Origin of the sequence: Algicola sagamiensis DSM 14643, from assembly GCF_000374485.1 — a bacterium.
Taxonomy (GTDB): Bacteria; Pseudomonadota; Gammaproteobacteria; order Enterobacterales; family Alteromonadaceae; genus Algicola; species Algicola sagamiensis.
Genome location: NZ_KB894503.1, coordinates 57,672 through 115,342, shown reverse-complemented (window position 1 = coordinate 115,342; position 57,671 = coordinate 57,672). Strand labels below are relative to the sequence as shown.

Genomic DNA, 57,671 nt, shown 5'->3' with positions numbered 1-57,671 from the left:
TGATCTTGGTTGGTACAGTATTCATATCAATATCAATCGTGGCGCTCGTTTCGTCCTTGATGTTGATCCCCGCACTAAATTTACTTTCCATATTCAACGCCAAACTTGTTGAACTGCTGATATTGGCCCCAATATTGACCGCAGAACTCATGCTGGCACCAATAGAAACTGCACTGGAATTGCTCGCCGATAGCTTGACACTGTCCTCATTCGTGGCGCCAATAAACGTCGATGTTGAATTCTTTGCACCGATATAAGTTTCTGTATTATTCGACACGCCAATCGTGGTCGAGACGTTATTACTCGCGCTGATATTCGTTGTTACAGCGCTGGATGCACCGATATTTGTAGTCACACTGTTTGATGCAGAAATGTTCGTTGCAACTGCATTGCTAGCACTGATATTGGTGCTCACACTGCTTTTGGCACCAATATTCGTTTCAACCGTATCACTGGCGGAAATATTCGTATTCACGCTGCTACTCGCGCCAATATTGGTATTAATGCTACTGCTGAGCGACAATTGGGTGCTCACATTGTTTTTTATCCCCAAAAACGTATCAACTTGATTGGTCATCCCAATGTTTGTCGATAGGCTACTCGTTGCTGCCAGTGTCGTAGAAATATCTGTTTTTGATCCAAGGAATGTATTAATGCTTGAGGTATTTCCAATTTGTGTATTTGTCGCGAGGCTGTTACCAATGTTGACGCTGTTATTTAAACTGTCACCGAGTTGAATCGATGTATTTTGACTGTCCCCAATGTGCTTTGAGTAACTTTCTGCTTTTCCGATATGCGTCGAATTGTTATCCGCGTTGCCTGTATGCTTTGATTTGCTTTCTGTATTTCCTAGTGTTGCACTGTTGGAATACACAGTCGCAGAGGTCCCACCAAAACTCGGTGGTGTTGTGCCACTGCCACTTAAAGATATTGAACGACCTTTCACATGATTTTGATTGTATGTATCTCCTTCATTTAATGCATCGGCAATATCAATGATGTTCTGATCAGGAACTTTCCCATTGATAAAGTTGGGAGATGTAAGGTCTACACTGCCATCGTAGTCGCCGACCACACTCACACTGACGCTTTTTCCAACTTGAGAGTAATTCTGAGATGTGCCCGTATCGCTATAGCCGTAACTGACCTTCGCATGATTCTCATTGAAACTACTGCCAGCAGAGACACCTGCCGAGATCACACCGTCGGCATCTTGATCACTGACAGAAACACTGAACGAACCTCCACGAGAAAAACTTGAATTATCATATTGATTGCCAAGCATATCTGGGTTGTCGTAGGCGCTTTCTACGATCGTCTTCGCTTGGTCAAAATTCACTGGAGAGTGATAACCATAACGGATGCTGATCCCATCCCCATAACTTGTCGAATAACTACTGCCCCAACTTGTATTTGCCGTCCAAGATTCATTTCGGCGATCAGCGGGCATGATCGTCTTAGAACCATGGGAGGCAAGGACATTGATCTCGGGAAGCTCACTGTCATTATTTGCGCGAGAAACAACAACCATTGCGTTGACATCTGGGGCAGTTTGGGTCGTTTGCCCCAAGCGAACCCAGACCATGTCCTGAGGATCATTTGCAGTCGCAAATGTCACCAAACAGCCGACTTCCTGCTCTTGATTTCCCTCAAACTTGGTAAATGATTTTTCATTCTGAAAGTTGGATTTTTCACGATAGCGCCAACCTCTCGGCACAGCAGTTTCACGAACGATTGCAAGGACACTTCCTTGCTGGGTATTCTCCATAGAAAATGGTGTTAAAAATGTGGCTGTCTCACCACCAGAGTCTGGATTAACTTCTGTTGCCTGAACCGTCCCGGTGTAAGGTGCCGTATCGCTCGCTTTATGCTGAATACTGGTGACGACAAACGTTCGGTCACTAAAAGACTGGCGCATCAATCGTTCAACATTCACCGACGACGCTTCTGGTTGCGTGAGTAAAAACGTATACCCAGGGCTAAGAAGTGGTGTCGTCACCGTTCCGCTCAGTGTCCCCTGGTCCGTTGCAATGCCTTGTTTTGCTTTTGTGAGTTGTCCGATCGCTTCATTTTGGCTGGTACCGTATGCATAACGGTGATGAAGAAGATATTCTGGCGACTCTGAATCCATCACGCCATAGCTATCAAAGCCCGCAACAGTATTATCCTCCCACTGTGCTTGCTCCCGAGTGAGGATAGCATCAACCGTACTTTGGACCAGTTTGACTTCATAATTGAGATCTTGGAATAAATCATTCTGCAAAGCACCAGTTTTCGGCTGACTTGTGTAGCTGTATCTTAAGGGTAATGGTGTGACAGATGTATTTGGGATCATGACTTGCGTCATTGTGGTTGTTTGGTTCGAGAAAACCAGTGTCAGTTGCTCTTCTTCATGTATGAAATAAAAATGAATGGCTGCCCGGCCCATGACACGTTGCAAAAAAGCAAAGTCACTTTCGCCCGCTTGCAACCAGTCCTGATATCGCGTCAATGTCGGACTGTCGTCAAATTTTAACGACAGCTTCAGTTTTCCAGATTGAGTTTCTGGTTGAAGCACCTCGCTGATCAGCGTTGGAATAGTACAATTTGCATAAATATGGTAACGATTACGCAGTGTGAGGAAGTGAAGTGGTGATCCAATCGTCATTTGATAAACACCAGGCGCAGCCATGGACATGCTGGTCACCACGCCATGAAAAAAACGTGACGGTGTCGTATTTTCCCAATCCGGTGAATTATCCAATGGTGATTGTGTAAATCGGTCTTCCACCCAAGGCTGACTGATGCGGACACTGGACCATAATCCCATCGCATCAACTGTATCAAAAGCAATAAGCTGCTCAACCTGACTTGCTTCTAAGCTTTCCAAGTCATTCGCACGGAGTTCAAGATGAAACTGATAGGGTTGAGAGATCCCCTCTTGTCCTTGAAAACTGGAAAGACGCAAGAAGTCATCAATCATGGCATTCAGACCAGGTAAGCCATCGACCACCAATGCTAAAGGTCGGGTTTGCCTTCTTTCCTTCGTAATTTGAACATATGTCAGTTCACTGCCATCACCTGCCATGCTCGCTTTCTTTTCCATCACTTGTCGTGGATAAGTGAAAGCTTTCAAGCATTTTCAGTGCCAACGTGTCTTCCTTGAGTATTGGCTGAATTTGAGAAGAACTGGGTCAAAAGTGACCCACAATGAGAGAGTCACAACCCACCCTTAGCCTATGACGGCCGAGGTAATGTCACCTTCACTTTCACACCACACATATCTCCTCGGTTTTCCAGCTGAATTTCCCCACCATGCTGTTGAACAATGTTCTGGCAGAATGACAAACCAATCCCCTGACCATTCGATTTTGTTGTATAAAATGGAACAAATACATCACGAGGGCTGAGCAAGCCATCCCCTTGATCAAGTATGGTCAACTGCTGTTCATTTCCTTTACGTTTGATTTTAATTTCAATCATTTTTCCTTTGGAACCGGCTTCAATCGCATTTTTGAGCAAGTTAATCATGAGTTGTTCCAATAATGACGGATCTCCCCAAATCGACATTCCTTCCTGATAAGACCAAACCAAAGGTTGCTCAGAAAACAAGGTTTCCAAATGTGCTTGCATTTTAGACACATCAAGCCAAATGGGCTGGATCTCAAGTGGTTTCGTCAATTCTACATGCCGATTCACAAATGCCTGCAATGAATGACTGCGATCAATGATCACTTGAAGGGCTTGCCGAGTTCTTTGGTCGTCCGGATCTGCAAACTCAACGAGGGACTGACCCAGTGATTGAATTGGGGTCAAGGAATTTCGGATCTCATGACTGAGCACACGGATCATTTGACGCCATGCATCTTGCTGTGTTTTTTGAATTTCTTTCTCGATATTATTGAGTATCAGTAATTGATAAGTCGCTTCACCATCTTTGAACTGACTGGAGCGTAATTGCCATTTATCCGCAAGCACAGGTTTAAGCAGCTGCCATTGGTGGCGATCATTCAAGCCAAACCCAAGCTGTTTTGCATGCTCATGGCGATGATGCAGCCACGGTTGACCAAGCCACTGGGAAAAAGCAGCATTGGCATGAGAAAGCTGAAGATTGTGATCAAGTACAAACATCGGTGTATCAAGCTGTTCAATCAGCTGATAGATCAAAAAGACGTGTTGATCGTAACGGGCTTTCCTTGATGAAAGCTCTTCGCTCAACAGCTGTAAATGAAGGGCCATCTCTTGAAAAACGCCTTGAGAAAAAGGAGATTTTACCCTGAGTGCATAGTCTTCAACCCGAATCGACTCCAAATGATTCACAACATGCACCAATGGCGATATAAGCCGCTCATACAGCGCATAGTTTCCCCAAGCCGTAACAAATACCAAACAGCTCATCATGGTCACTTGAAGGAGTGGGCTTGCGTCAGTGACAAGTAGCACCCCCCAAACCAAGCCAAAAACAAGGATACTCACCGAAATCAAAAATACTTTGATGAGCCGTTCGATTGAATGAAACATAGTGCTTTGCATGAATGTTTTTTGAGTAAATACGCTTTGAGTTAAAACTCTATGTGTTAAAAGTGTTTACGTGTTAAAAGTGTTTATGCGTTAAAAGTGCTTTGGGTTAATGTCGTGTTTTTCTAATCGACGATACATCGCACTTTTGCTGAGTCCTAGAATTTGCGCAGCTTCCTGTACTTGCCCTTTTGTCACATCCATTGCATGAAGGATCATCTGTTTTTCCGCATCATCTAACGGGATCAGCGGCAAAGTATCGCTTGTTGGTGAAGTAAAATCTTGTGCTGTATTCAGTTGCAGATCTTGCACATCAACATGTTGTGTATCACAAAGCAAAACAGCACGTTCAATCACGTGGCTCAATTCGCGTACATTCCCAGGCCAGGAATAACGCTTGAGTGCTTCCACCGCATTATCCGTTATCTTTAAACCAACGCGACCATAGCGCTGGGCATGTTTTTCAAGGATTTGTTTTGCTAAAATCGGTATATCCGCCAAGCGTTCTCTCAGCGGTGGAACCTGGATTTCAATTGTATTCAAGCGATAAAACAAATCCTGGCGAAATGCTCCAGAAGAAATACAACTGAAAAATTCAGCATTCGATGCACTGATGAGTCGAATATTCGCATGTTGTGTTTTACTCGCCCCTACGGATTCAAACTCACCTGTTTCCAACACTCTTAATAATTTACTCTGTTGTGATAACGGTACAGTTGCGATTTCATCTAAGAAAAGCGTCCCATTTTCAGCCAGCTGGAAGCGCCCCTCTCGTGACTCTTTCGCATCCGTGAATGCCCCTTTGACATGACCAAACATTTCACTTTCAAATAAACTCTCAGGAATGGCCCCCATATTCACGGAAACAAAACGTTGGTCTTTTCGGGCAGAATGCTGGTGAACATATTGTGCGAGCACACTTTTTCCTGTGCCATTCTCTCCAGTAAGTAAAATCGTTGCATCGGTCTTCGCAACACGTTCCAGTTGTGTCAGCACTTTCTTCATCGCTGGTGACTCAGCAACAAACGACACCGTTGATTGACTCATCGATTGGTTATGTTCTGTTGCCCGTTTGAGTTGTGTTTCTAGTGAGCATACACGTAGCTGCTGTTTGATGACCTGAAGCAGTCGTTGGTTATCCCAGGGTTTTTCAACAAAGTCCTTCGCCCCCAATTGCATTGCACGAACAGCCAGATCAACACTCGACCATGCAGTCATCACAACGATTGGAACATGGATCCCAAGCTTTTGAGCTTGCTTTAGAAAATACAGACCTTCTTCACCCGAAGTCGTATCCAGCGTGTAGTTCATATCCAATAACACAAGAGAGATATCCTGTGTCTGTATACATTCAAGCCCTGTGCTTGGTGAGTCAGCCTCTTGGACCTGGAATCCATGATTCGATAGAAAGAAATGCGCACTGAGGCGCACATCAGCTTGATCATCAATGATTAAAATGGTTTGATTTGATTGCGAATCGCTCACACTTCACCCTTCAATACGTCTAATCCAAGATTTGTATCTGTTGTTCTTGCCAGGACCGTGTTTCTGACAGAATAAAACGATCGCCTTGCTTCGCTCCAGAGATAACCTGGATCTGTTGACCGGAATCGGCCCCAAGTTGAACCTTCACTTGAGTTGCCAGATTCGAATCGGCGTCAACACGAAATAATTCACTGGTTGTATGCTCTCTGGCTTGTACTGGTCGTTCAATATAAAGTGTATTTTCAATCTGTCCAGTATAAATTGTTGCATCCACTTTCATTTCTGGACGTGTATATTTTGGCAGTTCAGCCGATAAATGAACCTCCACTTTCACCGAATTATCCTGGATCACTGGATCAAGACGAAAGACCTCACCTTGTATCAAACCTCTGCGTGTGTCAAACTCAACCTTTTGTCCGATTTGCACTCTCTCCGAGCGGATCTGTGGGATATCAATCATCGCGATGAGTGCATGGGTACTGCCGATTTGAGCAAGTTGCTGCCCTGCTTCCACACTTTGGCCTAAGTTGATAGGTAGTTGCTGTAACACACCGGATATACCCGCTTTGACGGTGAGGGCAGTTTGCTTTTCCTTGAGTAAAGATATTTGTGACTCAACCTGAGCAATTTTTTCAGACTGAATATTCTGCTTTTCTTCATGGACAAGCGAAAGTTGTGACAGCTTTTCATGCTCAATGTTGAGCCTTTCGGTCAGTTGTTTGAACTTCAATCGCGTTTCTTGATGATCGATCTCAGACACAATCCCTTTCGATAATAATTGCTTTTCTGCCTCCAACCTCAGCTGCACCGCCTCTTTTTCTGAACATAAAATAGCAAGGTTAGCCTTTTCCGATAGGCTCTCTCGCTTTTGATCAACAATCAGCTGGCGCAGCTCAGCATGACTTTGGGACAACTTGATCTTCAGTTCATTCATTTGAGATTGCAGATCTGGCTGACTCAACCGAGCGATGACACTTTCTGGCCCAACAACAGCCCCTGGTTTGAGTAAGATCTCCTCAACCGTTGCTTTAACTGAAGTGGTCAGCATCCGCTGATATTTTGACTTAAACACACCATGTCCTTCAACGCGCAATGGGAGATCACCTTGCTTCACTTCACCTATCCAGAGCTGCTCCTTCGGCACACGTATAATATTTGCGGGTTGCAACAACACCCTAGTCATCAAGAGTAAAAACCCAATGACAGCAGCGCCAAAATAAATCTTTCGTTTTGATGATTTTATTGTTGTATCTTTTTGAACATCCATCTAATTCACTACTCACCTCAAATGACAATGAAGGTATGCAGAGCAATGAAGATGCCAGAAATTTAATTTATATATTTCAGTAAGATAGGATTTTTCTAAAATGAGGGAAGAATAATGGGTTTCAAATCTGGTAAAAAAATTGTCAAAAGCGAGAAATTCCAAGACACAAAAAACCCCAGCAATCCATACCGGGGTTTTATCTTCGATTATCCTGCATTTTGTCTGGCTGTGCGGTTTACAATGCTTCTTGCAGAATATTACGGCACACAGCTAAGTCGAACTCACCTTTTTCACCAAGCGCTGTCATGCCATGAGACTCTAGCTTTTGCAGCATTGGGTCAATCGCTTGTTCACCCAACCCAACATCAGATAAGCGTACAGGGACACGCATATTTTGGAAAAACAGCTCTGTTTTCTGGATCGCATGGTTTATACGTGTATCTTCATCCCCTTCCTGGATATCCCAGACGCGGGCCGCATATTGCAGTAGCTTTTCACGTTTGGCCTCACGGCAAACCTTCATCACCGCCGGAAGAACGATGGATAAAGTTCTGGCATGATCAATCCCATGAGCAGCGGTCAGTTCATGTCCGATCAAGTGAGTTGTCCAGTCTTGTGGGACACCGACACCAATCAAACCACTGAGAGCTTGGGTTGCGGACCACATGATATTCGAACGTACTACCAAGTCATCTTTTGATACTGGATCGAGAACTTTTGGTCCTTCTTCAATCAATGTCTGCATCAGCCCTTCTGCAAACCTGTCTTGAACCTTCGCGTTAACTGGGTATGTTAAATATTGTTCGATGACATGAATAAACGCATCAACGACGCCATTACTGATTTGTCGCTCAGACAATGACAAAGTCACTTTTGGATCGAGTACGGCAAACTGTGGTCTGACATGAGCACTCGCAAAGGATAATTTGCTTTCTCCACGTGTCACGACAGAGACAACATTAGATTCAGTGCCTGTCGCAGGGAGTGTCAAAACCGCCCCAATCGGCAATGCCGCGTGAACAATTGCATTGTTCTTCACGATATCCCAAGGATCTTCATCCTCATAGCACGCAGCAGCAGCAATAAATTTCGTCCCATCCACAACTGATCCACCCCCAACAGCTAATAAGTAGTCAATCTGGTGATCGCGGATGAGCGATTGTGCTTTCATTAATGTGTCATAGGTTGGGTTTGGCTCAACACCAGAAAATTCATAGACAGTGTGCGTTTTTAGTGCATCTTTGACTTGATCATAAACACCATTGTGATGAATTGACCCACCGCCGTAGATCATGAGTACTTTGGCCGTTTTTGGGATTTCTTTTTCTAGGGCCTGAATTTGTCCTTCACCAAAATGGATGCGCGTTGTATTTTCGTAGGTGAAATTTAGCATGATAAATTCCTTATGCTTCAATGTGTTCTAATAATTTTTTTGCGACAAGTTCAGAGCTTGCTGGATTCTGTCCTGAAATCAATAAACCATCTTGTACTGCAAATGCTTGCCAGTCTGCAACTTTTTGATAGTCTGCACCACGAGCTTTCAGCTCATCCTCTAGCAGAAATGGAACAATATCGACGAGCTGAACCGCCTCTTCTTCCTGATTGCTAAAGCCTGTCACTGTTTTCCCTTTCACAATAGGTTGTCCTAAATCATCCGTCACATGCAACAATGCAGCAGTCGCGTGACAAACCACGCTCACAGGCTTGTTTTGCTTTAAAAACTGCTTTATCAGTTGAATAGAGTCCGTATTGTCAACAAGATCCCAAAGCGGACCATGCCCCCCTGGATAAAAGATTGCATCAAAGTCGTCTGCTTTAACTTCAGAGAGTGGCATCGTATTGGACAGCCTCGCCTGCGCTTCAGTATCTGTGCTCAAGCGGATCGTTGCCTCTGTTTGAAAATCTGCAAGCTCGCTTTTGGGATCTATCGGAGGCTGGCCGCCTTTTGGTGATGCGAGAACAACGGAGATGCCCGCATCACTCAGGGCATAATAAGGTGCTGCAAATTCTTCAACCCAAAAACCGGTTTTCTCCCCCGTATTTCCGAGCTGGGCATGGGATGTCAGTACAAATAAAACGTGCTTCGCTTTCATCTTCTTTCACCTTTTGGAGAACTGCGACACAGTCTAAGCCTCTTCACAATTTCGAACAATGCTGATAAATTCAACCTTATATGTTTAATAATTGATACAATGAATGGATATTTCCTTCGAGCAACTCAAAAGTATGGTGGTTTTCGCCCAGGTTGTTGAGCATGGCAGTTTTTCTGGTGCAGCAAAGCAGATTGGGCTGACACGGGCTGTTGTGAGTTATCACATCAAAAAGCTGGAAGCACAACTGGGTATAAAGTTACTCAACCGCTCCACACGCAGTCTTGCATTAACAGATGCAGGAAAAGACTATTATGAACGCTGCCGTATTATCGCTGAGCAAGCCCAAGCCGCCCAAAATCAAATCGAAAACTATCGTAATGAGCCGATTGGTACACTCAAAATTACATGCCCAGTCAATGTTGGTTTAACGATGGTGGTGCCAGCTCTGAGTGAGTTTCGGCATCGATATCCCAAAATCGAGTTGGATGTTATTCTCACCGATGATGTCGTCAATATTCTTCAAGAAGGCATTGATCTGGCTATTCGAGGCGCACCTTTAGCGGACTCAAATTTACAAGCAACAAAGCTCTGTACACTCAATACATGTTTATGCGGTGCGCCTTCATACTTTCTCAAACATAGCCGACCAACCTCTCCCACTGAGTTGGAGCAACATGATTGGGTGATTTACCAGCTAGCTTCCAATGTGATCGATCTCAAAAAAGGAAATCGAAACTTTAGTATTAAAGTCAAAGGTGCCATTCGGGCCAATAATGCGACAGCAAGAACCGCATTTGTTGAATCCGGACACGGATTAGGTCGTATTCCATATTATGATGCTTGGCCGAAGATCCAGGCAGGCACACTGGAGCAAGTTTTAACGGATTACACATTCAAAGACATCCATGTGTACGGTGTTTTCCCACCTGGCACAGCCAGCTCAAGAAAGCTTCGGTTACTTATCGACTTTTTGAAGGACTATTTTGAAAAGGAATTGAATAAAATCTTTTGATCACGAAAGGCATATCAAAAATATCTTTCTGATAAGTCCCATGATCCAACCTTAGAATAAAGAAACTATGAGCACAGTATATGCACTCATCTTCATGATAAAAATACGTATTTTCTCAGTTCTGCTTTAACGCTTTCACTGGATCATCAGCAAGTACTTTTCGAGTTGGCAGGTAGCAGGCAAGCAGTCCAAAACCAGCCATCGCCAATGTTGCCATCAGGATAGTGACAAGCTCCAGTTCAATCGTGAAGAATTGCAGACTTATTCCATAAATGAATGCACTCAGTCCAAGTCCGATAATGCCTCCAACACACATCGGCTTCAAGCATTCCCTCAGTAACATGCTGATAATCGTTGTTGATTGTGCACCTAAGGAAATTCGAACCCCAAGCTCGTAACGTCGCTGACGTGTGTTGTAGCTGATCAACCCATAGATCCCTATCATCGATAGACCTATCGCAATCACTAATATCGAGAATGTAAATACAGCCTGAACTTTGTCGGCATAAAGTAGCTTGTGTTTATTCTCCAATTGAGGTTTCAATGAAATCAGTCGAAAATTCGGATCGATATTTTGAATTAATTCCCGTAAATGGAATTTTTCCAGAATTTTTCCAGTCTGCAGACGGATCATTAACCTGAATTGACGTCCAGTATAATAGGTATAGATCCGAACTTTTTCCTTGAGAGTTCCATCTTTCGGAATTTGAATATCTTTCACTACGCCAACAATTTTCAGATCGCCGACCCAATTATGAGTATGCTGGCCAAGAACAGACTGGCCCTGTCCAAGTAATAATGCTGCCGACTCATTTACCACTGCGACATGTGCTTTATCTTTTACTTCCTGTCTTGTCATCGAGCGGCCTTTTACAATTGGTAAACCAATCACATCAAAGTAATTCTCCGCCACTCGATTAAATCGAAAACTCCCAGCAAACTTCCCATGGATATCAGAGAAATTTGAGGATGTGCGACCTGTTGTTAGCGGGTCACGATCAGACATGGCCGTCTCTATAATATGAAATTGACCAATCAACTGATCAGCAAACAATTGAAAAGCCAATGACTTTTCTTTTCTCGTTGCATCAGAGCGATCATAGGCAAAGGTTGCGAAATAAAGATCCTTCTCCTGAATACCTGTTTTCCTTTGGATATTATCGAGTGCACTCTTCAATAAAACGCTTGCAATACAGATGATTATGCATGCAAATAATGATTGGCAGATGAGAATAGCTCTCTGAGCACGAGTGTTGCCCTGTTGTGATCCCCCTTTACCACTTACCGTGATCTGTTGAACAATATGTTTACAGTCTAGTTTTCTGAAAATGGTCAAGGTTAATAATATGGAGAGTGAAAACAAAATCATGGTACTAAAAACAATGCTGGATATGTCCAGTTCCAACTCATCAAGCCTGCGCATATTTGTCAGTGGCTTCAAAACTTCCCGCAGCCCCTCAACCAACCCCCCAGGCAGCAAAAATCAAACTTGATCCCGTTGCACACAACATCATAAAAAATACTTCAGAAAAAATCAGCACGAGCAAATGTCGTGTATTCGCCCCAAGCGCATGATGGATCAAAAAAATTCGTTGCTGAGCATAATATTTGGCGACAAACAAACTCATGATATTGAGAGAAGCAATCAAAAACAGAATCAATGCCCCCGCAAATAAAAGTAAGCTGGATTTGGAATGCTCATTGAGAATGATATCTCGAAATGGGAGCACTGTCGCACTGATCGTTGAATGGACATCGTCACCTTTTGTTGCCTCATGATATGGCTCTTGAAGCATATTGGTTAATCCTGACTGACAGGCGAATTTTGACATGCATCTTTCATAATGGAAAGTGAGGCTTCTCGAAACGCCGATACAAAGACCACCAGACACAGGCAGAATTCACACCAAAGGAATATATTGAATAATATCAAGTATTTATGTCGATATTTATTGAAGATCCAGGATCATTATTTTCAGAATCGAAAATATTGATGTTGATCTTGGGAAAGCCTCACCCGATTGGGTGAGGCAGTTGTTGAGGATTATTGTTGGATTTGTGACTGCATCGCAGCGGATTGAGGCAACTTTCGCATTTCTGCCTTCAAACCATATGATTTTCCATTCATATGCACCGTCCAGTTAGATGGCTCAGGCATAGGCAAATAGTAATTCAATGTCACAGAAATACTTTGGCCCACTGGAATGGACTGCCAGTTTGGTAGTTTGAGAGACACACGGTGGAGATTATTTTCCAGGCCACCAATGTTGTTCCCTGCGCTATTCGAACCATTCTTGATCACTTTTAAGGTGAAGCCACTTTGATTGCTGATGTTGTCAGGGATCGCCGTTGGCACATCAAATTGAAATTCTGTACCACCAGGGATCACCATTCCACTATAATTCGTCAGGTGTAACTTCGGGTTAATTGGGTAATTCTGATCACCCAGCTTAAAGCCATCGATGTTGAAACGAATATCCAGGTCTTCATCCGGCATGGGTTGCTCAGCTCTTAAGTGCTGATAAGGCGATGCAGACTTGAAGGCGCTGTAAATTTGATTTGTGAGGGTGTAACCCATAAAGTATTCATTTTGATCAACCCGCCAATCATAATCGCCCGCAAGCTCCCAGAACATGATACCTCCGAGTCCTTGGTCTATAACATACTGGATCTTGGTTTGCATACTTTCCTTATCTTCGATTGAAAGAAAAACGCGTTTGCTTTCGTTCCATAACCAAGGTGCAACCGCAACCTCATCATAAAATCGCGTATATGTACCTGTGATGCGGTCATCTGGATCATTTACCGGATCCAAACCATACCGTTCTACGTAACTTCCCATTTTTCCTGATTTGAGGTTTTGAATATGCCAAAGCGGGTTCGAGCCTGAAGCCATTTCTTGGTTGTTGTCATCAAGGTCGTGCCAAAGGTTATCAATCCCGATAGCACCATGACCACATTTATTGGTATCACTACCACCCGTTCCTGGTAAACACTTGCTTTGATCAGGTAATGCCGCAGTTCCCCACAGGCCATTTTCACCGCCTTGTACATCCCGCCAGCCGCGCGAATAATAAGGAACTCCAATATTAATCCGCCCAGCTTGCACTGCACCTCTGAAATAATGCACTGCCCAATCGGTATTCAAATATCCGATGCGACCATATTGAGATGTGTTGTAGTAGTTCCAGGCAATTAACTCACTATCTTTGCCCGTATCATATAGTGCAGCATTGTGACCTACGAACTGATTCCATGCGCCATGCAGGTCATAGGTCATAATATTGATATAATCGAGGTACTTAATTGCGGAAAAGACTTCCATACCACGTAATAAATACCCCGAAGACGGCGAGGCAATCGTTAATAGATAATGCTTCCCGTCTTCCTGACCAGCCTTATCGAGCGCTTCTCTGAGGGACTTCATCAATACATTGTATGAACGCATCAAACCACCACGGATCGGATTCGCAATATCAAAGTCGTTCGGGTTACCCGCATCCTTCATACTGGTTGGATATTCATAGTCAATATCTACACCATCAAAACCATATTGACGTATAAACGCAACCGAAGATTCAACAAATGTCCGTATCCCCTGCTCGTTCACTGATTTATCTGGGTTTGTCGTCATCGTATAAAAGCCACCAGATTCAGCCCAACCCCCGACAGAGATCAAGGTTTTCACACCTGGGTGCTTTTTCTTAAACTGATTCAAAAGATTAAAATGACCTTTGAATGAATATGTGGGATCCATCGCAGCATCAGGAATATCTGGCCAAGTCATGCCTGTTGCTGGATTATTTGGATCATTCGGATCACCGATCGAGACTTTATTGTTTGCATCAACGTGGGCAAACGCATAATTGATATGCGTCAGGCTATCCCATGGGATCTGGTTCACCAAATAGTGAGGCATGCCATTTTTCCCATGACGCCAGGAAGTAAAGTAGCCAATGACACGACGCGGATGATCAGTGCCCATTTTCTCGCGTCCATTTTCATCATAGACAGTACAATATGGCGACTGTGCATCTTGTGAATAATACAGCCCGTCTGGTCGACAATGCGCATGATCTGTTGGCTTATCTCCAACTGTGAAGGTCACAGAGGGAGACTCTGCTGTTCTTCCTTCTTCATCCTCAACTTCAATGTGCATACGGTGCTGACCTGCTGTCGCATCCCAAGGCCATTCATAAGGTGGCTGGTAAAGAGTGCCAATTTGCGTACCATTCATATAAAAACGAACTTCGGCAATATCTTGGTTCGGGTCTGTAGCATCAGCTGCCAAAATCATGAGTCCAACATCGTATCGAACGCCTTCTTTTGGTGATGTGATCGCAATATGTGGCGGTTGATTACCACCATCAGTCACATGAACGCGCACCGTTTTTGATTTCGCTTCTGTACCTTGATTATCGATTGCTTTTGCTGAGAATTGATAGCCATCCCCAAGCTCTGCCTGCCAACTCATCGCGTAGGGTTCGTCTTTATCGATATGGATTTCCTGGCCATTTAAATAAAAGTGAACCGATTGAACTTGACCATCCGAGTCAGATGCATCAGCCGTGATCATGACCGTTTCACCAACAGAATAGATACTGCCATTTTGGGGGGATGTTAGCTTGATCTGCGGTGGTTGATTTCCAGGTTGCCCAGAACAAGCTCCTAACTTTTTCCAGACTTCCCAAGGACCGGAGTAATCCGCTGGCTTTTGCCCTTGAGTCCACCAACGAGCCTCGTAGGCGATTTCTACACTTTTGACTTGATTCCCTTTCAGGTAAGCCTGCGCAGCTTTCCACTCCGATAAACTGTCGCAATTCGTATCAGCAAAAGTATGGAAAGCACACAGAATTGATAAGGGAGACAATATTAAAAATTTATTCATCAGAAACTCCTTGGGGAAACAGGATGTTGCTCAACAACTTCAACATCAAAGTATTTTTCTACGCAGGATTGATAGTTACCGGGATTGAGGGCAAGAAAAGCGGTTTGATAACCAACGAGCTTACAGGCAAAACTCTTTCCTTCCGGCATATCGGGATAGTAGGACCAATCTTGATCCCAATAGATATTCAAAGCCCCCGCACCAGATGTATCAAAGCGCTTTTGATCGGCACAACCCAGAGACTCTCCTGAGATATCTACACCCAGATTTTTTGCATGGGCTTTGTAATAAGCAATTCGATTTGTTGACTGAGGGCTTTCGCTGCCACTCCCACACTCAATCCCGCCATTAATGATATTGGTTGTTGCACCAAAGCCGGGCAGGATCCCATTAGCTTGATCATGGTCGTTGGGCTGCCAAGTGCCATCAATCACATGCTGCATGCTTGGCTTGGGAGATTGTGGGTAAACAAAAAAGAAAACTGCCGAAGCAAGATTTAGCCATGTATCCGCCACTAATGTTGGCTGCTCTAACAGGACCCGAACATCACCAAACATCGCTTGAGAAAATGGACCATAGTTGTAGTTATAGCTGAGCTGCTTTGCACCACGTCCAAAGTATTGAAGATATCGGCCCTCAGCATTAGTGCCACATGGCCATGTCTTCCCCTGCCAAGTACCCGGGTCACACTCGGCGTTGTAACCACACCCATAGCCCCCCTCTTCACACCCCATTTCTCTGACATGAACCAGCCCTTGACGCCACTCATCAATCTCTGAATTCGGATCATGTCCACCTGTTTCTTGGGTAAAGTGTGCAAACATGGTTGCGAGAGACTGGCGGCAAATCACTTCAGCATTACGCCCATCCTCAAAGGAAGCACAAAATCCTTCAAATTTGGCAACCGCTTGTAAAAAACGTCGGTAGGTATAAGCGGGATGGCGCATAGGGAAAATTTCATTCCAATCCGCTTGGGATAAAATATGTTCCACACGCTTCACATTCTCAGGGTTACTTGATCGATTCGGCATCACTTGCTCAACGACCTGATTTGAGCGTGTTTCAATCGATGCTTTGACCTGTTGAAAAAGCGGAAAACTCGTTTTTTCCTGCTCGGCAAGCATGATTTCATCTCGCAATATCGTGTATCCTCCACCCTCTTTAGGCTGCGGACCTTTTTTGGGTGGTTGAGTATCATCCGACTTGCATCGTGTATCACACGGGTAAAGAAAATCCCACGGCGAGCTTTGCTTTTGTGGTTGTGGTACATCGCCTTGTGTCCACCATTTCGCACGGTAAACATCCTGTTGATAATGAATTTCATCCTGAGCAAGGTAAGTTTTATGGCTGTCCCATTTGAGCAAAGCGCTTGTTTTTGGTAATTCCTCCCTTTCCGGCAAGGCAAAAGCTGTTGCATGAAATAAGAGCCCGATGCCGGAAAGCACCAAACTCCCCCCTGTTGTTCTGGACATGTGATCTCTCCAAAGTACGTTTCGGTTGATGAAAGGATGAGCTGACGAGTCTCTTTTTCACCTATTGATTGTTCTTATATGAATGGTTTATATAAATGAATCACAAAATTTACATTTGATTCACATGAAATAATGATTGATCAATGACAGCGTTGTCAAGAATGAGTTTTACGAAAAAATGACTTGTAAAATGTTGGGTGCACACAATACAATACAAACACTTGTTAGCTTAACCAAACTTTTGTTTATATCGATCACATATGACAGAAAGAGAACGCCAGATCCTGGCATTAATCCAAAAAAACCCACTCATTTCACAGCAAGAGCTTGCGGATATGCTCGGTATTTCTCGCTCTGCTGCGGCTGGACATGTCATGAATTTAACGAATAAAGGACATATTCGAGGCAAAGGTTACATTCTCAATGAAACGCCCTATATCGTTGTGATTGGTGGTGCAAATATTGATATTCAGGGCATTGCTGAATCTTCGTGGTATTCCGGTGATTCCAATCCAGGTGAAATCCGCACATCATTGGGTGGCGTCGGTAGAAACATCGCAGAAAATCTGGCTCGACTCTCCATCGATACCCGGCTCATCAGCGCCGTTGGAAATGATGAGTATGGCAACATGCTGCTCAAAGAAACTCAAGCAACAGGGGTGGATATTAGCGCTTGTCTTGTTTCCCAAAATCATCGCACCTCCACTTACCTGTCAGTCATGAACCAAACGGGTGAGCTGGAATCTGCCATCTCAGATATGCGCGTGTTGAAATCGCTAACCCCTGACCGGGTTTCATCAAACGAAAGCCTGATCAGAAATGCGGCATTACTCATCGTCGATACAAATCTAGAAAGCAACCTTATTGATTATATTTTTAACTACTTTGCTGATCGGCCAATCCTGTTTGATACGGTTTCTGTCGTAAAATCTAGAAAAATAGCAAAGTATCTAGGCAAAATTCATACGTTGAAGCCAAACAGAGCAGAAGCAGAGGCGCTTTCAGGGATCACGATTGATTCTGAAGAGAATGCCATTCTTGCGGCTGAATGGTTTATTGCAAAAGGCGTCAATCAACTCTTCCTCAGCTTAGGTGCTGATGGGTTGCTCTATGCAGATGAACTCAAGCACGGGATTCTTCGTCCACCAAAAACAGATGTCGTCTCTGTGGCAGGTGCCGGCGATGCGCTGATGGCTGGTGTCGCCTATGGCATGATCCAGAATCACCCAGTCGATAAAACGGCAATGTATGCCATGGCAGCTTCGATTGCCACGATCAAACATACCAACACAAACAACCCAAATTTAACCTCGACAACATTAGAAAATTCAATTCAGGAGCTTTTATGCTAGCGCAATATCTTGATATTCACCCAGAAGTTCAACAAGCCCTTCAGTCTGGTCAGGCAGTTGTTGCGTTGGAGTCAACGATTATTTCTCACGGTATGCCCTATCCACAAAATGTCGAAACCGCGAAAAAGGTTGAACAAACGGTTCGTGACAATGGTGCAATCCCTGCAACAATTGCGATGATTCAAGGCCGATTAAAAGTTGGATTAACTGCTGAAGAACTTGAATATTTTGGTAAAACAGGGCAATCGATCACCAAAGTCAGTCGACGAGATATTCCATTTATTGTCGCGAAAAAGGCAGATGGTGCGACAACTGTTGCTTCAACCATGATCATTGCGGCAATGGCAGATATCAAAGTCTTTGCAACAGGAGGGATTGGCGGTGTGCATCGCGGGGCACAGGAAACTTTTGATATTTCTGCTGATTTAGAAGAACTTGCAGCCACCAATGTTGCTGTTGTTTGTGCTGGTGCGAAGTCAATTCTGGATATCGGTTTAACACTTGAATTTCTAGAAACAAATGGTGTGCCAGTCATTGGCTATCAAACAGAGACACTTCCTGCATTCTATACTCGTGAGAGCGATTTTGGTGTGGATTATCGTCTCGATACCCCTGAGGCTATCGCAGAAGCATTGGCCATTAAATGGTCACTTCACTTGAAAGGTGGTGCTGTCATCGCAAACCCTATCCCGTCAGAATACGCGATGGATAAGGCAAGCATTGATAGCGCAATCCAAAATGCGATTTCAGAAATGGACAAAGCCGGCGTGAAAGGCAAAGCATCGACACCATTCCTGCTTGCAAAAGTCGCAGAACTTACGGGTGGAAACAGTTTGGACGCAAATATCCAACTTGTTCTCAATAATGCAAAACTGGCATCACGAATAGCAGTCAGTTTGTCAGCTGACGCTTAGTCAGCCTTCATTCCGAGTTGATTCCAGTGTAATTTCTGGTTTTAACTCGGAAAAATTACGCAAAAATGTAATGTACCTGATATGATCACAGCATATAAATAATTCTTTTGTATGGGAATACATTTATGCGGTGGCATGAACCGGTCGTCAATCTGAGCTTCACAGCATTACTTTTCGCCGGAAGCTCCTCTGTATATGCCTCTCAGTTCGCGCAAGACAATGATGAAATCGAACGGATCCAAGTCACGGGTTCACGAATTTATCAGGAAAGCATAGTTTCTCCTTATCCTTTAACGGTGATGGACGAAGCCATGATCGAACGTTCTGGCGCTGTCAATATCGGTGATTTACTCAATCAGCTCCCTTCTTTTCACGCTGGAACTTCTCAGCAGACAACCACTGAAGAAGTCGGTGCTGTCGGCAGCAATTTTCTTGATTTAAGAGGACTTGATGCAATCAGAACACTTGTACTGGTGAACGGAAAACGACATGTTCCAGGACAAGCAGGCTCCTCGCAAGTCGATATCAATACCATCCCTGTCAGTTGGATCGAACGTGTGGAAGTGATCACAGGTGGAGCCTCCGCTGTATACGGCGCAGATGCTGTCACAGGCGTGGTCAACTTTATTCTTAAGGAACGCATTGAAGGCGTTGAGTTACACGCACAAGGCGGCCGTGCGGATGATAGTAATTTTTCTGAATATCAGTATGGCCTCTCTGTTGGGCATAATTTCGCGGATGATAAAGGAAACCTCGGCTTCTCACTTGAAGTTGCGGGCCAAGACACGTTGCTTTCAAAAGATCGCAGCTTTCCCTCCTATGCAACCATGGATCATCCAGATAATGAACCAGGTATTCGGGATGGGGTCCCAGATAAAGTACATGTCAGAGACGCCGGAAACTACTGGTATCAGCGGAACGGTGCTTTTCAGTCACCCGATGGTACTTGGTATCTTTTTGAACCTAATGGCAATTTTCGAGAAATGAAGCTCGGAAACTTTTTTGATGACTTCCGTTGTGCTGGTGACTGTGATCAGGACCCTTTTTTAGATGAACAGGTCCTACAGCCGGAATATAAGCGCATCACAGCGAATGCAAAGGTTCAATACGAAGTCTCAGAAGATAGGATCATCTATGTTGAGGCGAAACGAAGTAAAGTCACAGGAACAAACACAGGCCCCTATATTTTCACAGACCAAGAAGAGATTAGCCGTGATAACGGATTTATTTCCCCCGAGTTAGGTAAGTTTATGGATGAACTAGAGATGACGACCATTCCTATCACCAAAGTTTTCTCCGATATGGCCAAACGAAGAGAAGAAAATACACGTCAGGTGACTCAAGGTGTTTTAGGATTTGAAGGTTTGCTGATCAGCGAATGGATGCTTGATGTGAGCTTTGTATGGGGACAAATGGACGGTGAAAGCAAGAACTTTAATAACCTTATCTCAGAACGCTGGGCATATGCTTTTGATGCAGTCATTGACCCAATCACGAATCAAGTTGTTTGTCGCGCAACCTTGGAGGCACCACCAGATACGCCTGATGTTGAAGGTTGTATCCCAGTGAGCCTCATCGGTTCGAACACGGTTTCTACAGCAGCAGAGCGTTGGGCGACAACGACAACAAGCACGATTGATAAAGTCTTTCAAAACGTTTTTTCTGCTTCTTTGGCACACCCTGCAATTGCAGAGCTTCCAGCAGGAGACCTTTCAATCTCCTTTGGTATAGAACATCGCCGCGAGAAAAGCGACTCTCGCCCTGATCCATTCATCGTTGAAGGGGTCACTGAATTTTCCGGTGCCCAGCCTGTGCTTGGAAAAGTCAAAGTTTCTGAAGCATATAGTGAGTTATTGATTCCGCTCTTTTCTGGCTACGCCTTTATGGAGCAATTTGATTTCGACATAGCAGGTCGCTGGGCTGATTATTCAACGTCTGGTGATAATTTTACCTGGAAACTCGGCTTAAACTGGGAAATAACATCATCGATTAAAACACGAGCAACAGTTTCCAAAGCAGTGAGAGCGCCCAATATTAATGAGTTATTTCTTCCCCAAAATGGAAATTTCGACGAAGTGTTTGATCCATGCGATATCAAGGCAGTGAGTGATACTGACAATGTGGAACGTCGAAAAGCAAATTGCCAAGCACTTGGGCTTTCTGACGATTTTGAAAGCTCAGTTAATCCATTTATTTTCGGCCTTGATAGTGGAAACCCCAACTTAAAACCTGAAACATCTCATAGTCAAACGGTAGGCGTTGTTTATACCCCAGATTTCTTGCCTGATTTCTCAATGGCAATTGATTATTGGAATATTGAAATAGACGATGTGATCAAACCACTCAGTGGACAGAGTAACGCTATTTTGTGTGTTGATCACCCAACTGGTATTCAAAATGACTTTTGTGCCCAGATCACCCGCGACCCAGACACAGGTGAAATCACCCAGTGGCGTTCCAAATTTCAAAACCTGGCAAAAAGTGAAGCTTCGGGCCTTGATATAGAGTTGAATCACAGCCTTAGTACTGATTACGGCGATTTGAGCACGCAACTCATCGCCACACACTTAATCAAGCAAGAGGGGCTGTCCTTTCAAAATGATCCTACATCAAAAAGTGATGATCGAGAAGAGTTGGGAAACCCAAAATGGCAAGGGCTATTGAACCTAGACTACTTCATCGATAAATTTTCTGTTGCATGGACCACCCGCTACCTGGATCGACAGTTTTTTGATAGCAAAGAAACAATCCAAAAAAACCCAGAAGCCTACCTTCCGAAATACGTCGGCTCAGTCACCTATCATGACGTTCAAATCGGCTATGAATTTCTCCCACAGGTAAAAGCTTATGCAGGCGCACAAAATGCGTTTGATAAGGATATCCCCCTCGGATTTACAGGTGTAGTTGGAGGCACAGCACAATACGATAATGTTGGGCGCTCATTTTATGCAGGGATCCGTTATCAATTCTAAATTGTGGAAAAGCGAAATTGAGATATAAACTCAATAAGATAGAAACAAATTCATCCGAATAAAAAGATAGAATGAAAGAACCCAAGCACTATCTCAAAGAGGAGTTATATCATAAAATTCAATCCGATCCGGCAACTTTTGAATGGCTGGAGCAGGTGTCACTTGATGGGATCTGGTATTGGGATCTGGAAAATCTGGAGCATCAGTGGCTCAGCCCAAGATTGAAAGCAACTTTCGGCTATGAGATTGATGAAATCCCTCATTCACCCACTTGGTTGCAAGAGAATATCTTCCCAGAAGATCTACAAGTTGCGATGGATAATTTTAATGGTCATCAAGCAGACTCCAACCACATTTACGATCAAATTGTCCGATACAAGCACAAAAATGGCTCAACAGTTTGGATCCGTTGCCGCGGCTTAATTATTCGTGATGGATCCGGCAAGCCGACCCGGATGCTCGGTGCACATACAGATGTCACCTCGTTGAAAAAGACTGAGCTTGAACTTGCAAAAAAACAAGAAGAACTGGAGCGCTCAAATCAAGAGCTAGAAGAATTTGCATTTATCGCCTCTCATGACTTAAAAGCCCCTGCAAATGCCATCCGGAAGATTGTAGACTGGCTGGAAGAGGATTGTTACGAAGTCCTTTCTCCAGAATCGAAATCGCATTTTTCACTCCTCAAAAAGAGAAGCGATCGAATGTTGATGCTTCTCGAAGATTTACTCATGTACTCGCGGGTTGGACGTAAACACTATGATATCGAAGCTGTTTCTTTAGCAACAACAGCAAAAGAAATCTTTTATTTATTATCAGACTCGCAAAATTTTACCCTAGAATGCATGGATGCCAACCTTGAGATACAGCGAACTCCATTCGAACTCGTTTTACGAAACCTGATTTCCAACGCCATCAAGCACCACCATCAAGCATCAGGAAAAATTTCCATCACAGTTGAATTACTCGAAGATGCCTATGAGTTTTATATTCAGGACGATGGACCGGGTATTCCCGAGTCACTCCATCACAAAGCAATGGATATTTTCCAGACCTTACAACCAAGAGATAAAGTCGAAGGAAGTGGCATTGGATTAGCATTTGTCAAAAAAACAGTAGAGAATTACGGCGGTCAAGTCCGGATCGATTCCGATAGCCAACACGGGACCTGTATGATCATCACTTGGCCTTATAATTCGGAGAATACCTGAACAAAAGACTCAATTGTATCGAACACTGAATGAATTAAGCTAAACTTGATCGTATCAGACTCGTCCCTATTTTATAGTCATGGATATTTTACTCATAGATGATGATGAAATCGATCGTTTAGAACTGATTCGCGTACTCAAGCGCAGCCCTTTGCAATGCCAAATTACTGAGGCAGAAACAGTTGATGAAGGGCTTGCAATATTAACCAACCAACGGTTTGATCTCATTCTTCTCGACTATATGATGCCCGTTAAAAGGGGCACGGATCTGCTAAACGAAATCAAAAAGGCAAACCCTGATCATCAATATGTCATCATCATGATCAGCAATTGGAGTAATGAAGAGTTATCGATTCAATGTATTAAAGAAGGAGCACATGATTTTATTATTAAATCAGAAGTCAGTGCCCCTCGCCTCTGGCGAACAATTATTCATGCAATGGCCCGCCATGAGATGGGCAAAGAGCTCTATAATGATTATTTGGAATTTAAGACCCTTGCAGAGAAAGATCATCTCACAAAATTAGCCAATCGTTATAAATTCGAAGAAGTCGCCAGTGATTTAATCAAGCAGGCTAGCCGATGTGCTCTCAAGCCCGCTGTACTTCTTTTTGATATTGACCACTTTAAATGGATTAATGATACCTACGGACATGATATTGGTGATGAAGTACTGACTCGGATGACCAACGCTGTTAAACGTATGCTCCGCAAAAATGAGCTCTTTGCACGTCTTGGCGGAGATGAATTTGCAATTCTCATCCGGCAGTTTAAGGATATTCCTTCGATTGTGAAGTTGGCACAGCGTCTTCTCAAAAACTTAGATACTTGTTTTTCTATTGGAAATTTACAAATTAAGATCAGTATCAGTATCGGTATTGCTGTTTACAATGATGAACTTCAAGATTTAGATGAGGTGTTAAAGTTTGCAGATATTGCGCTATACCGCTCTAAGGAAAAAGGAAGAAACCAACTCACTTTCTTTGATGAAGACCTCCAGCAAGCCTATTTAAAACGCCACTGGATGGAAGAAGCGGTCAAAAGGGTTTTCCTTGAAGATAAAATACAATCACTGTATCAACCTGTCTTTACGACACAGACCAAGCGATTAACTGGGTTTAAGTCCACTTTGATTTACCCAATTGATGATATCGATGACTCCACGGAAGAGTTTTACTCTCTGATGGAAGAGTCTTCATTGATGATCGATATTGGTTATTGGGAAATGAATACCGCAATGAAAACCATTGCGACTTGGAACACAAAATGTGCGGATCCTTTATCAATGACGATCCACCTTACAAGTCGTCAGCTCACGGACCCAAACCTTGTTGACTTTGTCGAAACCTTGCTCCACCAACATCAAATCATTGCTCATCATATTTATTTTGAAATTTCTGAAGACGCATTGGATAAACGTTTTGATGAAAAAGTAAAAGTCCTTTCCGCCCTTCAGAACATCGGTGTCCAGCTCTCACTCGGCAACTTCGGTGTTGGTGCTTCTTCTTTCGCATTACTTCAATCCATTCCATTCAAAACCGTCTGTATTGAACATCATATCCAAACAAAGGCTGAATTAATGCAACCAGAGTTTCTTAAAGGCATGTGTATGATGATCAAAGCGATGGGACTCAAATTACTAATGAATCATATTGCACAGCAAGACGACATCAATTGTTGTGCCGATTGGGCAATTGAGTTTATACAAGGTGATTTTTTATCCCCACCTTTAGCGGATTCCGAGATAGAAAGGCGGTTCTTGATTCCTTTTTGGGACATGAATTCAGACCTTCAAGTTCCTCAACAAGGATAAAAATCAGAGAATATTGAACGACAAGATTCTTTTTTATGATCTTTAGATATGTGATGGTGGACTAAGTATCTCTGTAAACATTCAAGCAAAAGCATTTGAAGCATTCCAAACGCTCAAACCTAGAGAAGAGGTTGAGGACAGGAGTGCGTATGGGCTCAACTATCTGTAAAAAAATGATTGAAAACCAGGGAAGTAAACTCTTGATTGAGTCAGATGGTGCGAATGGCACCACAATTTCCATCAAGTGGCCTATCCCAACTCATGGCCAAGGTGATCACAATGAATAACAACGAAGTCACACTTTTTTTAATTGAGGATGATGATGTTGACGCAATCACAGTGGAACGCGCACTCAAAAAAAGACGGATCGCGAACCCTGTGATCCGTGCAAAGGATGGGATGGAAGCATTATCTCTTTTGCAAGAAAACAAAGTACCAAAGCCTTATATCACCCTATTAGACTTACGGTTACCAAGAATGAACGGTATTGAGTTCCTTGATGAGATACGTAAAGATGAGTTGCTACACGATATGGTGGTTTTCGTATTAACCACCTCCCATGACGAACGAGATATTAAAGCAACCTATGAGCATAATATTGCAGGCTATTTTATCAAAGAAAGCGCGGGAGATGAGCTACTTGGTATCGCGGATATGCTGCAAGGTTACTGGCGGATCGTTTGTTTACCCAGCTGAACTTTATTCTGCATAAAACATGAGTAATGCCCATGAAAAAAGCATTTGATATTCCTGAGTTGGAAATCATTATGGATACCGTACTTGACGGTTTCATCATTATTGATGATATGGGGGTGATCCAAAGCTTTAACCAATCCGCTGTCAAAGCCTTTGGTTATCAAGCGGAAGAAGTCATTGGAAAGAATGTCAGTATGCTCATGCCAGAGCCTTACCGGGTTGAACACGATCAATATCTTGCTAATTATAAAGATACCGGGTTAAAAAAAATCATCGGCATTGGCAGGGAAATCATTGCACAACGTAAAGATGGGAGCTGCTACCCGATGGAGTTAGCCGTCAATGAGATGCAACTTGACGGCCAGCGGTACTTTGTGGGAACCATTCGAGATATTTCTGAAAGGGAGAATTTGATTAAAGAGTTAAAACGCTCGAACGAAGACCTTGAGCAATTCGCTTATGTCGCTTCCCATGATTTAAAGTCGCCCCTGAATGGCATTAAAAAGCTTGTCAGCTGGATAGAAAAAGATCACGCAGAAAATCTTCCTCAAGAGGCGATAGAGCATTTTGGGATGATCAAAAACCGTGCAGACAGGATGACGAAGCTCTTAAATGATTTACTTGAATACGCCAGAGTCAATACAAAGCTATCAGACAGCGAAACAGTCGACCTACATAAGCTTTGCCACCACACACTGAGTTTGGTCAAAAACAACGACGCTTTTGAACTATCAGTGCCACAAGCCCACATCAATTTATCCCGAACAGGATTACAAATTGTGATGTTGAACCTCATTAGTAATGTCATTAAACACCATCATCAATCCCATGGCATCATCGAAGTTGATATCTCGCCTTGTACTGGTGGCTATAATTTGTCTGTGACAGATGATGGACCAGGGATCCCAGAACAGTATAAAGATCGAATATTTGAAATGTTCCAAACACTGAAATCCCGTGATCAAGTCGAAGGCAGCGGTATGGGGTTAGCGATGGTGAAAAAAGTTATCGCTTTTTATGGCGGAAAAGTATCCCTTGATATCACGTATACATCCGGCTGCCGTGTTCAAATTTTCTGGCCTTCAAAAAATAATACTTTCTCGATGGGATAAAGGCTGTACGATGACAACACATGCAAACCAAGTCACATTATTTGTCGTAGAAGACGACGATGTTGACTATATCGCAATACAGCGAAGCTTACAGCATTTAAAAATAGCAAACCCACTCGTGAGAGCCACTGATGGTCAAGAAGCGCTGGAGATGCTACAAAGCAAATCGATTCAACATCCATTTATCATGCTGCTCGATTTACAAATGCCCAGAATGACAGGGCTGGAGTTGTTATCAACAATACGTAATAACTCAGATTTCAAAGACACCATTGTTTTTATATTGACCACCTCTGACGACGAGAGTGATATTGTTGCCAGCTACCAACATAATGTGGCCGGCTATTTTGTGAAAGATGAAGTGGACAAAGAGTTTTTCGATGTAATTTCTTTATTGGATGGCTATTGGCAAATTGTGCATCTGCCAGGAAATTCGGAATCAAATCAATGAGCACAAGCCGATGCCTATGCTCACTCAGTCTAATCGGGTTAATCATTCAATGCATTGATCAAATGATTGACCACAGAAGGGTCTGCCAGTGTTGAGGTATCACCGAGTTCATCCGCCTGCCCATTCACAAGCTTACGGATGATCCGGCGCATAATTTTCCCAGAACGTGTTTTAGGTAATGCAGGTGACCAAACGATTTGCTCCGGTCGAGCAATTTTACCAATCTTCTCTGCTACAAAGTCTTGCAACTCAATTAAAAGCGCATCTGACTTCTCGACACCAGTCATTGGCGAAACAAACGCAACGATTGCTTCTCCTTTAATATCATGGCCCTGCCCAACGACAGCAGCTTCTGCAATTGCAGGGTGAAGCACCAAAGCACTTTCAACTTCAGCGGTCCCAATCCGGTGTCCAGAGACATTTAAGACATCATCTACACGTCCCGTGATCCAGTAATAACCATCTTCATCCCGTTTCGCCCCATCTCCCGTAAAGTAATAGCCTGGATATTGGGAAAAATAGGTTTGCTTGAAACGGTCATGATCGCCATATACAGTGCGCATTTGTCCGGGCCAGCTTCGCTTCATCGCAAGATATCCTTCAGCAGCCCCTTCCAGCTCATTGCCTTTTTCATCCAATAAGACTGGCTCTACACCAAAGAAAGGTCGTGTGGCTGAGCCTGGCTTCAGTGACGTCGCACCTGGCATTGGTGTGATCAGCATCCCCCCCGTCTCCGTCTGCCACCAGGTATCTACGATTGGGCAGCGCTGTTCACCCACAACATCATAATACCAGTGCCAAGCTTCTGGATTAATCGGCTCACCAACTGTCCCAAGAATCCGTAGTGAAGATCGGTCATGTTTTTTGACTGGGTCATCCCCTAAGCTCATCAAGGCACGGATTGCCGTCGGGGCTGTGTAGAAGATATTGACCTGATGCTGATCAACTATTTGCCAAAATCGAGATGCATCCGGGTATGTCGGTACACCTTCAAAGACAAGTGTGGTCGCACCGTTGGCAAGTGGACCATAAAGAATATAGCTATGACCCGTGATCCAACCCGCATCTGCGGTACACCAGAAAACTTCCCCTTCTTTATAATCGAACACCATTTTGTGGGTGAATGCAGCGTACAAGAGGTATCCAGCTGAAGTATGCATGACCCCTTTGGGCTTTCCGGTAGAGCCTGATGTATACAAAATAAAGAGGGGATCTTCTGCATCATTGACTTCAACAGGACACTCAAGGGCTTGCTTTTCAACGAACTCATGCCACCAGATATCTCGGTCCTGTTGCCATTGATTTGGTGTTTGCTCCGTCACTTGAACGACAAAAACTGATTCAACATTCGGGCATTGCAGCAAAGCTTGGTCGGTATTGTCCTTTAAAGGTATCGTTTTACCACCTCGGACCCCTTCATTTGCTGTGACAACAACCTTACAATCAGAGTCTTGGATCCGCGCAGCCAAACTCTCCGGCGAGAATCCACCAAACACGACACTATGAATCGCACCAATTCTGGCACACGCAAGCATCGCCACCATGGTTTCTGGGATCATTGGCATGTAAATACACACGCGATCTCCCTTTTCAACGCCTTTTGTTTTAAGTGCATTGGCAAATTGGCAAACTTTATGATGTAGCTCTAGATAGGTAATATGCTGAACATTGCCTGGCTCATCGCCTTGCCAGATGATTGCAGTCTGATTCGCCCGAGTTGGGAGGTGGCGATCGACACAATTGTAACAAACATTGAGTTTTCCACCAGCAAACCAACGGATGTCGGCTTGATGATAATCGACTTGTGAGACTTCCTGCCAAGGTTCTATCCAAGTTAAATATCGCTCAGCCTGTTCTGACCAAAATTGCTCCGGCGATTCCAACGACTGTTGATAAATGGATTGGTAGTCCTTTGCTGTGATATGGGCCTGTTGTTCAATTGATGGGAAAATATCATATTCTTTTTGTAATGGATTCATGTATGTGTCCCCTTCCTAATTTCAGGTACACATTAACCAGCAATGAATCGGACGACAAGATATTTTTTTTCTAAGAAATTACGTAAAATAACGGAAAGAAGAAACGATGGTATCAAATGAGGTTCTTTTGGAGTACCAGGCTCAATTCCCTTTTTTAAATCAATCAATCGATAAACCTATCGTTTATCTCGATAGCGCGGCAACGACCCAAAAGCCAAAATGTGTCATTGACGCGCTCAATCAACACCTGTTGAATTTCACTGCAAATGTACATCGTGGAGGACATCGCCTAGGCCGAGAAGCAACCGCACAGTTTGAAGCTGCCCGAATCGCTGTACAAGGCTTTATCAATGCAAAACATGCCCACGAGATCATTTGGACCAGCGGCACAACTGAGTCCATCAATCAACTTGCGAATATCCTTTCTGGACAAATTCAGCCTGGAGATACGATTGTTACAAGCATATTAGAGCATCATGCCAACTTCGTCCCTTGGCAACAAATGGCACAACGACAAAATGCAAACTTTTGTGTGGTTCCATTGGATGAAAGTCAAACGACGGTTTGTATGAAGTCATTCCGCCAGATGCTTGAAAAGCAACCAAAGATTGTCGCCTTATCTCATGTGAGTAACGCACTGGGTACAATCCATGAGATAAAAACACTTTGCCAACTTGCCAAGAATGCAGGAGCTTTCGTGATCGTCGATGGTGCTCAAGCCATTGGACACTTACCTATTGATGTACAAGCACTTGGGTGCGACTTTTATACCTTTTCTGGCCATAAGATGTATGCACCCGATGGGATTGGCGTCCTGTACGGTCGTGAAGATTTATTAGAGGCCCTTCCACCTTGGCAATTTGGTGGGGAAATGGTTAAAAGAGTTTCGGTTGAAGAAACCACATTCAACCAGCTCCCATACAAGTTTGAAGCAGGAACACCAAATATTTCGGCCGTCATTGGTCTCCATACTGCGATAGATTTCCTCACCCAATTCGATCAATCTCAACGTTTAACTCACGAACAGCAACTGCTTCATGCAATGTATGATGGCCTTTTAGAGATAGATGGGATCTGTCTTCTCAGTCCGCGCGAAAATAATGTGGGTGTCTTATCTTTTACCGTTGAAGACGAACACCATGCAGATATTGCAATGATGCTTGATCAGTTCGACATTGCTGTCCGTGCAGGTCATCATTGTGCAATGCCATTGATGGGGGCATTGGGAACTTCTGGGTCTACTCGTGCCTCGATCGGCCTGTACAATACAAAGGAAGACATCGACTACTTTATTCAATCCCTCAACAAAACAATTCGGCTATTAACTGTATGAGCAACGATCACCTAATGAATAACTTTGAATCAACGCTGAGCTACGCCGAGCTTTTAGATTTATTTGAGAAAGCAAAAGGCTGGGAAGAGAAGTACAGACAAATCATGCTGCTTGGTAAGCAATTAAAGCGTCCTGATGGATCGCTACTGATTGAAGCAAATCAAGTGGAAGGATGTGAAAGCCAGGTTTGGATGGTCATTCAAAAACAAGAAAATACGTTGAATATCATTGCTTATAGCGACTCGAAAATTGTCCGAGGGCTAGTTGGATTGTTACTCATCGCAATCCGCGAACTCAAGCTGGAAGAGATTGCCGTTTTCGATGCCGAGGCATTCTTCCAAACTTTAAAGCTAGAATCACATCTCAGCCCATCAAGAACAAATGGCCTCAAAAGTTTGATTGATCATATGATCGCGGCAGCAAAGAATGAGATTTGACTCGTCTCATTCTTTTTATCAATCGGGGAAGAGAAAAACTTGATGGGTAAAGCTTAGGAAAATTCACGCGGCAGTAATTTAAATAACAAAGCACCGACAAAACAGGTTGCAGAGCCGACGTAAAGGACTTGAAAGACAGCTTCTACGATTTCAAACAGGGTCATCATTTACTCTCCAAGTGTAGCGCACTGCCAGTATACCCTGTTCATCTCAAAACAGCTAGAGGTAGCAAGCACTTTGGAAGCTATCAACCCCATCTTTTATGATTTTTTTTCTTACCAAAAATCATATACTTAAATGACTTTAGAATGATTATCGTTATTCGGTAAGATTTATTTATTTGAAAACCAGTTAATTTCCTTTAAAACTTATCCTATGTTCTCAAAAAGTCAGCCAAAAGGAGTATGAGCGAGAAGCCGCTTTGTAAGTACGTTGCGCCAGATGGCTCCAGCTGCAAAGAAATCGACATGGGTGCTGGTTTTTGTTTTTGGCATGATCCTAAGTTTGATAAAGCTGGCCTAGATCTGAAAGACAAACTTGAGCGCTATGCCGCCAACGGTGGACTCATGCAAGGCTTAAAGCTTAAGCGTGCGAACTTGGCTGGCGTCAATTTAGTCAAACGTGGCGATAAAGATGGCTACAACTTAAATGGCTCCGATTTTTATCGTGCTAATTTAAGTGGTGCCCATCTGTTTAATCTCAAGCTGGAGAACGGCTCCTTAATGAAGTCAGATCTTCGCGACGCCAACCTTCACTGTTGCCAACTCAAGAATACCAACTTACTTGGTGTCAAGCTCATGGGTGCCAAAATCGATAATATTGAAATTGGTGAAACTCTCTTTCAGGAAGGAGTGGCAAAAGATGCTGAGAAAAATAACGATATGGATATGGCACTCGACAACTACGAACAATCTGAAGAAATTTATCGAGATTTAAGAAAAGCGGCAGAGACACAAGGTTTGTTTGAACTCGCAGGTAAATATATGCACCGCGAATTGACCATGCGTCGATATCAGTACCCAATGTATTCGAATAAGCGAATTTTCTCGAAATTTATCGACTTGCTGTGTGGTTACGGAGAAAAGCCAATTAATGTCATTTTCTTTTCTTTAAGCCTGATCTTCATTTGTGCATGCTTCTACTTTTTCCTCGGTGTAGGCTCTCCAGATGACCCAATTCAATTCAATATTAAGCATGATGCAATCACAAATATGAGCCACTTCTTCTCCAGCCTTTACTACTCCGTTGTGACATTCACAACCTTAGGTTATGGTGATATCACCCCCTACGGGATCACCCGACTAGTCGCAGCAGTAGAAGCATTCTGCGGCAGCTTTACGCTAGCATTGTTTGTTGTGGTTTTTGTGAAGAAGATGACAAGATAGATACCGCCTAATGACCATTAAAAACTCCCTAAATGAGCACTGAAATGAACAAATCTGAACTCATCGGCAAAATCGCCCACGAAGCCGATATTTCAAATTCGCTCAACGGCAAAGTTGAAACTCACTGATGAACTTTCAGTCAGTGCCTTACTGACAACCATATCCTTTCATGCTTTAAAGTGTATAGAGAAAGGGTATCTGTGATGGAGTCTTAGAAAGCTCAAATTTTTACAGGCTCTATTTATATTTAGAAAAAAATCACAGTCGCTTTCGAATTATTTCAAATAATGCCGATGATTTTCGCTGAATCGGGTCGGGCTCCCCTTTTTCCATCGCATCCCAATATTTCCAGTGAACCTTTTTTACGCCAAGTTCATAATCCATTGCATCCCAGTTATCTTCTCTAAAACTATAGAATGCCCAATGAAGCCTATGCTGATCGATAACGTTTAAAACATCTTCGAGATAATTTTTACACCCAGGAAGCATTCTTACACAACCGAATTCACCTACCACTATGCGGTTTGAAGGTATTTTGCGTGCCTTTGCCCATCGAAGTGGGATCTCTAGATACTTAGCAACTTGATCCGCTCCCCAATACTGTACTCCATCACCATAAGGGACTTCTCCTGGGTAGGAATACGGCTTTTTACGTCTTAAATTTGGCCCACTTGTTGCCTCATAAGGTTCATACATATGGAAACTATAAAGGACTTTGTTATCCGTTAAAGCTTTAGGCCAGTAACTAAAAGCGTCTGCCGCTGCATACCACCCAGCATCCACCATAATCGGTGTATGCGTATCCACTTCTTGTATCGCTGCAATCACTTTTTCATAAAAAGCAACGAGGTCTCGGGAACCACCTTTTTCCTTTTTATACCAAGCCTGCATCACAGATTGAGTGGCATGCTCTCTTAGATCACTCTGCTTTTCAGGTGCTGGTTCATTGACAAGGTTGTAAGCAGCGATAGCGGGATGATCCTTTAGTTGTTTAGCCAGATCTTGCCAAAATTGAATCGCGGCATTCCAGTTCTTTTTGTCACGCCAAAGTCTATCATCAAATTTATCTCCATTATTTTGTGACCAGCGCATGAAAGGTAGAGACAATGGTGCAATCACAACTTTAATCCCTGCTTTGTTTGCAGCGTCAAGGGTTTCCAATAAAATATTCAGATCGTTAGTAGGGATTTTTTTGTATTGATCAGCATTACCAATCAAAAAGTCTTTCCTCTCTGGCTGCCATTTATCATAAGCCAACCTTACCCAGGTAGCGCCGTAATCTTTCAAGGCTTTATAATATTCAAAATCGGGAGGCAGACGATTAAAGCTATTGCCACCATGCTGTGGTGTGTTCCAAAACGCTGTCGAATCAGATGCAGATACACAACATGTTATCAGTAGTAATGCGGATAACAGTGGGTTGATTTTTGTCACTTCTTTCTCCATGAAAACTTCTATTTTGCGCTAACCAAGCTGGAATATTTTACCTTTATATCCTCCCAACTTCATGAGAAGCCTAGCAGGTTAAAACTGAATACTCGCTTAATGAATAATTTTAATTTATCAATAAAAACATAGGTTTGTTTTAATCTTCAGAGGTGGACAATCAGGTATCTATCAAAAAGATAAACTCTTTATTTTAACGACCTAAGGTTTGTCAATCTTTCATCAATGTCGCTGCATTTCCAATAAATCAACAGGCCCTATACCGACAGTTCACGCCAGTTTGATGAACAAACTCATCATCATGACTGACAAGTACGAATGCACCTCTATATTGGTTGAGTACATCCGCTAATAAGTTTTTCGAGTGAATGTCCAAGTGATTATCTGGCTCATCTAATAGTAATAATGGTTGAGCCGGGTGATGGCTCACAATCAGCATCGCAAGTTTCATTTTTTCTCCACCACTCAGAGTCCCAACCGGGAGATGTACACTTTCTCGACGAAAACCAATACCAGCAAGAAGTGTTCTCGCGTCACTCTCAAGTATCCTATAAGAGTCAGCTAGAACCTGTTCAAGTACAGTCAGCTTGTGATCAAGCCGGCCAAAATGTTGGTCAAGATAACACACCGAAGTGTTGACTTGTAAGGTCCCATTCATCAGTCCTTTTTCTCCACATATGGCTTTCAGGAGTGTTGACTTTCCAGAGCCATTCTTTCCATGTAAATGCAGCTTCGTTTCACTATTAATTTGTAAATTAATTGGCTGATTTGAACCGTAGGAAAGCATACCATTCACGATATTCACCAAATTTCGGCTGGTTGGATCACCATTTGGAATATATATTTTTTGAGGCTTCACTCTCTCCCGTTGCATTTCTAATTGTTCTAGTTTTTGCTTCAACTGCTTACGTTGAATCGCTTCATTTTTTAATCGATTAGAAATAGATGAAGTCGCTTGATCAAGCATCGCATTCAGTAAAAGCTTTGATTGCCCACCTTTTTTTCGAGTTTTATTTCCTAATGCTGCACGTTGCTCAAACTTTTCTTTGTTTTTTTGAGCACGCATCTCAAGCTGTTTTTGCTGTCTCTGCACACAACTAAACTGACGTTCAATTGCAGCTGACTCTTGGGATATTTTTTCTAAGTAGAAATCATAATTTCCACCGTATTGCTTGAGCCTAAGGTGACTTAACTCCCAGATTTGCTCCATGCTCCTCAGTAATTGCCGATCATGACTAATCAGCAGAATATATCCCTGATATTGGCTGATTTGATGGTTTAGCCACTGCTTCCCTTGTGCATCTAAGTGATTCGAGGGTTCATCAAGTATTAACAGCCCGGCATTTTGCTCAAAAAGATGCCATAACTGAAGCTTTGCAAGTTCCCCGCCACTCAATGAACTGCATGGCAGACATAAATCTTGCGGTAAATGATGTAAAGATAGCTTTTGGTTTAACTTCTCTTGAATCTCCCATTGTTCCCCCACAACATCAAACCACTTTGGATCGCAACTTCCTGACTCAATTTGTTCAAGCGCATATATGATATGATCGACATTCAGGTACTGTGCAATTGTTCGTTTTTGATGCCGCAACCCTAAAGAACTCTGGGTATACATCGCAATTGATGTATTCGCTGTCACAACACCTTCGGTTGGCAGACAACTTCCAGCGAGGATGGAAGCAAATATAGACTTTCCGGCACCATTTCGTCCCACCAAACCAACCCTGGGATTTGTCAATGTACAGGAAACCCCATTCAACAGTTGATCTCCATTCGCAAATTGATAACCGACTCGAACCGCTTGTAATATAGGCATTCGTATACTCCTGTTCAACACAGGGAAGTGGCATAGATAAATGAAAGCAATTTCAACCTTTTATCAAAGTTTGCGTTGAAACGAATTCATCATTGTGAAGCGCAATATGAGCGATGACGAAGTTACGCCGACTAACCCTGTAATCAATAAAAAATATGTCATTGATGGATAACAGGCTGTTAGTTGTTCATTCTGGCGTAAACTCCTTAAGAAAAGTTGGGGCAGTCTACCTCTATTTTTGTAGTCAATGCAAGCCTCTGATTCAAGCGAACTATCTCGATTCAATTATCAAATTGACATATCATTGCTTCGAATACGAATACTGATGATGGATATGAGGGCAAGCTATGAGATTATTACATACCATGTTGCGCGTTGGGGACCTCCAACGCTCTATTGAATTTTATACGAGTGTTTTAGGCATGAAGCTCCTCCGCCAAAGAGAGAACGAGGCTTACAGTTATACCCTCGCCTTTCTCGGTTATGGTGATGAATCAGATCATACTGTTTTAGAACTTACCTATAACTGGGGTGTTGATCATTATGAACATGGGAATGCCTTTGGACATATCGCGATTGAAGTGGACAATATTTATGATGCCTGTGCGCATGTCAAAAACCGTGGTGGGCTTGTGAGCCGTGAGCCTGGTCCAGTCAAAGGTGGCACGACAGAAATTGCATTTGTGAAAGACCCTGATGGATACGCCATTGAACTGATACAAAAGAAAATACAATAATCCTTTGCAATGCTTCAAATCATTTTGATATTTCCATAGACTCCTCCACTGTAGAAGGCGGAGTCTCCCCGCTACTTTCATTACCTTCCTTTGTGATTTCTCCCCACTTTCCGTTGACTCAACGACACAATTACGGATAGAACCAATAAAAAAGTTGAAATTTTTGAATGATTTATGGTTTGATAGAGCATGACATTTATTCAAAGAGAGGGTTCATATATTTCACTTTCATCTGACAATTTCATCGAAAAGGCGAGAATAATAACAATGAATCATGTTTGTTCCGTGGTCATATCCAAGGTAAAAGTCACGAGCCAGCAAGCCGTCAATAGGAAATTGGAGCACAATCATGGATGAAATCAGTCAGCTTAACTTACTCCCAACACATACGACAGAACGCTCCAGGCTCGCACAAAAAATACTCGATATGGCCTTGAGCTTTTCATACTATAATTTGTTTGAGCGGGTTTCTGAGACGTGTTCAACTCAAGCCGAGCAATTTTTTGCACATCAAAGGCATTTAATCAGAAGACAGCTTGAGAAAAACAACCCAATTTCTTTTACTTATATTGGCTTTCCTGCCAAATCTCCTAATCGAGACAAAACTATTTCTCACTTGCCAGATATGGCTGAGTTTCTAGCATTATCCCGTTTAAACCATTTAACTGAGTCCGTTCAATCAATCTACCCCCCCGGCGCAAAAGTCGTGATCTGCCAAGATGGTCATGTATTTAATGATATTCTGCAAATTCCTGACCAGCAGGTTGACGATTATGTACATGCACTTCAAGCGATTTGTCATGAAAATCAGCTTACTGGGATTTCATTTACACAGTTGGGTCAGTATTTTCCCAAAGCAAACAACTATGAAGAGCAACGAGCACAATTTATTCGCTCAAGCCCTATGATGTTAGAGGATATTCGACAGTCAATAAGACACAAAACCATGGAGAATATGCTTTTTAAAGGGATCCATCGGTTGATGTATGAAGACCTAATTGGTCTAGAGCCCGATCACTCCAGAACATACCACAGGAATCAAGCGAAAGATCTAGCACTCAGTGTCATGCATCGGTATATCGCCTGGGAGTACTTCATTCATCATCAATTTCCGGATGCAGTTCATTTCTCCCCTCACCCACTTTCCATTGAGTTTAGTCGAATTGGGTTACAGCTCGTTCCAAGCCATGATAGCTGGGCAACCCCCTGGCATCATGCAGCAATCCTTGATGGGAGTGCCTATTCATTGGTGAAATACAAAAGTGCCGTAAAGAAAAATACAATCCTCAAACAAAGTAGCCAAGGGTATGCTTACTTTGAGTTGATTGGATAAGAATTGAATTTTGGAGAAAAAAATGGCGCTGTGTTTACACAGCGCCATGAGACTAGTTTAGCAATTTGCTATCTGTAAGGAATCGTTAAAGGCGGACGATTTCCTGTGCTTGAGGTCCTTTAGGGCCTTCAGTTACCGTAAATTCAACTTTTTGTCCTTCAACAAGGGTTTTGAAGCCTTCACCCGTGATCGCGCGGAAGTGTGCGAACACATCTGGACCAGACTCTTGCTGAATGAAGCCAAAGCCTTTCGTTTCGTTGAACCACTTGACGGTTCCTGTTACTCTGTTAGACATAACAATATCCTAAAATTAATATATTTATTCGCCCTTACGGACCTTCAGCATTCAAACAGAACTAGGATTTGATGAGTTGGTAACATTCACTGAAAATGCATCCCAGCCATCAAACTAAAATTAGTGTGTTTGTATAACGCTCTCGCGATTCTATACCTTCTCGATGCAGAGTCAAGAAAAGATGCGATGTATCGACCCATTTTACAAGATAAATGACAAAGATCGACTTTCTATTATATTGTTGGCGCCTTTTCTTGAGCCTGCTTTGGGTATATCAAAGGAAAAGATATTGCACACCTCGTTAGCTCCGCGATTGAAATCTCATGACTTTCCATCTGAGTGAATAAAAAACACAATTTCGATGCATAAAAATTCTAATACTTTGGTTTAAATTTATGAGAGGATAGAAGCGATTGATCTCATAATAAAGTTGCACGGTAAAGGTTTCTCACTCAGTAGGAGGTAGCCGATGAACTCAGTCATGATGCATCAGGCAGATGTACTAAGAAATTTGATGCACGATAAAGACGACACAAAAGCACATCTTTATCTAGAAGAACTGATGATCCCTGTGGATGTTCAAGATCAAATCCTGACAGACATCTCCAGACTCGATAAACTCACATCTAAATCCATTGCAAATATTCTAGAACACCGAAGTTACTCAACAATCCCAGATCAAATGTGGTACTAGGTGTTTCTCATTATCAATTACGAGCCATAAAGTCATTCAGGGCTTCATTGAAGCCCTGAATGACTATGCTTTATTGATAAACCCTTCACCAGATTATTTTCATCAACTATGAGTGGATCAACATATCCTGCATGGTTTGTAACTGATCGCGAACTGCTGCTGCTTGTTCAAACTCCAAGTTCTTCGCGTGCTCAAGCATCTGCGCTTCAAGTTTCTTCATTTCTGCTGCAATTTCTTCTGACGATTTCGTGACCAAGACATGATCGCCAGTTGCCAACTGTTGCTGCTTCTGGGTTTGATCGTCGCCAACATCCATAATATCTGTGACTTTCTTTTGCAAGCCTTTCGGTACTATTCCATGGATTTCATTATGCTTTTGCTGTTTTTCTCGGCGTCGATTTGTTTCGTCAATTGCTTTCGCCATGGATTTTGTGATTTTATCCGCATATAGAATAGCTCGACCATTGATATTCCGTGCTGCACGGCCAATTGTCTGGATCAATGAACGTTCCGAGCGAAGAAATCCTTCTTTGTCCGCATCCAAAATTGCAACTAGCGACACTTCGGGCATATCCAAGCCTTCCCTTAGCAGGTTGATCCCTACCAGTACATCAAACTTTCCGAGTCGAAGATCGCGGATAATTTCAACCCGTTCAACTGTATCAATATCAGAATGTAAATACCGAACACGAACTTGGTGATCATGAAGATAGTCCGTCAAGTCTTCTGCCATTCGTTTTGTAAGCGTCGTCACAAGGATACGCTCTCCACGCTCTGTCACTTTGTGGACCTCTGAAAGTAAGTCATCCACTTGTGTTGTAACAGGGCGAACTTCAATCTCTGGATCAAGCAAACCTGTAGGCCGAACAACCTGCTCAGCGACTTCGCCAGAGGATTTATCCAGCTCATAATCGCCAGGTGTCGCAGAAACGTAAATCGTTTGCGGTGAAATCGCTTCAAACTCTTCAAATTTAAGTGGTCGATTATCCAAGGCTGAAGGTAAGCGGAAACCAAACTCAACCAGCGTTTCTTTCCTTGAGCGGTCTCCTCGATACATCGCACCAACCTGCGACACAGTAACATGGCTTTCGTCGATAACCATTAAGCCATCATCAGGAAAATAATCCAATAATGTCGGGGGTGGCTCACCAATTGCACGACCAGATAAGTAGCGGGAATAATTCTCGATTCCAGAACAATATCCCAACTCTACCATCATTTCGAGATCAAACATCGTTCTTTGGGTCACCCGTTGTTCTTCAACGAGCTTATTGAGATCTCTAAGTTGTGCTTGGCGCGATTTTAATTCAACCTTAATATCATCAACGGCATTCAGTATTGTTTGTCGTGGTGTGACATAGTGGGTTTTGGGGTAAATAGTGACCCTGGCAACCTGCTTTTCTACCGCACCAGTTAATGGATCGAATTGGCTGATTCGCTCAAGTTCTTCATCAAACAACTCAACACGATAGGCATATCGGTCAGAATCAGCAGGAAAAATATCAATGACATCACCACGCACACGATAAGTACCACGCTGAAAGTCGATGTCATTTCGAGTGTACTGAAGCTCAGCTAAACGCCTGAGTATTGCCCGCTGATCAACAATATCGCCCTGACGAAGATGCAGTAACATCTTCATGTAGGAGTCTGGATCACCCAAACCATAAATTGCAGAGACAGACGCAACAATAATAACATCTCTGCGCTCCATCAAAGCCTTTGTTGCTGAGAGCCGCATCTGCTCGATATGTTCATTAATCGAAGCGTCTTTCTCAATAAAGGTATCTGTTGTTGGCACGTATGCTTCTGGTTGATAGTAGTCATAATACGAGACAAAGTATTCAACCGCATTATTGGGGAAAAACTCTTTCATTTCCCCATAAAGCTGCGCAGCAAGTGTCTTGTTATGCGCCATAATCAACGTTGGTCGCTGTACCGTCTGGATCACATTAGCAATCGTAAAAGTTTTACCCGTCCCTGTTGCCCCTAATAGGGTTTGATGTGCAAGTCCAGACTCAAGACCATCGATCAATTGATCAATCGCTGTTGGCTGATCGCCCGCTGGTGCAAACTGTGATTGCAAATCAAATTCACGGTGTTCTGAAGAATGACTCATGATTTCCCCTGCTCTACCATACGTTCGTTGTTTTCATTCGCTTTGAAGTCACACGCTTTAAAGAGCGACATAAACCAGCGATTAGAAACCAAAGCGATAACAGCATTGCCAAGAACCACACCAAAACCAAGTCCTTCCAGACCGTAAAGAAGACTGCCTACATATGCAAAAGGGATCACACAGATAACATAGCGCAGTATGTTTAAAATAAGTGCTTGATTTGGTTTATGCATCGCATTAAAAGAAGAATTTGTCAAAATAGTTACTCCATAAACACCATGGCATAATGGGAATATCATCAACAGTAACTCGATAGTTTCTTGTACTGCAGGCTCTTTTGAGAAAACACGTGCAATCGGTCCTCGAAATAAAACAAGCAGTGCATAGACAAAAATTTGCCACACTAAAATAAACTTGGTGACCGTTGTATAAGCAATTTTGACTCTATCCAACCGATTGGCACCAAAGTTTTGACTAATGAATGGTGGTAAGGTCATCGTCAGTGCTAATGCAACAATCACAGCAATAGATTCAATTCTTGAAACCACCCCAAATGCAGCAACAGCTTCTTTTCCGTATGTTGCAATCATTGCAGTTAAAATTGCAGTGCCAAGTGGTGTCAGCATATTCGCTCCCGCTGCAGGTAAGCCAATCTGGAGCAATTTCCTGGAAATTTCTATAAATTGTTTGAAAGACTTGAGGTGTAAATGGATCAGACAACGACGTATTCCCAAAATATACAGCCCTGTTATCGAACCCAAAATCCACGAAATAATTGTCGCCAGCGCAGCCCCTTGAACACCTAATTCGGGGAATGGACCTAAGCCAAAGATTAATAAAGGATCGAGAATTGCGTTGACCAGTCCACCCAAAGTCATGATCAGGCTGGGCGTTTTTGTATCGCCGGAAGCTCGAAGAATACTATTTCCAACCATTGGAAAAACCAACATAAAACTACCAGCAAGCCAAACGTGCATATAGTCCGTGATATACTTCATTAATTCTGGCTTTGCGCCAAGGACTTTAAAAATTGGCTCGATAAAAATGAAACCAGACAAAGCTAGCAGTCCAGTCATTAAAGCGGAAAGAAGTAAAGCTGCTGTACCATCATATTTTGCATCTTCAACATCCCCTGACCCTAATGCCTTCGCAATAACAGCTGATGTACCAATCCCCATACCGATAACAAGGCTGATCACTGCAAATGTAACCGGAAAAGTAAAACTAATCGCTGCAAGAGGCTCTGTTCCTAGTAAGCCGATAAAAAAAGTGTCGACAAGGTTAAATGACATAAGAACAATCATGCTCCAAACAACAGGTACTGTCATTTTTCTTAAAGTCGTCGGTATTACACCATCTATAAATGCATTCTTAGAGTCGGTCGATTTTTCTGTCATATTCAGGCGTACTTACTTATTCAGGCATGCTCAATATCATTCGTGGGTTTGAATGGATTGATTCTTCCTCTTGAACTCATGAAATAACTTCTCGTTACTGAAAAGCCCCATTTGTCATTACACCTTGACCCGCTCCCCCAGAGTTACTAGCAGGAGGAATAAAGTGAAGTGAGTCAACTATTTTAATCGGGTTAATGCCCTAAAAAAAGAGTGTTCTCATAATTTTATTTGAGCAAAAAACAAACCAGACAGCTACACACGTTGCTACGCCAAGGTTCAAAGTGAATATCATATACCGTTCAACAAGGTTATCCACAGGAATCGTGGATAACCACTGATGAAGAAAGCACCAATATCATGATACGACCGCTGATTTTATCCTTTAATTTTGTTTTTTGAGCATAAAAACAACTATTTCTTTTTCCAATTCAATAAAATGGCGCAAAATAACTACAAGTCGTTTGGTCCGTGAGCAAACAGCAACTATTTTCATAGTTTCGTGCATTTTAATGTTGACAGATCTAGGCTTGGTCATTAAGATTGCGCCCCGTTGATAGCAAACACGCTTCCCCCTTAGCTCAGTTGGTTAGAGCGACGGACTGTTAATCCGCAGGTCCCCCGTTCGAGTCGGGGAGGGGGAGCCAAATTGACTATCGCATCGGTTCCCCCTTAGCTCAGTTGGTTAGAGCGACGGACTGTTAATCCGCAGGTCCCCCGTTCGAGTCGGGGAGGGGGAGCCAAATTCCGAATATATCGGTTCCCCTTTAGCTCAGTTGGTTAGAGCGACGGACTGTTAATCCGCAGGTCCCCCGTTCGAGTCGGGGAAGGGGAGCCAAAATATTCCAAAAAATTCGATTCCCCCTTAGCTCAGTTGGTTAGAGCGACGGACTGTTAATCCGCAGGTCCCCCGTTCGAGTCGGGGAGGGGGAGCCAAATTAAATAAAATCATATCGATTCCCCCTTAGCTCAGTTGGTTAGAGCGACGGACTGTTAATCCGCAGGTCCCCCGTTCGAGTCGGGGAGGGGGAGCCATATCTAACACCCCTACTCTCTTATTCATTATTACATGTGCTCAAAACACTATTCTGTGAATAAAATTCAACAACTCTTCCGTAATTTATTGTAAATTTGCTCAATTACTTATAGCATTCGTTATTATCTTGTTTAAAATTGTACAATTTTGTCGTGGCATTAACGGAACTATGGGTACATTTAGATATAGCTTTTTTCAATTTATTATTCTTATCAGCGCATTCTGTTTGATTAGTGCTGTAAATCTATTCCAAACCAGTGCTCTGATTCAGCAAAAAGACAAACAAGCTGTTGAAGCAGTTAAACTTCTCGTGAGCCGGCATGTTTTCAATGATCCCAAACTTCTTGCGAAGCAAATTAAAGGGATGCTACCTACTGCCCGCTTGGTGATGAAGTCACGAAAAGGATCTTCTTTATATAAATACTCAAAAAAGAAAGAAACGCCCCCACTTTCTCAACTTTTGCTCGAACAGATCGGAACAAAAACCAAAACCCACAAAATCAAGTCGAAATCACCACGCGTCAATATTGAGTTTGTACTCGATGCAACCGCAGAAATGCGCCATTCTGATACTATTTTTTATGTCACAACAGGTTCTTTTGGTTTCCTTTTATTCACCATATTGTTGTTGCAAAAACGGCTCAGCTCGCGAACCATGTCACGCTATCGCGAAGCAATTCAGGACGAGTTGGATGCTTTAAAGCAAAGCAGTAGTATGCAACAACTCGATCAACATGAAGCAACCCACAAAATCTGTGAGCCACTCGTTGACGACATCAAAGAATTATTTATTGCTCAAGAGAAGCAGGTCCGTACTTCCGCAGAAAAAATCAAAGACCAGGCTTATAAAGATGATCTAACACAGCTTCCAAACAAACACCGTTTGATCCAATATTTTGAGGATTTCCTCAATAACCCCAAAAGCCCGCAATTTGGTATTCTTTCTGTCACCCGTTGTACAGAACTTCAAAACATAAATACAACGCGAGGCTACTCTGAAGGCGATGCTTATATCAAACAAGTTGGTGAATTGATCTTAAAATGTATAAAACCTTTCCCTGAAGCGCTCGTCTTTCGCTTATCTGGCTCTGACTTTGCAACCATTTTGCCAAAACAAACTATGAAAGACTCTGAAAAATTTGGGAATAACCTCCAAGGTACATTTGGTGAATACCAAAACCGCGCAGATTTAGACTCTGTGGCTTATACGGGCATGATCAGTTATGAATCTGGTAATTCTCTTGGGGAATTGATGGCACTGGCAGATATGGCAATCAGCCATGCTCAAACCCGACAGTCGAATGCTTGGCACTTTCAAACAGAAACCAGTCTGGAAGATGCAAGTGTTGAGTCAAAAGGCTCTCAGAATTGGCGTAAAGTCATCGAACATGTTCTGGAGCAAGGTAAGCTCTCGTTGATGATGCAGCATATTGAACCGGTCAATAATTCCGCATTAGTCTACAACGAAATACTGACCCGCTTTCAACTCAAAGACGGTAAAAAAGTACCAACAGCCTCCTTCTTCGCAATGGCAGAAAAGCTCGATAAAATTATCGATGTGGATAAGAAAATTGTTGAATTAGTGATAGAGACCTTAAAAGCAAAAGCACTCACGACGGAGCACTACGCGATTAACCTTTCTGCACGCTCAATCCATGATGAACAATTTATCATCTGGCTGGAGCGTCGCTTACTACGTGATACTGCCATTGCCCACAAGCTTGTTTTCGAAGTCACTGAGTTTGGCGTACAAAACAATTTGCCAGCCAGTAAGCGCTTTATCGAAACAATCCATCGTATCGGTGCACGTGTGACGGTAGAACACTTCGGAACCGGGATCACATCATTCAAATTTTTCCGTGATATAAAGCCGGACTACATCAAAATGGATGGCAGCTTTTCCAAAGGGATCCACGAAGACAAAAACAATGAATATTTCTGTCGCTTAATGGTTGATCTGGCCCATCGTATTGGTGTGAAAGTCATTGCTGAAAGCGTTGAAAATCAGGAAGAGAAATTCGTATTGGAAAAACTGTATGTCGATGGACTTCAGGGTTTTCATATTGGGAAGCCAAATCCACTTTAATCTGATTTCACTGATTCGAGGAGCAACTCAGCTCCTCGATGTCCCACTCCCCTGCACTCTCCAATTATCTCCTATTCTTCACCTTCCCTGTATTTCGGCTTTTTACGGACATAAATTCTACGGCAAAGTTTACAAACAATATCGCCCTTTTCATCAACAACATTCACAATAAACTCTGGGAAAAACTTTTCACCTGATGCTGTATGATCAATGATTTTCTGGATTGTATCATCGCTTAAGATAAACTCAGCGGTTAAACGTCCTTTTCCTGGCTTTAAAAAATCAATATCCGAGTTTTTGTCCCAGACATAATATTCCTTTCCAAGTACATTCATGAGCATGAGGCAATAGATAGGATCGGTCATCGAAAACATACTGCCACCGTATTGCGTTCGATTCGCATTGAGCGTCCAAGGCCACCACTTTAAGTCAACTTTACAATACCGAAAATCATCTGCCAGTTTTGTGATCTTGATCCCGGAAAACAAAAATGGAGGCCATAAATTTAAAAAAAGCCGAAACAGGCGTGCATTGCCAAAAATATGTTTCATCATTCGTCAAAAAACTCTTGTTAACTGGTTGGACCACATATACAAAAGTCTAACACACTTTCAGAATATAACTCTAAAGTTTATTTTTAAAGTTTGATGGATAGCGAAAGAAAAAAGGCAGCATTCACATGCTGCCAAAATTAAGTCTAAAAATGGAATATAAAGTAATGAGGGAGCTAGATCTTTGGTAATGTCGGGTGCTGAATACCTACCATTTCCTGCATCACGCGGATCACCTGACAGCTATAACCAAACTCATTGTCATACCAGACATATAAAACTGCGCGATCACCATCAACAATCGTTGCCTGAGAATCAACCACGCCTGCATAACGCGAGCCGACCAGGTCACTCGATACAATCTCTGTTGATGTCGTATAGTCCACTTGGTCCTGAAGTGTAGAAAACAGGGAAACATGCTGTAAGTAACCATTTAATGATTCAACATCGGTTTCACGATCAAGGTTCAGGTTCATGATCGCCATAGATACATTCGGTGTTGGAACACGAATCGCATTACCGGTCAGCTTTCCTGCAAGCTCAGGCAATGCCTTCGCAACAGCCTTTGCTGCACCCGTCGATGTGATCACCATGTTGAGCGGTGCTGAGCGGCCACGGCGCTCTGCTGAATGATAATTATCAATCAAGTTTTGGTCATTCGTATAGGAATGAACCGTTTCTACGTGTCCGTTACGAATACCGAATTCATCATTGAGGGCTTTGAGTACTGGCGTGATTGCATTGGTTGTACAGCTGGCTGCACAGACAATACGATCATCACTGGAGATATCCATATGGTTGACACCGTAGACGATATTTTTAATGTTCCCTTTTGCTGGTGCTGTCAAAAGAACCTTCGCTGTTCCTTTCGATTTCAAGTGAAGACCAAGCCCTTCTTCATCTTTCCAAATCCCGGTATTATCAACAACAAGTGCGTTATCTATACCGTAAGATGTATAATCAATTTCATCCGGGCTATTGGCATAAATGACCTGAATATATGCACCATTGGCCTTGATCACATTATTTTCTTCGTCAACAGTAATACTACCGTTAAATGGTCCATGAATAGAATCACGACGCAGCAGGCTTGCACGTTTTTCAAGATCACCTTTCTTACGTCCGCGAACAACAATTGCACGCAAACGCATCTGTGCGCTCGGGCCATTTTTTTCAATCAATAATCTTGCTAATAAGCGGCCAATACGCCCAAATCCATACAATACAACGTCTTGAGGCTGATGGTCGCTCGAAGCATTGAGGATATTTTTTAATTCACTTTCTAAATAAGCATCTTCGTTCTGACCTTTGCCAGCATCTTTATATCGGTATCCATATGCAAGTTTACCAAGGTCGATTCGTGCAGGTGCGAGGGTCATCTGGCTAATACGTTCAAGGAATGGGAAGCTTTCACGCAAACGCAACTTTTGAGCTTCAAATTTGCTAACACTTTTATGTGCCTTAATGATATCAATTGTGCTTGCGTTGACGAGTGGACGACCATAAATTGTGATCTCGATGCCTTTATCTCGGAACAGGCGTCCAATGATCGGCTGCATCTGCTCAGCATATTCCTGACGCTCTTGCCAGCTCTTCTGATATTTTTCCTCGTGCTCGATACTCATAGGTTTGCCTTCTATTCACGTAATGCTGCGACGGGATGAAAATGAACCAATTTAGCCTGCATTTTCCTCTCTGTCGTCGCCAAAAAGGATTGTTATTTGTAGGGGTAGCGCATTGTAATCTAATCTGAAAAGTTTCACCAGCGATTACAATAAATTTCTTTTTGGAAGATATACGACGAGATGGAAAGAATTGGTATAAGCTTAGAGTGTTATTCATTTTAGGGAAAATCCGATGAAAAAACAGATCCTTCTTTGTTTAACACCCATTGTTTTGATGGCTTGTGAAGAAAGCCTGTCGGTGAGAGATGTCTGTACAGAAAAGCCTGAGTTCTGTAACGATCTCAACAAAGATGGACGGTGTAATAATGAGCGTCGAGAAGTGATCATCAATCGCATGATTGAATACAAAAAACCAGATGACGGAAACAAATACAGATTGCTCGTCGACCTTGAGGTTTACTCAAAATGCATCGAACTCTACTCTCAGATCGAACATAAAAAGCTCAAAGAAAATAAGTCAGCCCGTGTACGTGCTTTTCATACCAGCTTGAGAGAAATCAAGCGCCTTCAAGAGCAGACCAAGCATTCAGAGATGCCAGAACTTTTGTACTACCATTGGTCTCGTTTAGGAAATGAAGAAGCAATGGAAAAGCTGGAGAAGCTTGAGGAAGATGGAAAAATCAAAAGCCAACCAATGTTAGTATCTATGGCAGCGTATTATACCAAGTTTGATCAGGACAAAACTATCAGGACTCTTTACAGGGCATTGGAAATCAAAACGGATGATGATGAAATTCTGAAAGAGATTTTTTCAACACTCACCAGCATTTTCTATAAAAAAGGAGAAATAAAACTTGCTTATATTTGGGGGAAAGCAGCAGAGTACAAAGGTGCCGAAAATATAGAGCTTTCTCCATTAACACTTGCGCTCAAAGAAGAAGGCCGCGATATTGACAAACTCGATAGTTTAGCACAAAAAACTGTCTCAGATATCGAAGACGGCTCGTTCAAGGCTCCGAAAAAGTAGCCTTTATTTTTCCCCTCTAAACTGCATTGCAGCCGAGTTAATACAATATCGTTGACCTGTTGGTGCAGGACCATCCTGAAATACATGTCCCAAATGCGCATCACACTGATTACAAAGCACCTCGATACGATGCATGCCATGACTGTGATCAGTTTCGTAACGTACTGCCTGTTTATTTGCGGGTTCTGAAAATGCAGGCCAGCCACAACCAGATTCGAATTTGCTCTGAGAATGAAATAATGCGGCTTGGCAACAAGCACAGCAGTATTCCCCTGTTTCCTTGTTATGAAGCAATGCCCCTGTAAATGGTGCTTCAGTTCCTTTTTCCCGGCAAACATAATAGACATCTTCAGAAAGGAGTTTCTGCCACTCTTCACTGCTGCGTTTCATGCTTCTTTCCTCTAATATGCTGTAAAATGAAAGAGAGGGAGCGATTGCTCACCTCTTTTCATCAAATTGAGGTTACTTAAACTGAACCAGTTGCGGTTGCTGTTCTTCCCAAGTTAAGTGGAAAGTCCCTGGACGATCCAGTCGTTGGAACCCATGGGCACCAAAGAAGTCGCGTTGCCCTTGTAAAAGATTCGCAGGAAGACGCTCACAACGATACCCGTCATAATACGCAATCGATGAGCTCAGGCATGGTACTGGGATACCAAGCTCAACCGCCTTTGCAACGGTCTTACGCCAGTGAGACTGCTTATCAGAAAGTAATTTTGCAAAGACAGGGCTGATTAATAGATTTTCCTGAGCATGAGACTCATCCGCATAGGATTGTGCGATATCACCAAGAATTTTTGCTCGAATAATGCAACCCGCACGCCAGATCTTAGCAAGTTTTCCGTAATCAATTTTCCACTCGTAATCTTCCGCAGCCAAAGCAATTAACTCAAACCCTTGTGCATAAGCAGAAACTTTTGCACATAAAAGTGCGTCATGTAATGCTTCGATCAGTGATTGTTTTTCTTCCCCAACCCCTTCAGAAAGCGGGCCATCAAGTATTTTTGAAGCGCGAACACGTGCGTCTTTTCTTGCAGAAAGCGCCCGAGCATACACCGACTGAGCAATCGTCATCGCTGGCGCACCAAGCTCTAAACTATTAATCGCTGTCCAACGCCCCGTACCTTTTTGGCCTGCCATATCCAAAATAACATCCATCAATGGTGCTTGTGTTTCAGGGTCAGTTTGGCGTAACACAGCAACGGACACTTCCAAAAGGTAACTATCCAAAGGACCAGCAAGCCAGGACTCGAAAATATCTGCAATTTCTGCGTAATTAAGTTCTAGCCCTTCATTGAGATATTGAAATGCTTCACAAATCAACTGCATATCAGCATATTCAATCCCATTGTGCACCATTTTGACATAATGTCCTGCACCGCCAGAACCGATATAGGCTGCACAGGCTTCCGAAAACTCGGACGGTTCTTCTGTTGGCTTACCAGTCCGACTATCTACTTTAGCGGCAATTTTTTCAAGAACCGGGCCAACGCGCGTCCAAGCATATTTATCACCACCAGCCATCAGTGCCGGACCATGACGGGCACCAAGCTCACCACCAGAAACAGCAGTGCTAAAGAAAATAAACTTCCCTTTATATTTCGCTTGTCGAACTTCTGTATCAGACCAAAGGCTATTTCCTGTATCGACAACAATATCGTCGGCCTGGATCCCTGCATCAATGAGCTTTTCACAAACATCATCGACAACTGGGCCTGCTGGGACAGAAAGAAATAAAATTCGAGGGGAACGTAGGGATTGTAGGAGTTCTGTGTAAGAGGTTGTGACTTGCACACATTGCTGTTGTGTTTGTCGTTCTTGGAGTTCTTCCGCAGCGCGATTTAATAAGCTCTCGCCTTTTTCATGGTCTAAATCGAACGCAGCAACCGAGTATCCATTATCAGCCATGTTGAGTACAAGGCTACTCCCCATGACACCCAGACCTATCACACCAAGATCACGTGAGTCGGACATACATCTTTACCTGCTTGTTATCATTTGGAGCATTATACTGAATTTCTTTGAAAAACCATAAGAGAATAACGTTTTGTAATAAAATTTCTTTTTCCAATAAATCTTGTGCTAAATCAGTCGATATTATTGACAAAGTACACCAATAATGTAATTTTATTACATAAAGAAAATTGAAATATTTCCCACCGCTCAAAAGGTATATGTATGACTATCCGTGTTGCTATTAATGGTTTTGGAAGAATTGGTCGGAATATCGTCAGAGCCTTATATGAAAGTGCTATAGACTACGATCTCAAAATTGTTGCCATCAACGATCTCGGTGATTCCGCAATCAACGCCCACCTACTTAAGTATGACACAGCGCATGGTCAATTTGGCGCATCCGTTGAGCATGATGACACACATTTATATGTCAATGGCGATCCAATTCGCACACTTTCACAAAAAGACCCTGCACAACTTCCGTGGAAAGAGCTTGAAGTTGATCTTGTGATGGAATGTACAGGTCTATTCACATCAAAAGAAAAAGCATCCCTTCATATCCAAGCTGGTGCGAAAAAAGTCCTCATTTCTGCACCTGGTAAAGCAGTGGACGCAACTGTTGTTCATGGTGTTAATCACGATGAAATTACATCTGATATGACCGTCATCTCAAACGCTTCTTGTACAACAAACTGTCTAGCACCAGTTGTGAAACCACTCAACGATACGATTGGTATTGAATCTGGTCTGATGACAACCATCCATGCATATACGAACGACCAGCGACTCAATGATGTCTATCATACAGATGTCCGTCGTGCTCGTGCAGCGGCAAGCTCGATGATCCCAACAAAAACAGGCGCAGCTGCGGCTGTTGGTCTTGTTGTCCCTGAGTTAGCAGGTAAACTCGATGGCCTCGCCGTTCGTGTTCCGACTTTAAACGTTTCGCTTGTCGATCTCTGCTTCATCGCAAAACGTGATACAAGTGTCGAAGAGATCAACGAAGTTATGAAAAAAGCATCAGAAAGTACTGGATTATCAGGGATTTTAGCGTACAATACTGAGCCTTTAGTATCAGTAGATTTTAACCATAATCCACACTCTTCCATCTTTGACGCCTCTGAGACCCGAGTTTCCGGTCGTCTTGTAAAAGTCATGGCTTGGTATGATAACGAATGGGGATTTAGTAATCGGATGCTAGATAATGCAGTGGAGCTTATGAAGTAACATTGCAATCCTTCTCTAATTTTTTGCCCCTCTTTGTGAGGGGCTTTTTTTACTGGGGTGAATATTCAATAGAGTACTACCCTTTTTGTTTCACGAGATCTGCTTCAAGTAACTTTTCTGCTAATTGAGTCAATCCTGATTTATCCTCTTTGGTAGACATTAATTTAAACGTTGTTTTCCCTGATGAAAAAGACAGACTGTAGAATTCAGTCCCATCTTCGGCACGATTTTTTAAATAAGAAGCTGGATATTCTTGATTTTGCAGGTAAACATTATCATAACCTTCAGTAATCAGAGACACCCCACCTCTACCGATCCCACCTTGATCAACACTAATGATATCATCACCAGCTTGAAAAACTTGAATCATCGAATTCCAGTCTGCATTAGCATTAACATTGATATGGGGAGAAATCACTCCCATATAGTCATAACCCATTGAATAGAGTGCTTGGCTGATATCTGAGGGTTGAAAAACGAGGTGTTCTGCCGGCGGCTCTTGATGCGAAATATAGTTAACTACTCCCATAAATTTATCTGCGTAATCTTGTGGTACTTTCAAATACCCCAGCTTTTTAATTACTTCTAGATCTTCGATAACAAGCTTTTTTTCATCATCGGGCAACTCAGATAAAAGCAGTATTTCTTTACCCGTAAATTCTGTAAACTTTTTGATTGCTGAAGGTTTGTACCCTGATGTTGTCACAAAATCAACCATTGGATCCTGAACAATCTTGGCACCTTCTGGCAAAATCATTGCTGCACCCTGCGTGGCCTGCTGATTAGCAATGATTGGTTCTTGTACTTGGGGTAATTTATTTTCTCTATTTTGTGTACCCAGTGCTTCAACGGTCTGCTGCGTATCCAAATTTAGATCGGATAACTGATGCCCTGAAAAATAATAGTATCCACCCACTGTGAGAATCGCAATATATATACCCCCAACCATGATTTTTTTCATTCTTTTTATCCTCATCAAGAGGGTTTGCACACCTGTACAAACCCTAAAGATTACCAGTTAGAGACACCCCATGTCAGTAAGTTACAGTTGGTTATCACGTTACTGTTACGGATATCAACAACACCATCTGGCTTACGCCATTGATGAACGCCTTGTACACCTTTTACGCCTTCATAGGAGTTATATTGTCCAGGCTCTGCTACAAAACCAGCATAAGAGCGCCAGGTGTCCACAATATCCCCTGATGTATAAGTAACCCACCCTTGGTTACGGGGAAGTTTATGGTAGGATTTTGCACTGGTCTCAGCACTCCCAAACCAAGTAACAGTAATTGACTCTTTTGCGAATGCGACGGCACAATCGCGAGAAACATAACCTGGTTTATCAATTGCAGCAAATGCGGCTGAGCTCATCGTTAAAATAGATAGTAGGGAGAGTGTTTTTATGCGTGTTTTCATCTTATTGTCCTTCTCGATGATTTTTATTTTCATGATAGAGTCATACGATCCAACAACAGTTCTCATAGAACATGACTCAATCGCATCTTAAAAAAGCAGAAGAACAAATTCAACAAACAATTAATCTATCCAATTGAATTTAAATATTATTTTCTTTTTTTTATTCTTTTAGAAACATTCAGAGTTTATTCCGCGAAAGAAAAGCAACTCAATCACTATCCATTATACTTAGATAAGAAGCTCTACATCGGTGGTATTATCATGACTTTCTTATTCTCTGCGGGTTTCGCAATATTCCTTTATCTCATAGCCAATGTCATTATTTGTGTACTCTACGATAAGATAAAATCTATTAGTCAAGCTCCTCAAGAAAAACAATCAAAATCAACGGCACATAAACACCTTACGTGACACCCTGTTCATAAAACGCATTCGCACGATGTATATGTTATGAACTAAGGTTAATAAAAACCTTGTTCATACGTTGTATTCAGCTGAGTGAAGGGTGATCATCATGTGGAAGAGAGTGTTTGCCATTATTGGAGTCTTGTTCCTGCTCAATTCGCCCAGCGTTTTAGGGCAAGGTGTTTTAGTTGCTTCCGGACACCCCGAATACCCCCCTTCCATGTGGCAAGAAGGAAATAAAATCGTCGGCATTGGCGCTGAACTTACAAAACTTATTTTTGAAGAGCATGGCATCACCGTCCAACTCGTCCCCTTCGGCAACTGGAAGCGTGTTCAGCAATCTGCAAAGGATGGGAAAATCGATGTGATTGTTGGTGCATATATTAATGAAGAGCGCAAGGCCTACATGCATTACCCTGTCAATCCATATATGGACGATCCAAACGTTCTTTGGGTTTTGAAAGGGCATATATTCCCATATAACAAGTGGGATGATTTAATCAGTAAAGAAGGTGCGGCAACCCTTGGTGAAAGCTTTGGTCAAGATTTTGATAAATTTATCAAGGAAAAACTGAGCGTCTCCCGCGTATCGAAAATTAGCCAGGTGTTTAAGTTATTGGAACAAAAGCATGTAGAATACGCCCCATTTGGCCTTTATGCGGGCAAAATCCAAGCAAAAAAAACAGGGTATCATGACAAACTAGAATATATTCCAAAACCGGTTGTCTCGGAAGGCTTGTATATTACCTTGTCTAAAAAGTCACTTTTTCGTGATTTATTACCTCAGCTTGAGGAGGGGATCATGAAATACAAAGAAAATGGCACCGTCGAAAAGTTAATCGATAAATACATGAATTACTACTTGGAGCAACAAAAGATCAAGAATAAATGAATGAACAAAGCCGAACTCATACTCAAAAATGCCCACGAAGTAGACACTCCAAAAGCAACACCAAGCAAAATACTCACATTATTCTTGAATCCATCGGCTCAACACCTAAGGTTCCCGCTCAGCCTCACTCTCGCCGATTGTTTATCGGTGATTGTGCGTTAAGGTGAGGCTGGTAGGTCTGCGCCGCTTGTACGTCCAGGTATCTTGTCTAGGGCTGCACTTTGAGTCTTTTCACTTTTTTGGTGTTGCTTGAGCGCTCTCCGTTCTCTCGCTAACGCCAGTGGATCAACAAGTTGGATCAGCACACAGCGTTCATAATACAAAGCATCCACGATGGTCTGATATCGCTGTTTCTCACTGTTGGCGCCCGTCACACTGTTGGTGACATAGCGATATACGTTATTCAGTAGGTCGGGTGGGTTCAGCCAAGGATGCAGTTTATCAATAAACCGCTCTGCATAGTAACCTGTAACAATGGTCATTTCTGCCATCGGTAAAGGCAGTGCCGGATCATTTGGAATGTGTTCGACTTTACAAAACAGGTGTGGAAGTCCGAACTTGCAATACAACACATAGCCGTGACAGAGTGGTCCTGAAAGACCGACGTAGGGGTATTCTTTCAATTCAAAATCCATATCAAAACTTCTTTTCATTTTTGTTTTATTTGGGATTATACGATAAGGCTTTAGGAATGTACCGCTCTATGTAAATGAATGCAAGTCAGTTTGTGAAGAAATAAACATCCGTTTTATCGCAGGTATTTTTATTTTAAAGTAAAAAGCTTTCGCCCTTGGAGCAACAAAAAGAAGACTCAATAAAGCCGCCCGAAGACGGCACTATATTGAATCGGTCAGTATTGAGGAGGATGATTAAATGACTGTTTGCACACCCGAAAGAGCCAGTTGGGTTCTACGTTTAATTTCTTCCCAGTTGCCTTCATGAATGAGATCTTGTGGCGCAATCCAAGAGCCGCCAATACAGTCAACATTCGGTAAAGCTAAGTAGTCTAAGTAATTCTTTTCGTTAATTCCACCCGTCGGACAAAAACGAATTTCTGGAAATGGACCATTAAAAGACTTTAATGCAGGTACGCCACCTGAAGCCTCCGCTGGAAAGAACTTAAAGTAACGATAGTCATACTCCATTCCTTTCATGAGCTCTGAAGTAGATGAGACACCAGGCAAAAGTGGCACACTGGATGACTTGCCAGCTTCGAGCAACTCACGCGTCAAGCCTGGGCTGATTGCAAATTTAGCGCCTGCATTTGCTACATCTTTTAATTGATCTGCAAATGCCACCGTCCCTGCTCCAACAAGCGCATCTGGGACCTGGGTTGCTATAGATTCAATCACCTTGAGTGCATCTGGCGTTCTCAAGGTGATCTCTAATACATTGATACCTGACTCTATCAGCGTCTCGGCTAATGGAACGGCTTGCTCAACACGATCAACGACTAAGACCGGAACAATCGGACCCTGTTCAAATAACGTGGAAATCTTGAGTTTAGTATTTGTCATATTTCTTTATCCTACGATAGTCCGCTTTGCATAGGCAAAGGCACCTAAGGTTCCAAGGTCTTGATTTAAAACCAGTCCGACGGGTGTTTGTGAAAGCATCTCATGATGATCATGGTGTAAATCAAACTCAGCCAAAAATGCTGATGTATCAAAATCATCCAGCAATCGAGGGAGTATTCCTCCGCAAAGCCAAACGCCACCTGTGGCTTTGGTTGCCAACGTAAATGATTGACAAGCTGCTGCTAAGAAACGCTGAAAATATCGCAAGCTCTCCCAAGCAACCGCATCCGTATGAAGTGAGGATGTCACCTCTGCTGCTGTCTTTTTCTGATGTTTTCCGGAAAGAATGGATAGACTCTCATATAAGTTTTCCAATCCTTGTCCAGAAACAAGAAATTCATAGGGCACAGAAGACGAAATACCAGTCAACTGCTGGCAAGTTTGAATCAATTCAAATTCGTCTTTTGTTCTTGCCGCAGCAGGTAAATGCCCACCTTCTCCAGGAACAATAACAAGGTTTTGCTGTTCATCAAACACACGAAGTGCGACACCCAGCCCAGTCCCTGGCCCTACAAGAATTTGATTTTCTGATTTGATCTCACCTTTACGTAGCCAGTGAACATCTTCGTCTTTTAGAATATCAATGGCATAACCATTGGCTTCAAAGTCATTTAAAAGTTTGACGTTCGTCCGATCTGTAACAAATCGATCAAAGCTTGATTCATCAATTGAAAAGTTACAGTTCGTGAGTCGGACTGCTCCCTGATGGATCACACCGGCAACAGCAAATACAACACGGTGTATTCCAACTCGATCTTGTGCAATAAATGATTCAACTAAATCTTCTGCGCGCTGGAAATCTGCTGTCGAGTAATAAGCAAGCTTAACTTGCTCCCCCGTCACAGCATCTCTCAACGCAATACGGGTATTGGTGCCACCGACATCAGCAATCAGCACAACCTGTCTCATGAATGCTCTCCATGATCCTGAAATAAGAACGAAGCACCCATTTCAGCTCCATCAATCATCGGCCGAACACGGTTGAGTAAGTCACGTCCCATCCCAATTTGGTATTCTGCTAAGTTCGCTTTTGCGGGCTGCCTTTTTGCCAGCTCATCGTCGGAAACATGGAGTGTTAACGCACCTGTTTCTGCATTGACTTCAACCACATCTCCATTTTCAACTTTTGCCAATAAGCCGCCATTCAGCGCTTCTGGCGTGACATGAATTGCAGCCGGGACTTTACCTGAGGCACCTGACATTCGCCCATCGGTGACCAATGCAACCTGATACCCTCTGTCTTGAAGTACACCCAGCGGCGGCGTCAGCTTATGGAGTTCAGGCATCCCACAAGCTTGTGGTCCTTGGAAACGTACAACGACAACACAGTCTTTATCGAGCTGACCTGACTTGAATGCACTTTCTAAAGCATGTTGATTTTCAAAAACTACAGCGGGTGCTTTGATGACTGACTTTCCTTCGCGCAGTGCTGATGTTTTAATGACTCCTCGACCAAGGTTACCATCTAAAACTTTCAAACCACCGGTTTTTTGAAATGGGTTATCTGCTGGTCGAAGGACGTCTTCGTCAATTGACTTTTCTGGGCCTGCGATCCAATCAATGGTGCCGTCTTCTGCCAATCTTGGTTCCTGCGTGTAACGACGAAGACCATGACCGATAACCGTATTCACATCTTCATGAAGGAGCCCATGATCAAGCAGCTCTTTAAA

Annotated in this window: 46 protein-coding genes and 5 tRNA genes (2 of these 51 cut by a window edge); 25 read left to right on the top strand and 26 right to left on the bottom strand. The window is 42.8% G+C overall.

Features of this window, described 5'->3' with window-relative positions:
• The 6 genes from C505_RS0116820 to C505_RS0116795 form a co-directional block, all read right to left on the bottom strand.
• On the bottom strand, positions 1-3,085 hold the 5' portion of the coding sequence (locus tag C505_RS0116820; protein ID WP_018693801.1) for a contractile injection system protein, VgrG/Pvc8 family. 80 nt of this gene lie to the left of the window's left edge; the window shows 3,085 of its 3,165 coding nt (coding positions 1-3,085); the start codon lies at positions 3,083-3,085; the stop codon falls past the left edge of the window.
• Between the two features lie 131 nt (positions 3,086-3,216).
• Entirely contained in the window at positions 3,217-4,500 is a 1,284-nt protein-coding gene (locus C505_RS22765; RefSeq protein WP_018693800.1) for a sensor histidine kinase, read from the bottom strand.
• A gap of 90 nt (positions 4,501-4,590) precedes the next feature.
• Positions 4,591-5,982 (bottom strand): sigma-54-dependent transcriptional regulator, encoded by a 1,392-nt coding sequence (locus C505_RS0116810; RefSeq protein WP_018693799.1) that lies wholly within the window; start codon positions 5,980-5,982, stop codon positions 4,591-4,593.
• 19 nt (positions 5,983-6,001) lie between these two features.
• Positions 6,002-7,249: an efflux RND transporter periplasmic adaptor subunit gene (locus C505_RS22760; protein WP_018693798.1), complete on the bottom strand. Its 1,248-nt coding sequence runs from the start codon at positions 7,247-7,249 to the stop codon at positions 6,002-6,004.
• 235 nt (positions 7,250-7,484) lie between these two features.
• Positions 7,485-8,642 carry an iron-containing alcohol dehydrogenase gene (locus C505_RS0116800; RefSeq protein ID WP_018693797.1) on the bottom strand — a complete coding sequence of 386 codons (1,158 nt, stop codon included), beginning with the start codon at positions 8,640-8,642 and terminating at the stop codon, positions 7,485-7,487.
• Between the two features lie 10 nt (positions 8,643-8,652).
• On the bottom strand, positions 8,653-9,342 hold the full coding sequence (locus C505_RS0116795) for a type 1 glutamine amidotransferase domain-containing protein (RefSeq protein ID WP_018693796.1): 690 nt from the start codon (positions 9,340-9,342) through the stop codon (positions 8,653-8,655).
• Between the two features lie 103 nt (positions 9,343-9,445).
• Between C505_RS0116795 and C505_RS0116790 the strand changes: the two genes are divergently transcribed.
• Complete coding sequence (locus C505_RS0116790; RefSeq protein WP_018693795.1) at positions 9,446-10,354, top strand: LysR family transcriptional regulator; 909 nt, start codon at positions 9,446-9,448, stop codon at positions 10,352-10,354.
• 115 nt (positions 10,355-10,469) lie between these two features.
• On the opposite strand, the gene C505_RS0116785 is transcribed toward C505_RS0116790, so the two are convergent.
• The 4 genes from C505_RS0116785 to C505_RS0116770 all read right to left on the bottom strand — a co-directional run bounded on the left by C505_RS0116785 (position 10,470) and on the right by C505_RS0116770 (position 16,714).
• Positions 10,470-11,531, bottom strand: coding sequence for an FtsX-like permease family protein (locus tag C505_RS0116785; RefSeq protein WP_169337060.1), 1,062 nt, complete (start codon positions 11,529-11,531; stop codon positions 10,470-10,472).
• A 280-nt stretch (positions 11,532-11,811) separates the two neighbouring features.
• A complete protein-coding gene (locus C505_RS0116780) occupies positions 11,812-12,186 on the bottom strand; it encodes an FtsX-like permease family protein (RefSeq protein ID WP_018693793.1) in 375 nt (124 codons plus the stop codon).
• A 212-nt stretch (positions 12,187-12,398) separates the two neighbouring features.
• A complete protein-coding gene (locus tag C505_RS22755) occupies positions 12,399-15,242 on the bottom strand; it encodes a glycosyl hydrolase family 18 protein (protein ID WP_018693792.1) in 2,844 nt (947 codons plus the stop codon).
• Positions 15,242-16,714, bottom strand: a complete 1,473-nt coding sequence (locus C505_RS0116770; protein WP_018693791.1) for a glycoside hydrolase family 19 protein — start codon at positions 16,712-16,714, stop codon at positions 15,242-15,244. Before C505_RS0116770 ends, C505_RS22755 begins: the two co-directional genes overlap by 1 nt.
• 260 nt (positions 16,715-16,974) lie before the next feature.
• On the opposite strand from C505_RS0116770, the gene C505_RS0116765 reads away from it, so the two are divergent.
• The 9 genes from C505_RS0116765 to C505_RS0116725 all read left to right on the top strand — a co-directional run bounded on the left by C505_RS0116765 (position 16,975) and on the right by C505_RS0116725 (position 27,232).
• Positions 16,975-18,066, top strand: a complete 1,092-nt coding sequence (locus tag C505_RS0116765; protein WP_018693790.1) for a PfkB family carbohydrate kinase — start codon at positions 16,975-16,977, stop codon at positions 18,064-18,066.
• Positions 18,060-18,980 (top strand): pseudouridine-5'-phosphate glycosidase, encoded by a 921-nt coding sequence (locus tag C505_RS0116760; RefSeq protein WP_018693789.1) that lies wholly within the window; start codon positions 18,060-18,062, stop codon positions 18,978-18,980. Before C505_RS0116765 ends, C505_RS0116760 begins: the two co-directional genes overlap by 7 nt.
• A 125-nt stretch (positions 18,981-19,105) precedes the next feature.
• Positions 19,106-21,952, top strand: coding sequence for a TonB-dependent receptor plug domain-containing protein (locus C505_RS22750; RefSeq protein WP_018693788.1), 2,847 nt, complete (start codon positions 19,106-19,108; stop codon positions 21,950-21,952).
• Positions 21,953-22,023: 71 nt separating this feature from the next.
• Complete coding sequence (locus C505_RS23855; RefSeq protein WP_018693787.1) at positions 22,024-23,160, top strand: sensor histidine kinase; 1,137 nt, start codon at positions 22,024-22,026, stop codon at positions 23,158-23,160.
• A 79-nt stretch (positions 23,161-23,239) separates the two neighbouring features.
• Complete coding sequence (locus C505_RS0116745; RefSeq protein ID WP_018693786.1) at positions 23,240-24,973, top strand: putative bifunctional diguanylate cyclase/phosphodiesterase; 1,734 nt, start codon at positions 23,240-23,242, stop codon at positions 24,971-24,973.
• A gap of 149 nt (positions 24,974-25,122) precedes the next feature.
• Entirely contained in the window at positions 25,123-25,260 is a 138-nt protein-coding gene (locus C505_RS24440) for an ATP-binding protein (protein ID WP_018693785.1), read from the top strand.
• On the top strand, positions 25,253-25,669 hold the full coding sequence (locus C505_RS0116735) for a response regulator (protein ID WP_018693784.1): 417 nt from the start codon (positions 25,253-25,255) through the stop codon (positions 25,667-25,669). Before C505_RS24440 ends, C505_RS0116735 begins: the two co-directional genes overlap by 8 nt.
• A 32-nt stretch (positions 25,670-25,701) precedes the next feature.
• The gene (locus tag C505_RS22740; RefSeq protein WP_018693783.1) at positions 25,702-26,781 is read left to right on the top strand and encodes a sensor histidine kinase; all 1,080 of its coding nucleotides are present in this window, start codon (positions 25,702-25,704) and stop codon (positions 26,779-26,781) included.
• A 10-nt stretch (positions 26,782-26,791) separates the two neighbouring features.
• Positions 26,792-27,232: a response regulator gene (locus C505_RS0116725; protein WP_018693782.1), complete on the top strand. Its 441-nt coding sequence runs from the start codon at positions 26,792-26,794 to the stop codon at positions 27,230-27,232.
• A 38-nt stretch (positions 27,233-27,270) separates the two neighbouring features.
• Here C505_RS0116725 and acs read toward each other — a convergent pair whose 3' ends face one another.
• The gene (acs, locus tag C505_RS0116720) at positions 27,271-29,211 is read right to left on the bottom strand and encodes an acetate--CoA ligase (RefSeq protein ID WP_018693781.1); all 1,941 of its coding nucleotides are present in this window, start codon (positions 29,209-29,211) and stop codon (positions 27,271-27,273) included.
• Between the two features lie 106 nt (positions 29,212-29,317).
• Here acs and C505_RS0116715 point away from each other — a divergent pair, with 106 nt between their 5' ends.
• The 3 genes from C505_RS0116715 to C505_RS0116700 all read left to right on the top strand — a co-directional run bounded on the left by C505_RS0116715 (position 29,318) and on the right by C505_RS0116700 (position 32,366).
• Positions 29,318-30,544 (top strand): aminotransferase class V-fold PLP-dependent enzyme, encoded by a 1,227-nt coding sequence (locus tag C505_RS0116715; protein ID WP_018693780.1) that lies wholly within the window; start codon positions 29,318-29,320, stop codon positions 30,542-30,544.
• Between the two features lie 14 nt (positions 30,545-30,558).
• On the top strand, positions 30,559-30,981 hold the full coding sequence (locus C505_RS0116710; RefSeq protein WP_018693779.1) for a SufE family protein: 423 nt from the start codon (positions 30,559-30,561) through the stop codon (positions 30,979-30,981).
• Between the two features lie 404 nt (positions 30,982-31,385).
• A complete protein-coding gene (locus C505_RS0116700; RefSeq protein WP_018693777.1) occupies positions 31,386-32,366 on the top strand; it encodes an ion channel in 981 nt (326 codons plus the stop codon).
• A 258-nt stretch (positions 32,367-32,624) separates the two neighbouring features.
• Here the strand turns inward: C505_RS0116700 and C505_RS0116690 are convergent, their stop codons facing one another.
• The gene (locus C505_RS0116690) at positions 32,625-33,800 is read right to left on the bottom strand and encodes a glycoside hydrolase family 5 protein (RefSeq protein WP_211215091.1); all 1,176 of its coding nucleotides are present in this window, start codon (positions 33,798-33,800) and stop codon (positions 32,625-32,627) included.
• A gap of 259 nt (positions 33,801-34,059) precedes the next feature.
• Positions 34,060-35,631: an ATP-binding cassette domain-containing protein gene (locus C505_RS0116685; RefSeq protein WP_018693774.1), complete on the bottom strand. Its 1,572-nt coding sequence runs from the start codon at positions 35,629-35,631 to the stop codon at positions 34,060-34,062.
• Between the two features lie 347 nt (positions 35,632-35,978).
• On the opposite strand from C505_RS0116685, the gene gloA reads away from it, so the two are divergent.
• Complete coding sequence (gene gloA, locus C505_RS0116680) at positions 35,979-36,368, top strand: lactoylglutathione lyase (protein WP_018693773.1); 390 nt, start codon at positions 35,979-35,981, stop codon at positions 36,366-36,368.
• A 349-nt stretch (positions 36,369-36,717) separates the two neighbouring features.
• The gene (locus C505_RS0116670; protein WP_018693771.1) at positions 36,718-37,701 is read left to right on the top strand and encodes an L-tyrosine/L-tryptophan isonitrile synthase family protein; all 984 of its coding nucleotides are present in this window, start codon (positions 36,718-36,720) and stop codon (positions 37,699-37,701) included.
• 85 nt (positions 37,702-37,786) lie between these two features.
• On the opposite strand, the gene C505_RS0116665 is transcribed toward C505_RS0116670, so the two are convergent.
• Positions 37,787-37,996, bottom strand: a complete 210-nt coding sequence (locus C505_RS0116665; RefSeq protein WP_018693770.1) for a cold-shock protein — start codon at positions 37,994-37,996, stop codon at positions 37,787-37,789.
• 469 nt (positions 37,997-38,465) lie between these two features.
• Between C505_RS0116665 and C505_RS0116660 the strand changes: the two genes are divergently transcribed.
• A complete protein-coding gene (locus C505_RS0116660) occupies positions 38,466-38,690 on the top strand; it encodes a hypothetical protein (protein WP_018693769.1) in 225 nt (74 codons plus the stop codon).
• Between the two features lie 106 nt (positions 38,691-38,796).
• Here the strand turns inward: C505_RS0116660 and uvrB are convergent, their stop codons facing one another.
• Together uvrB and C505_RS0116650 are read right to left on the bottom strand one after the other, a co-directional pair.
• Positions 38,797-40,809, bottom strand: a complete 2,013-nt coding sequence (gene uvrB / locus C505_RS0116655; RefSeq protein WP_018693768.1) for an excinuclease ABC subunit UvrB — start codon at positions 40,807-40,809, stop codon at positions 38,797-38,799.
• Positions 40,806-42,206 carry an MATE family efflux transporter gene (locus C505_RS0116650; RefSeq protein ID WP_040440176.1) on the bottom strand — a complete coding sequence of 467 codons (1,401 nt, stop codon included), beginning with the start codon at positions 42,204-42,206 and terminating at the stop codon, positions 40,806-40,808. The genes uvrB and C505_RS0116650 overlap by 4 nt, the downstream gene beginning before the upstream one ends.
• 567 nt (positions 42,207-42,773) lie before the next feature.
• Here C505_RS0116650 and C505_RS0116645 point away from each other — a divergent pair.
• The 6 genes from C505_RS0116645 to C505_RS0116620 all read left to right on the top strand — a co-directional run bounded on the left by C505_RS0116645 (position 42,774) and on the right by C505_RS0116620 (position 45,325).
• A tRNA-Asn gene (locus tag C505_RS0116645) sits at positions 42,774-42,850 on the top strand.
• A 19-nt stretch (positions 42,851-42,869) separates the two neighbouring features.
• Positions 42,870-42,946: transfer RNA gene (locus C505_RS0116640), tRNA-Asn, on the top strand.
• Between the two features lie 18 nt (positions 42,947-42,964).
• A tRNA-Asn gene (locus tag C505_RS0116635) sits at positions 42,965-43,041 on the top strand.
• Positions 43,042-43,062: 21 nt separating this feature from the next.
• Positions 43,063-43,139: transfer RNA gene (locus tag C505_RS0116630), tRNA-Asn, on the top strand.
• A 22-nt stretch (positions 43,140-43,161) separates the two neighbouring features.
• Positions 43,162-43,238: transfer RNA gene (locus C505_RS0116625), tRNA-Asn, on the top strand.
• 170 nt (positions 43,239-43,408) lie between these two features.
• Entirely contained in the window at positions 43,409-45,325 is a 1,917-nt protein-coding gene (locus C505_RS0116620) for an EAL domain-containing protein (RefSeq protein WP_018693766.1), read from the top strand.
• A gap of 71 nt (positions 45,326-45,396) precedes the next feature.
• Here the strand turns inward: C505_RS0116620 and C505_RS0116615 are convergent, their stop codons facing one another.
• Entirely contained in the window at positions 45,397-45,879 is a 483-nt protein-coding gene (locus C505_RS0116615; protein WP_018693765.1) for a DUF4442 domain-containing protein, read from the bottom strand.
• A gap of 173 nt (positions 45,880-46,052) precedes the next feature.
• A complete protein-coding gene (locus C505_RS0116610; protein WP_018693764.1) occupies positions 46,053-47,501 on the bottom strand; it encodes a glyceraldehyde-3-phosphate dehydrogenase in 1,449 nt (482 codons plus the stop codon).
• Positions 47,502-47,733: 232 nt separating this feature from the next.
• On the opposite strand from C505_RS0116610, the gene C505_RS0116605 reads away from it, so the two are divergent.
• A complete protein-coding gene (locus C505_RS0116605; RefSeq protein ID WP_018693763.1) occupies positions 47,734-48,528 on the top strand; it encodes a DUF2989 domain-containing protein in 795 nt (264 codons plus the stop codon).
• A gap of 3 nt (positions 48,529-48,531) precedes the next feature.
• Here C505_RS0116605 and msrB read toward each other — a convergent pair whose 3' ends face one another.
• Both msrB and gndA read right to left on the bottom strand, forming a co-directional pair.
• Complete coding sequence (gene msrB, locus C505_RS0116600; protein ID WP_018693762.1) at positions 48,532-48,918, bottom strand: peptide-methionine (R)-S-oxide reductase MsrB; 387 nt, start codon at positions 48,916-48,918, stop codon at positions 48,532-48,534.
• 72 nt (positions 48,919-48,990) lie between these two features.
• Positions 48,991-50,499 (bottom strand): NADP-dependent phosphogluconate dehydrogenase, encoded by a 1,509-nt coding sequence (gndA, locus tag C505_RS0116595; RefSeq protein WP_018693761.1) that lies wholly within the window; start codon positions 50,497-50,499, stop codon positions 48,991-48,993.
• 204 nt (positions 50,500-50,703) lie between these two features.
• Here gndA and gap point away from each other — a divergent pair, with 204 nt between their 5' ends.
• Complete coding sequence (gap, locus tag C505_RS0116590; protein WP_018693760.1) at positions 50,704-51,708, top strand: type I glyceraldehyde-3-phosphate dehydrogenase; 1,005 nt, start codon at positions 50,704-50,706, stop codon at positions 51,706-51,708.
• 76 nt (positions 51,709-51,784) lie between these two features.
• Here gap and C505_RS0116585 read toward each other — a convergent pair whose 3' ends face one another.
• Together C505_RS0116585 and C505_RS0116580 are read right to left on the bottom strand one after the other, a co-directional pair.
• Positions 51,785-52,669 carry a hypothetical protein gene (locus tag C505_RS0116585; RefSeq protein WP_018693759.1) on the bottom strand — a complete coding sequence of 295 codons (885 nt, stop codon included), beginning with the start codon at positions 52,667-52,669 and terminating at the stop codon, positions 51,785-51,787.
• 50 nt (positions 52,670-52,719) lie between these two features.
• Positions 52,720-53,127 carry a hypothetical protein gene (locus tag C505_RS0116580; RefSeq protein ID WP_157369141.1) on the bottom strand — a complete coding sequence of 136 codons (408 nt, stop codon included), beginning with the start codon at positions 53,125-53,127 and terminating at the stop codon, positions 52,720-52,722.
• Between the two features lie 514 nt (positions 53,128-53,641).
• Between C505_RS0116580 and C505_RS0116575 the strand changes: the two genes are divergently transcribed.
• Positions 53,642-54,424: a substrate-binding periplasmic protein gene (locus C505_RS0116575; RefSeq protein WP_018693757.1), complete on the top strand. Its 783-nt coding sequence runs from the start codon at positions 53,642-53,644 to the stop codon at positions 54,422-54,424.
• A gap of 158 nt (positions 54,425-54,582) precedes the next feature.
• Here C505_RS0116575 and C505_RS0116565 read toward each other — a convergent pair whose 3' ends face one another.
• The 4 genes from C505_RS0116565 to edd all read right to left on the bottom strand — a co-directional run.
• Positions 54,583-55,059, bottom strand: a complete 477-nt coding sequence (locus tag C505_RS0116565; protein ID WP_157369139.1) for a hypothetical protein — start codon at positions 55,057-55,059, stop codon at positions 54,583-54,585.
• A gap of 234 nt (positions 55,060-55,293) precedes the next feature.
• Positions 55,294-55,941 (bottom strand): bifunctional 4-hydroxy-2-oxoglutarate aldolase/2-dehydro-3-deoxy-phosphogluconate aldolase, encoded by a 648-nt coding sequence (locus C505_RS0116560; RefSeq protein WP_018693754.1) that lies wholly within the window; start codon positions 55,939-55,941, stop codon positions 55,294-55,296.
• Between the two features lie 6 nt (positions 55,942-55,947).
• A complete protein-coding gene (locus tag C505_RS0116555; protein WP_018693753.1) occupies positions 55,948-56,910 on the bottom strand; it encodes a glucokinase in 963 nt (320 codons plus the stop codon).
• Positions 56,907-57,671, bottom strand: partial view of a phosphogluconate dehydratase gene (gene edd / locus C505_RS0116550; RefSeq protein ID WP_018693752.1) — the end only. 1,068 nt of this gene lie beyond the right edge of the window; only the last 765 of its 1,833 coding nucleotides appear in the window; its start codon lies beyond the right edge, outside the window — the gene reads right to left on this strand; the stop codon is at positions 56,907-56,909. The genes C505_RS0116555 and edd overlap by 4 nt, the downstream gene beginning before the upstream one ends.

What these genes read in the sequence shown, in the direction of transcription:
- C505_RS0116560 (WP_018693754.1), bottom strand. Translation starts at nt 55,941, where the DNA reads ATGACAAATACTAAACTCAAGATTTCCACGTTATTTGAACAGGGTCCG.
- C505_RS0116605 (WP_018693763.1), top strand. Translation starts at nt 47,734, where the DNA reads ATGAAAAAACAGATCCTTCTTTGTTTAACACCCATTGTTTTGATGGCT.
- C505_RS0116715 (WP_018693780.1), top strand. Translation starts at nt 29,318, where the DNA reads ATGGTATCAAATGAGGTTCTTTTGGAGTACCAGGCTCAATTCCCTTTT.
- C505_RS0116580 (WP_157369141.1), bottom strand. Translation starts at nt 53,127, where the DNA reads ATGAAAACACGCATAAAAACACTCTCCCTACTATCTATTTTAACGATG.
- msrB (WP_018693762.1), bottom strand. Translation starts at nt 48,918, where the DNA reads ATGAAACGCAGCAGTGAAGAGTGGCAGAAACTCCTTTCTGAAGATGTC.
- C505_RS0116710 (WP_018693779.1), top strand. Translation starts at nt 30,559, where the DNA reads ATGAATAACTTTGAATCAACGCTGAGCTACGCCGAGCTTTTAGATTTA.
- C505_RS0116770 (WP_018693791.1), bottom strand. Translation starts at nt 16,714, where the DNA reads ATGTCCAGAACAACAGGGGGGAGTTTGGTGCTTTCCGGCATCGGGCTC.
- C505_RS24440 (WP_018693785.1), top strand. Translation starts at nt 25,123, where the DNA reads ATGGGCTCAACTATCTGTAAAAAAATGATTGAAAACCAGGGAAGTAAA.
- C505_RS0116565 (WP_157369139.1), bottom strand. Translation starts at nt 55,059, where the DNA reads ATGGATTTTGAATTGAAAGAATACCCCTACGTCGGTCTTTCAGGACCA.
- C505_RS22755 (WP_018693792.1), bottom strand. Translation starts at nt 15,242, where the DNA reads ATGAATAAATTTTTAATATTGTCTCCCTTATCAATTCTGTGTGCTTTC.
- C505_RS0116780 (WP_018693793.1), bottom strand. Translation starts at nt 12,186, where the DNA reads ATGTCAAAATTCGCCTGTCAGTCAGGATTAACCAATATGCTTCAAGAG.
- C505_RS0116765 (WP_018693790.1), top strand. Translation starts at nt 16,975, where the DNA reads ATGACAGAAAGAGAACGCCAGATCCTGGCATTAATCCAAAAAAACCCA.
- C505_RS0116555 (WP_018693753.1), bottom strand. Translation starts at nt 56,910, where the DNA reads ATGAGACAGGTTGTGCTGATTGCTGATGTCGGTGGCACCAATACCCGT.
- C505_RS0116790 (WP_018693795.1), top strand. Translation starts at nt 9,446, where the DNA reads ATGGATATTTCCTTCGAGCAACTCAAAAGTATGGTGGTTTTCGCCCAG.
- C505_RS23855 (WP_018693787.1), top strand. Translation starts at nt 22,024, where the DNA reads ATGAAAGAACCCAAGCACTATCTCAAAGAGGAGTTATATCATAAAATT.
- gap (WP_018693760.1), top strand. Translation starts at nt 50,704, where the DNA reads ATGACTATCCGTGTTGCTATTAATGGTTTTGGAAGAATTGGTCGGAAT.
- C505_RS0116725 (WP_018693782.1), top strand. Translation starts at nt 26,792, where the DNA reads ATGACAACACATGCAAACCAAGTCACATTATTTGTCGTAGAAGACGAC.
- C505_RS22750 (WP_018693788.1), top strand. Translation starts at nt 19,106, where the DNA reads ATGCGGTGGCATGAACCGGTCGTCAATCTGAGCTTCACAGCATTACTT.
- C505_RS0116685 (WP_018693774.1), bottom strand. Translation starts at nt 35,631, where the DNA reads ATGCCTATATTACAAGCGGTTCGAGTCGGTTATCAATTTGCGAATGGA.
- C505_RS0116575 (WP_018693757.1), top strand. Translation starts at nt 53,642, where the DNA reads ATGTGGAAGAGAGTGTTTGCCATTATTGGAGTCTTGTTCCTGCTCAAT.
- acs (WP_018693781.1), bottom strand. Translation starts at nt 29,211, where the DNA reads ATGAATCCATTACAAAAAGAATATGATATTTTCCCATCAATTGAACAA.
- C505_RS0116585 (WP_018693759.1), bottom strand. Translation starts at nt 52,669, where the DNA reads ATGAAAAAAATCATGGTTGGGGGTATATATATTGCGATTCTCACAGTG.
- C505_RS0116610 (WP_018693764.1), bottom strand. Translation starts at nt 47,501, where the DNA reads ATGAGTATCGAGCACGAGGAAAAATATCAGAAGAGCTGGCAAGAGCGT.
- C505_RS0116660 (WP_018693769.1), top strand. Translation starts at nt 38,466, where the DNA reads ATGAACTCAGTCATGATGCATCAGGCAGATGTACTAAGAAATTTGATG.
- gndA (WP_018693761.1), bottom strand. Translation starts at nt 50,499, where the DNA reads ATGTCCGACTCACGTGATCTTGGTGTGATAGGTCTGGGTGTCATGGGG.
- C505_RS22765 (WP_018693800.1), bottom strand. Translation starts at nt 4,500, where the DNA reads ATGTTTCATTCAATCGAACGGCTCATCAAAGTATTTTTGATTTCGGTG.
- C505_RS0116735 (WP_018693784.1), top strand. Translation starts at nt 25,253, where the DNA reads ATGAATAACAACGAAGTCACACTTTTTTTAATTGAGGATGATGATGTT.
- C505_RS0116795 (WP_018693796.1), bottom strand. Translation starts at nt 9,342, where the DNA reads ATGAAAGCGAAGCACGTTTTATTTGTACTGACATCCCATGCCCAGCTC.
- C505_RS0116665 (WP_018693770.1), bottom strand. Translation starts at nt 37,996, where the DNA reads ATGTCTAACAGAGTAACAGGAACCGTCAAGTGGTTCAACGAAACGAAA.
- C505_RS0116800 (WP_018693797.1), bottom strand. Translation starts at nt 8,642, where the DNA reads ATGCTAAATTTCACCTACGAAAATACAACGCGCATCCATTTTGGTGAA.
- C505_RS0116650 (WP_040440176.1), bottom strand. Translation starts at nt 42,206, where the DNA reads ATGACAGAAAAATCGACCGACTCTAAGAATGCATTTATAGATGGTGTA.
- C505_RS0116745 (WP_018693786.1), top strand. Translation starts at nt 23,240, where the DNA reads ATGGATATTTTACTCATAGATGATGATGAAATCGATCGTTTAGAACTG.
- C505_RS0116760 (WP_018693789.1), top strand. Translation starts at nt 18,060, where the DNA reads ATGCTAGCGCAATATCTTGATATTCACCCAGAAGTTCAACAAGCCCTT.
- C505_RS22740 (WP_018693783.1), top strand. Translation starts at nt 25,702, where the DNA reads ATGAAAAAAGCATTTGATATTCCTGAGTTGGAAATCATTATGGATACC.
- gloA (WP_018693773.1), top strand. Translation starts at nt 35,979, where the DNA reads ATGAGATTATTACATACCATGTTGCGCGTTGGGGACCTCCAACGCTCT.
- uvrB (WP_018693768.1), bottom strand. Translation starts at nt 40,809, where the DNA reads ATGAGTCATTCTTCAGAACACCGTGAATTTGATTTGCAATCACAGTTT.
- C505_RS0116700 (WP_018693777.1), top strand. Translation starts at nt 31,386, where the DNA reads ATGAGCGAGAAGCCGCTTTGTAAGTACGTTGCGCCAGATGGCTCCAGC.
- C505_RS22760 (WP_018693798.1), bottom strand. Translation starts at nt 7,249, where the DNA reads ATGGATGTTCAAAAAGATACAACAATAAAATCATCAAAACGAAAGATT.
- C505_RS0116620 (WP_018693766.1), top strand. Translation starts at nt 43,409, where the DNA reads ATGGGTACATTTAGATATAGCTTTTTTCAATTTATTATTCTTATCAGC.
- C505_RS0116615 (WP_018693765.1), bottom strand. Translation starts at nt 45,879, where the DNA reads ATGATGAAACATATTTTTGGCAATGCACGCCTGTTTCGGCTTTTTTTA.
- C505_RS0116670 (WP_018693771.1), top strand. Translation starts at nt 36,718, where the DNA reads ATGGATGAAATCAGTCAGCTTAACTTACTCCCAACACATACGACAGAA.